The 57671-nt window shown below is 40.7% G+C and carries 54 protein-coding genes and 1 tRNA gene (2 of these 55 cut by a window edge); 21 read left to right on the top strand and 34 right to left on the bottom strand.

Going from position 1 to position 57671, the window contains the following annotated elements; translation table 11 throughout:
* Positions 1-899, bottom strand: the 5' portion of a protein-coding gene (locus ACFSKL_RS09945) for an AEC family transporter (protein WP_376885846.1). Its footprint begins 7 nt before the window's first position; the window shows 899 of its 906 coding nt (coding positions 1-899); its start codon is at positions 897-899; its stop codon lies beyond the left edge, outside the window.
* A 94-nt stretch (positions 900-993) separates the two neighbouring features.
* Here ACFSKL_RS09945 and ACFSKL_RS09950 point away from each other — a divergent pair, with 94 nt between their 5' ends.
* Complete coding sequence (locus ACFSKL_RS09950) at positions 994-1224, top strand: hypothetical protein (protein ID WP_376885847.1); 231 nt, start codon at positions 994-996, stop codon at positions 1222-1224.
* Here ACFSKL_RS09950 and ACFSKL_RS09955 read toward each other — a convergent pair.
* Positions 1221-1595, bottom strand: coding sequence for a UDP-glucuronosyltransferase (locus ACFSKL_RS09955; protein WP_376885849.1), 375 nt, complete (start codon positions 1593-1595; stop codon positions 1221-1223). The genes ACFSKL_RS09950 and ACFSKL_RS09955 overlap by 4 nt on opposite strands.
* Before the next feature lie 249 nt (positions 1596-1844).
* On the opposite strand from ACFSKL_RS09955, the gene ACFSKL_RS09960 reads away from it, so the two are divergent.
* Complete coding sequence (locus tag ACFSKL_RS09960) at positions 1845-2207, top strand: hypothetical protein (RefSeq protein WP_376885851.1); 363 nt, start codon at positions 1845-1847, stop codon at positions 2205-2207.
* 82 nt (positions 2208-2289) lie between these two features.
* Complete coding sequence (locus tag ACFSKL_RS09965) at positions 2290-4557, top strand: TonB-dependent receptor (protein ID WP_376885852.1); 2268 nt, start codon at positions 2290-2292, stop codon at positions 4555-4557.
* A gap of 442 nt (positions 4558-4999) precedes the next feature.
* Here ACFSKL_RS09965 and ACFSKL_RS09970 read toward each other — a convergent pair whose 3' ends face one another.
* The 3 genes from ACFSKL_RS09970 to ACFSKL_RS09980 form a co-directional block, all read right to left on the bottom strand.
* Positions 5000-5206, bottom strand: a complete 207-nt coding sequence (locus tag ACFSKL_RS09970) for a hypothetical protein (protein ID WP_376886026.1) — start codon at positions 5204-5206, stop codon at positions 5000-5002.
* Between the two features lie 122 nt (positions 5207-5328).
* On the bottom strand, positions 5329-5802 hold the full coding sequence (locus tag ACFSKL_RS09975; protein WP_376885854.1) for a DUF4221 family protein: 474 nt from the start codon (positions 5800-5802) through the stop codon (positions 5329-5331).
* A complete protein-coding gene (locus ACFSKL_RS09980) occupies positions 5799-6443 on the bottom strand; it encodes a DUF4221 family protein (protein ID WP_376885856.1) in 645 nt (214 codons plus the stop codon). The genes ACFSKL_RS09975 and ACFSKL_RS09980 overlap by 4 nt, the downstream gene beginning before the upstream one ends.
* A gap of 330 nt (positions 6444-6773) precedes the next feature.
* On the opposite strand from ACFSKL_RS09980, the gene ACFSKL_RS09985 reads away from it, so the two are divergent.
* From ACFSKL_RS09985 to ACFSKL_RS10000, 4 genes are all read left to right on the top strand, one after another.
* Entirely contained in the window at positions 6774-8042 is a 1269-nt protein-coding gene (locus ACFSKL_RS09985; protein ID WP_376885858.1) for a serine hydroxymethyltransferase, read from the top strand.
* Positions 8043-8057: 15 nt separating this feature from the next.
* Entirely contained in the window at positions 8058-8906 is an 849-nt protein-coding gene (gene tatC / locus ACFSKL_RS09990) for a twin-arginine translocase subunit TatC (RefSeq protein ID WP_376885860.1), read from the top strand.
* 4 nt (positions 8907-8910) lie between these two features.
* Entirely contained in the window at positions 8911-9348 is a 438-nt protein-coding gene (gene rpiB / locus ACFSKL_RS09995) for a ribose 5-phosphate isomerase B (RefSeq protein WP_376885862.1), read from the top strand.
* A 490-nt stretch (positions 9349-9838) separates the two neighbouring features.
* Positions 9839-10630: a M15 family peptidase gene (locus tag ACFSKL_RS10000; protein ID WP_376885863.1), complete on the top strand. Its 792-nt coding sequence runs from the start codon at positions 9839-9841 to the stop codon at positions 10628-10630.
* Positions 10631-10679: 49 nt separating this feature from the next.
* On the opposite strand, the gene uvrB is transcribed toward ACFSKL_RS10000, so the two are convergent.
* Together uvrB and ACFSKL_RS10010 are read right to left on the bottom strand one after the other, a co-directional pair.
* Complete coding sequence (gene uvrB / locus ACFSKL_RS10005; protein ID WP_376885865.1) at positions 10680-12734, bottom strand: excinuclease ABC subunit UvrB; 2055 nt, start codon at positions 12732-12734, stop codon at positions 10680-10682.
* A 58-nt stretch (positions 12735-12792) separates the two neighbouring features.
* On the bottom strand, positions 12793-13992 hold the full coding sequence (locus tag ACFSKL_RS10010) for an Lnb N-terminal periplasmic domain-containing protein (RefSeq protein WP_376885867.1): 1200 nt from the start codon (positions 13990-13992) through the stop codon (positions 12793-12795).
* Between the two features lie 37 nt (positions 13993-14029).
* Between ACFSKL_RS10010 and ACFSKL_RS10015 the strand changes: the two genes are divergently transcribed.
* Positions 14030-16363, top strand: a complete 2334-nt coding sequence (locus ACFSKL_RS10015; RefSeq protein ID WP_376885869.1) for a T9SS type A sorting domain-containing protein — start codon at positions 14030-14032, stop codon at positions 16361-16363.
* A gap of 123 nt (positions 16364-16486) precedes the next feature.
* Here the strand turns inward: ACFSKL_RS10015 and ACFSKL_RS10020 are convergent, their stop codons facing one another.
* Positions 16487-17479, bottom strand: coding sequence for a D-alanine--D-alanine ligase (locus ACFSKL_RS10020; RefSeq protein WP_376885871.1), 993 nt, complete (start codon positions 17477-17479; stop codon positions 16487-16489).
* 320 nt (positions 17480-17799) lie between these two features.
* Here ACFSKL_RS10020 and ACFSKL_RS10025 point away from each other — a divergent pair, with 320 nt between their 5' ends.
* From ACFSKL_RS10025 to ACFSKL_RS10060, 8 genes are all read left to right on the top strand, one after another.
* Positions 17800-18384: an RNA polymerase sigma factor gene (locus ACFSKL_RS10025; protein WP_376885873.1), complete on the top strand. Its 585-nt coding sequence runs from the start codon at positions 17800-17802 to the stop codon at positions 18382-18384.
* Between the two features lie 103 nt (positions 18385-18487).
* Positions 18488-19582 carry a FecR family protein gene (locus ACFSKL_RS10030; protein ID WP_376885875.1) on the top strand — a complete coding sequence of 365 codons (1095 nt, stop codon included), beginning with the start codon at positions 18488-18490 and terminating at the stop codon, positions 19580-19582.
* Positions 19583-19675: 93 nt separating this feature from the next.
* Complete coding sequence (locus tag ACFSKL_RS10035) at positions 19676-23080, top strand: TonB-dependent receptor (RefSeq protein WP_376885878.1); 3405 nt, start codon at positions 19676-19678, stop codon at positions 23078-23080.
* A gap of 12 nt (positions 23081-23092) precedes the next feature.
* Positions 23093-24505, top strand: a complete 1413-nt coding sequence (locus tag ACFSKL_RS10040; RefSeq protein WP_376885880.1) for a RagB/SusD family nutrient uptake outer membrane protein — start codon at positions 23093-23095, stop codon at positions 24503-24505.
* Between the two features lie 18 nt (positions 24506-24523).
* Complete coding sequence (locus tag ACFSKL_RS10045; RefSeq protein WP_376885882.1) at positions 24524-24997, top strand: hypothetical protein; 474 nt, start codon at positions 24524-24526, stop codon at positions 24995-24997.
* 148 nt (positions 24998-25145) lie between these two features.
* Positions 25146-27326 (top strand): S9 family peptidase, encoded by a 2181-nt coding sequence (locus tag ACFSKL_RS10050; protein ID WP_376886028.1) that lies wholly within the window; start codon positions 25146-25148, stop codon positions 27324-27326.
* A 660-nt stretch (positions 27327-27986) separates the two neighbouring features.
* Positions 27987-28364: a hypothetical protein gene (locus ACFSKL_RS10055; protein ID WP_376885884.1), complete on the top strand. Its 378-nt coding sequence runs from the start codon at positions 27987-27989 to the stop codon at positions 28362-28364.
* Between the two features lie 65 nt (positions 28365-28429).
* Positions 28430-28903: a Clp protease ClpB gene (locus ACFSKL_RS10060; RefSeq protein ID WP_376885886.1), complete on the top strand. Its 474-nt coding sequence runs from the start codon at positions 28430-28432 to the stop codon at positions 28901-28903.
* A 199-nt stretch (positions 28904-29102) separates the two neighbouring features.
* Here ACFSKL_RS10060 and ACFSKL_RS10065 read toward each other — a convergent pair whose 3' ends face one another.
* From ACFSKL_RS10065 to ACFSKL_RS10095, 7 genes are all read right to left on the bottom strand, one after another.
* Positions 29103-30263 carry a 6-bladed beta-propeller gene (locus ACFSKL_RS10065; protein ID WP_376885887.1) on the bottom strand — a complete coding sequence of 387 codons (1161 nt, stop codon included), beginning with the start codon at positions 30261-30263 and terminating at the stop codon, positions 29103-29105.
* A gap of 63 nt (positions 30264-30326) precedes the next feature.
* Positions 30327-30530: a hypothetical protein gene (locus ACFSKL_RS10070; RefSeq protein ID WP_376885888.1), complete on the bottom strand. Its 204-nt coding sequence runs from the start codon at positions 30528-30530 to the stop codon at positions 30327-30329.
* Positions 30531-30846: 316 nt separating this feature from the next.
* The gene (locus ACFSKL_RS10075) at positions 30847-31506 is read right to left on the bottom strand and encodes a phosphatidylserine decarboxylase family protein (RefSeq protein WP_376885890.1); all 660 of its coding nucleotides are present in this window, start codon (positions 31504-31506) and stop codon (positions 30847-30849) included.
* An 82-nt stretch (positions 31507-31588) separates the two neighbouring features.
* Entirely contained in the window at positions 31589-32866 is a 1278-nt protein-coding gene (locus ACFSKL_RS10080; protein WP_376885892.1) for a Glu/Leu/Phe/Val family dehydrogenase, read from the bottom strand.
* A 74-nt stretch (positions 32867-32940) separates the two neighbouring features.
* Complete coding sequence (locus ACFSKL_RS10085; RefSeq protein ID WP_376885894.1) at positions 32941-33798, bottom strand: phosphatidate cytidylyltransferase; 858 nt, start codon at positions 33796-33798, stop codon at positions 32941-32943.
* Positions 33782-33988: a putative signal transducing protein gene (locus tag ACFSKL_RS10090; RefSeq protein ID WP_376885896.1), complete on the bottom strand. Its 207-nt coding sequence runs from the start codon at positions 33986-33988 to the stop codon at positions 33782-33784. Before ACFSKL_RS10090 ends, ACFSKL_RS10085 begins: the two co-directional genes overlap by 17 nt.
* Entirely contained in the window at positions 33972-34871 is a 900-nt protein-coding gene (locus ACFSKL_RS10095; protein WP_376885898.1) for a CPBP family intramembrane glutamic endopeptidase, read from the bottom strand. Before ACFSKL_RS10095 ends, ACFSKL_RS10090 begins: the two co-directional genes overlap by 17 nt.
* Positions 34872-34960: 89 nt before the next feature.
* Here ACFSKL_RS10095 and dusB point away from each other — a divergent pair, with 89 nt between their 5' ends.
* The gene (gene dusB, locus ACFSKL_RS10100; RefSeq protein ID WP_376885900.1) at positions 34961-35950 is read left to right on the top strand and encodes a tRNA dihydrouridine synthase DusB; all 990 of its coding nucleotides are present in this window, start codon (positions 34961-34963) and stop codon (positions 35948-35950) included.
* Between the two features lie 11 nt (positions 35951-35961).
* Complete coding sequence (locus ACFSKL_RS10105; RefSeq protein ID WP_376885902.1) at positions 35962-36879, top strand: DMT family transporter; 918 nt, start codon at positions 35962-35964, stop codon at positions 36877-36879.
* Between the two features lie 237 nt (positions 36880-37116).
* On the opposite strand, the gene ACFSKL_RS10110 is transcribed toward ACFSKL_RS10105, so the two are convergent.
* From ACFSKL_RS10110 to ACFSKL_RS10155, 10 genes are all read right to left on the bottom strand, one after another.
* Positions 37117-38013: a hypothetical protein gene (locus ACFSKL_RS10110; protein WP_376885904.1), complete on the bottom strand. Its 897-nt coding sequence runs from the start codon at positions 38011-38013 to the stop codon at positions 37117-37119.
* Between the two features lie 96 nt (positions 38014-38109).
* A complete protein-coding gene (locus tag ACFSKL_RS10115) occupies positions 38110-39186 on the bottom strand; it encodes a DUF3810 domain-containing protein (RefSeq protein ID WP_376885906.1) in 1077 nt (358 codons plus the stop codon).
* Between the two features lie 4 nt (positions 39187-39190).
* Positions 39191-39772: a NifU family protein gene (locus tag ACFSKL_RS10120; RefSeq protein WP_376885908.1), complete on the bottom strand. Its 582-nt coding sequence runs from the start codon at positions 39770-39772 to the stop codon at positions 39191-39193.
* A 229-nt stretch (positions 39773-40001) separates the two neighbouring features.
* Positions 40002-40661, bottom strand: coding sequence for an outer membrane beta-barrel protein (locus tag ACFSKL_RS10125; RefSeq protein ID WP_417281968.1), 660 nt, complete (start codon positions 40659-40661; stop codon positions 40002-40004).
* A 10-nt stretch (positions 40662-40671) separates the two neighbouring features.
* Positions 40672-40875 (bottom strand): hypothetical protein, encoded by a 204-nt coding sequence (locus tag ACFSKL_RS10130; RefSeq protein WP_376885912.1) that lies wholly within the window; start codon positions 40873-40875, stop codon positions 40672-40674.
* Between the two features lie 56 nt (positions 40876-40931).
* Positions 40932-42470: a glutamate--tRNA ligase gene (gene gltX / locus ACFSKL_RS10135; RefSeq protein ID WP_376885915.1), complete on the bottom strand. Its 1539-nt coding sequence runs from the start codon at positions 42468-42470 to the stop codon at positions 40932-40934.
* Between the two features lie 1216 nt (positions 42471-43686).
* Positions 43687-44058, bottom strand: coding sequence for a 50S ribosomal protein L19 (gene rplS / locus ACFSKL_RS10140; protein ID WP_241273863.1), 372 nt, complete (start codon positions 44056-44058; stop codon positions 43687-43689).
* Between the two features lie 92 nt (positions 44059-44150).
* On the bottom strand, positions 44151-44837 hold the full coding sequence (gene trmD, locus ACFSKL_RS10145) for a tRNA (guanosine(37)-N1)-methyltransferase TrmD (RefSeq protein WP_376885918.1): 687 nt from the start codon (positions 44835-44837) through the stop codon (positions 44151-44153).
* A gap of 3 nt (positions 44838-44840) precedes the next feature.
* Positions 44841-45371: a ribosome maturation factor RimM gene (rimM, locus tag ACFSKL_RS10150; protein ID WP_376885920.1), complete on the bottom strand. Its 531-nt coding sequence runs from the start codon at positions 45369-45371 to the stop codon at positions 44841-44843.
* A gap of 15 nt (positions 45372-45386) precedes the next feature.
* Positions 45387-45953, bottom strand: coding sequence for a 30S ribosomal protein S16 (locus tag ACFSKL_RS10155; protein WP_376885922.1), 567 nt, complete (start codon positions 45951-45953; stop codon positions 45387-45389).
* Positions 45954-46287: 334 nt separating this feature from the next.
* Between ACFSKL_RS10155 and ACFSKL_RS10160 the strand changes: the two genes are divergently transcribed.
* Positions 46288-46359, top strand: a tRNA-Arg gene (locus tag ACFSKL_RS10160).
* Between the two features lie 388 nt (positions 46360-46747).
* Here the strand turns inward: ACFSKL_RS10160 and ACFSKL_RS10165 are convergent.
* The 7 genes from ACFSKL_RS10165 to ACFSKL_RS10195 form a co-directional block, all read right to left on the bottom strand.
* Positions 46748-46987 carry a hypothetical protein gene (locus tag ACFSKL_RS10165; protein ID WP_376885924.1) on the bottom strand — a complete coding sequence of 80 codons (240 nt, stop codon included), beginning with the start codon at positions 46985-46987 and terminating at the stop codon, positions 46748-46750.
* Between the two features lie 31 nt (positions 46988-47018).
* Positions 47019-47222, bottom strand: a complete 204-nt coding sequence (locus tag ACFSKL_RS10170) for a hypothetical protein (RefSeq protein ID WP_376885926.1) — start codon at positions 47220-47222, stop codon at positions 47019-47021.
* The gene (locus ACFSKL_RS10175) at positions 47203-47610 is read right to left on the bottom strand and encodes a DUF5675 family protein (protein ID WP_376885930.1); all 408 of its coding nucleotides are present in this window, start codon (positions 47608-47610) and stop codon (positions 47203-47205) included. The genes ACFSKL_RS10170 and ACFSKL_RS10175 overlap by 20 nt, the downstream gene beginning before the upstream one ends.
* A 116-nt stretch (positions 47611-47726) precedes the next feature.
* Entirely contained in the window at positions 47727-48473 is a 747-nt protein-coding gene (locus tag ACFSKL_RS10180) for a hypothetical protein (protein ID WP_376885932.1), read from the bottom strand.
* A 965-nt stretch (positions 48474-49438) separates the two neighbouring features.
* The gene (locus ACFSKL_RS10185) at positions 49439-49630 is read right to left on the bottom strand and encodes a hypothetical protein (RefSeq protein WP_376885934.1); all 192 of its coding nucleotides are present in this window, start codon (positions 49628-49630) and stop codon (positions 49439-49441) included.
* A 174-nt stretch (positions 49631-49804) separates the two neighbouring features.
* A complete protein-coding gene (locus ACFSKL_RS10190) occupies positions 49805-50740 on the bottom strand; it encodes a terpene synthase family protein (RefSeq protein ID WP_376885936.1) in 936 nt (311 codons plus the stop codon).
* A gap of 49 nt (positions 50741-50789) precedes the next feature.
* Entirely contained in the window at positions 50790-51368 is a 579-nt protein-coding gene (locus tag ACFSKL_RS10195; RefSeq protein ID WP_376885938.1) for a cyclic nucleotide-binding domain-containing protein, read from the bottom strand.
* A 709-nt stretch (positions 51369-52077) separates the two neighbouring features.
* Between ACFSKL_RS10195 and ACFSKL_RS10200 the strand changes: the two genes are divergently transcribed.
* Positions 52078-52524, top strand: coding sequence for a MauE/DoxX family redox-associated membrane protein (locus tag ACFSKL_RS10200; RefSeq protein ID WP_376885940.1), 447 nt, complete (start codon positions 52078-52080; stop codon positions 52522-52524).
* A 468-nt stretch (positions 52525-52992) separates the two neighbouring features.
* Positions 52993-53265 (top strand): DUF6520 family protein, encoded by a 273-nt coding sequence (locus tag ACFSKL_RS10205; protein WP_376885941.1) that lies wholly within the window; start codon positions 52993-52995, stop codon positions 53263-53265.
* Positions 53266-53311: 46 nt separating this feature from the next.
* Here ACFSKL_RS10205 and ACFSKL_RS10210 read toward each other — a convergent pair whose 3' ends face one another.
* Both ACFSKL_RS10210 and ACFSKL_RS10215 read right to left on the bottom strand, forming a co-directional pair.
* A complete protein-coding gene (locus ACFSKL_RS10210; RefSeq protein WP_376885942.1) occupies positions 53312-54658 on the bottom strand; it encodes a RagB/SusD family nutrient uptake outer membrane protein in 1347 nt (448 codons plus the stop codon).
* A 416-nt stretch (positions 54659-55074) separates the two neighbouring features.
* Positions 55075-57671, bottom strand: partial view of a SusC/RagA family TonB-linked outer membrane protein gene (locus ACFSKL_RS10215; protein WP_376885943.1) — the 3' portion only. Its footprint extends 598 nt past the window's final position; only the last 2597 of its 3195 coding nucleotides appear in the window; the start codon falls outside the window, past its right edge; its stop codon occupies positions 55075-55077.

The following is a 57671-nucleotide window of genomic DNA, read 5'->3' on the forward strand; positions in this document are numbered from 1 at the left end:
ACAACCCAATACCAAAAACCAATCGTGAAAAACGAGAGGGGAATCCCCAGACCCACCAAGAGGGAAGCCAACTTTGGCTCCAAATCATGGGAAATGGCAATGATAGATCCGGTGATCATGGGAGCCATGGCCGTTTCGATGACAGTGACTTTGAACACAAAATCCTCCAACCGAAACACAAATCCAAATAGGATGAAGATCACTGCGGGAATCAACATCAATTTATAACCAAGCCCAAACCAAAGGTATTTTGAACGAATAGCATCCATATTTACTTTGATCTGGAGACCAACTGCTATCAAGGCTATCGGAGTCAAGGTTTTGGCGATAAGATCAAAAAACAACGCAATACTTCCTGTTATCTGAACGTCCAAGAAATTCAATAGAAATGCAAGGATAAAGAAGATAAACGGAGGAAAAGTCAATATTTTTTTGGTGATGTCCCGTTTTCTTTTTTTCTCTTCAGAATAGATGGAAGCCACGATGATGGCAACACTGCTGACGATGATAAAAGATCCTGCCTGATCGATCAACAATGCTATTTTCAACGCTTCCTCACCAAAAAGGGCTTTGACGATTGGAAATCCTACGAAAGATGTATTTGCAAGGCCGGCAGTAATGATCAAGCATCCAGTGAAGGATTTTTTCCAGTTGAATTTCCTTCCCAAAGTTCCAAATATCAACCAGGAAAGGCCAAAACTTATCCAAGCACTAGAAATCGGCAGCAGCAGTGATAACTCTAAATCTATCTCTGGAATATACTTTAGGGCAAGTACAGGTAGGACCACATAGATCAAATATTTATTCAGATACAGTGCTGTGTTAGCCGGTATTTGTCGGATAAACTGCAAAACGATCCCCACAAGGAGAAAAACGATGACAATGATGAGGTTGGTCATAGGCTGATTTCGCCGAAAGTTAACACAATCGTAATTTGGTTTTAATCAATTAATGGATTTTTTTGGGTTGATTTGTTCTCAAAATTAGCTGGTTATGAATAAATTGATACCCATAGAAATCGAAGGTCAGAAAATCGTGCAATTATCACAGCTGACGATTGATCAGGCAAATGATCTTAGGAGTTGGTTGCCATCGGATGGATTGAAGAAAGTCAATCTCCATGGGGTAGAGCTGCAGGATTGCCTATCGTTTGAAACCTATGAATATTGGTTCAAGACCAACCATGTGTTGTCAAAGGCTTACGAGACCATTTTGGATTTTTAGATCATCCCAAAATTCTTTCTTTTTTCTGCAAAATATGCTTCCAGGTGATTGTATAGGAGGCTTTCCGCCATTGGGATTCCGGAAAGCGTCAATTCTATATTTCCCTGGGCGGTTTTAGGATCCACATCCATTGTTTCCACCATAAAGATCAACTCTTGCAAAGTGAGTGGCTGCTTGGATTTTTCGGGATTTAGCTTGATTTCATTGCCATAGAAATCCACCGCTTCATAATAGTATTCGCTGTCCAGGACATTGGCATAAATGCTGATTTCCTCACCCCATTGGCTCTCGGGATAGCTGAGCTTGCAGACCAAAGTGTTTGGCCCTGTACCATTAAAATAGCTTTCGGGTCTGTAGTTGAAATTTATCACAAGGTAAAATTAGGGATAAATATTGTCTTGGAAGAAACTTATAATCTTTAACGGCCGAAAATTTAAATTAACAAACAGGTTGCTTTTTGTTTTTGAAGCGTATAATCACATAGACCAAATACAGATTTTAAAATTACCATCCAACCCCTGAAACCCAATCTAAAAGTAAATCTTTGGTGCATGTTTCAACAATCTTTTCTAAATTCGCAACTTAACTGCAAATATCCAGTTAGAAGATTATTGTAAATCGTGAATCAGTTTAGAAAAATATTACCTCATTTCAGCCATTTTTGTTTGGCATTGTTGCTAAGTGTCTTAGCCAATGGGGTATTCTTTTTTCACTCACATGAGCTTGATAATGGCCGGATCATTACCCATGCGCATCCGCTTTTGACAGAAGAGCAGCAGGAATTGCCTGATCATGGACATACTGAAGAGGAACTCATCTATTTGGATCTCATCGCCCATGCGGAGTACTTTATATTTGATTTCCATATTGATTTTCAAGTAGCATCATGTGATAATACTACTGCTGACACATTTGTGGTTTCCAAAAACTCCTACATTGATAGAGAGTTTGGTTTTGAGCATCGGGGACCTCCCATCGTTTGATTTTTTCTTATTTGACCAATGCTTGTTCATGGATAATGGACAGCGAAATACCCCTATTTTATAAATTATCTAAACAAACGAAATGCGATTAATCATACTAATTGCCATGTGCTTCATTTCAGTGGGCGCATTGGCATCACAAAATAGATCCATAACAGGAAAAGTAATAGACAGAAGCTCCCGACAGCCAATACCTGGTGTTTCTGTTTTTGTTCCCGAACTGAACAGAGGGGTCGTAACTGAAATGGATGGTACTTTTTTCCTTGGGGCATTGCCTGAGAGAAATGTAAAGGTACAGTTTTCATTTATCGGTTATGCTACACAGATAGAAGTCGTAAAATTGAATACAGCCAGTACACCTTTGGTAATCGAGCTGGAAGAAACGGTCTCTAGCATAGATGAGGTCGTAGTATCTGGTGCATATATCATGAGTAAGGAAAGCTCACCGATTTCCATAGAAAAAGTAAGCAGGGATGCAATCCTCAAAATGCCATCCCCAAGCTTGATGACATCCTTGACAAAGACACCCGGTGTCAACGAGATTTCCTTAGGTCCTGGTATCAGTAAGCCCGTGATCAGAGGCTTATCATTCAGCCGAGTGCTCTCGGTATATCAAGGCGGAAGATTTGAAAACCAACAGTGGGGTGCAGATCATGGATTGGGCTTGTCGGAGACAGGCATAGGAAACATTGAATTGATCAAAGGTCCTGCATCTATTATCTATGGTTCAGGAGCGATGGCAGGAGTTGTGAATTTGATAGAAGAAAGAGATGCCGTTCCAGGAAAAGTAGAAGGGGATGTGAATTTGAGAGGATATAGCAATTCTCTCGGACTTAGGACAGAAGCAGGTGTCAAAGGTGCGAGTGAAAATGGGTTTTTGTGGTCTTTGAGGGCAGCAGCAGAATCCCATGCAGATTATTTGGATGGTGACGGAGATGCAGTGGGAAATACCAGATTCAATACCCAGAATATTAAGGCAGGGATTGGACTTCAGAAAAAATGGGGTGATACGAGAATACGCTACACTTACTTGAGCCAAAACCTGGGAATTATAGACGAAGAAGATGTAAGTGAGTTGGTCACAGATAGGGGAGATAGGAAAGTACAGCTTCCATTCCAGGATGTGAAGGATCATTTCATCAATTCCGAGACAAATTTGTTTATTGGGGAAGATAGGTTGAAAGCTACTTTCGGATATCATATCAACTTCAGGGAAGAAGTGGAAGAAGCAGCGGATGAAGTGGATTTGGGTTTGCGTCAGTCCAATTTTATGTATGATGTGAAGTACTATAAAGAACTGTCAGAGGGGCTTGAAGCGATAGTGGGAGTTCAAGGGTTTTATCTACAAAACATCAACTATGAAGATGCCCACGAGTTTTTGATTCCTGATGCCAAGAAAGATGATAGATCTGTCTATTTCTTGCTGAACTACAATAAAGATAAGTGGGTAGCTCAGGGTGGTATTCGCTATGATTATAGAAAAGTGACAGCGGATGCCAGTGCCGCACATATCGTTGATTACGGGTTTTTGCTTCCCGGAGAGCCGGAAGATAGAACTTTGACAAGGACTTTTGATGGCGTGACGGCAAGTGCCGGGACGACATTCAGGCCAAATTCCTCTTGGAGATTCAGGTTGAATGTAGCCCAAGGGTTCAGAGCTCCTGATTTGGGAGAGTTGTTTTCCAATGGACCACATCCTGGAACGAATAGATTCGAAAGGGGAAGTGCTGATTTTGTGCGGGAACAGAATGTGCAGACTGATTTTGGGATTCGCTATAGTACGCCAAACTTCTCGCTTTCCGGTGAGGTATTCTACAACCACATAGACAATTATATCTTCTTTGCCCCAACAGATGAATTGATGGGTGATCTGACTGTTTGGGAATTTGAGCAAACTGATGCAAGGCTTTATGGTGGTGAATTTGAATTGGATATCCACCCCACCTCTGCCAAGTGGATCTCTGGATCGACTTCCTACAGCATGGTGATCGGACAGAGAAGGTCAGACATGACTTACTTGCCTTACATCCCGGCATTCAGATGGAATCAATCTGTTGACTTTCGATTGAATAATGTAGGGGTATTCACCAATCCATACATCAGCGTGCTTGGCTCTTATATTTTTGACCAAAACAGGGAAGCGCCTTTGGAAGAAGCTACTCCTGGCTACTATTTGTTGGGTTTGAATGTGGGAAGCCAAGTCATGATGGGCGGAAAACCACTTGATATCTATGTCAGTGGATCAAACATCCTGAACAAAACCTACTTGGACCACATGTCACTATTCAGGCCTTTTGGAGTAAACCAAATGGGCAGAAACATTGCCTTGAATGTGAGGATCCCTTTTTGAGAAGCGAGAGACAAGAAGCAAGCGACAAGAAACGAGAACATGCCCTGAATTGCCTCCCGTACCGAAAGCTTTCGGTACGGGACAGGCAATTGAATGGCTATCGGAAATATAGAGAAATCAATAGAAAAAGTGTCAACTATTTTCAGGACGTGACAAATTGAAATCATTGTTGTTGAAGACGAATAACCTTCCAAATACTTTCTTTGGAGGGTTATTTACTTTTTAAGCTCTTGATAAATCCCCATGGCCACGATGTTTTTTCCAGAGGATATAATTCTTGTATTCGGGAAATGATTACCCCCTGTCCGGCAATTGTATCTCCCATACTCGTTCGGAATCTTTTGCTGACTTTACCATGAAAAATGAAAGTATAAATTTCGAATTTCATGGTAAATGAAATTGATTCCTTAAGGCTATATAAATTATTTGTTCGCCTTGAAAATTACTGACCCAAAATCCTATAAAGCTCCAGATTCATGTAATAATGCCCGCCACTGATTTCTCTGCGCTCGACGATTCCCATTTCTGCCAAGAGATTGAGGTACTGACGGGCGGTATTCTCAGCATAGATTTTTTTGTCAGTAAGGTGCTTGACCTTGGTGTAAGGTTGGGTGAAAATAGCTTCTACCAGTGATTCCGGCCTGCTGATGCAAGTTCTTACATTAAAATATTAAATTTTTGAGGTAGGCTTAAGTGTGAACCCTAACATTAAGGTTGAATTTTGGGCCTCACATTAAATTATTGGAAATTTAATGTGAGTTTTTGTGTTTTTCAATCAACTTTTATCCTAACAAAACCCATTTCATCGTCCATATTTTCAAAAATCCAAAACTTTCCATCTTTTGCAAAATAGAATCCTGGGGTTGATTTACGTGAGGGTAGCGGTATTTCTGCTTGGAGTTTAAAGTTTTTGTCAAGAATATTGAGATAGGTATCAACTTTTGTTGGACTTGGATATCCTGTTGTTGAGGTTTCGAAATGATTGACATGAGATAGACGGAAATAGTGTCCATTTGTCGCATCCCAAACCGGTTCACCAAAGGAGATCTCACTTTCGGTCTTTTTATATAAGGAAAAGGACTCCTCTGGATCGCTTACCTCTTTTGGGAGTTTATAGGTTCTTTCTAGGTTGGTTAACTGATGGTCTATGGTGATGTATTCAAGTTTGTTTTGGCTTAAGTCCAAGACATACAGACTACTGCTAATATTGGAACCAAGCACTATTTTGTCATTGATGTATCTCAAAAATATTCTGGATTCATAAACATCATAATATCTGTATTATTACAAATCAATGAAAAATCTCCAAGCATTTTCCACTCTGGCAGTTTAAGCCTGCTTGTATCATTGGTATGAAGATTTAATATAGCCAATTCATGCTCTAACCCTGGAAACTTGAGCAGTATTCCATAAACCATATTAAAATTGTTCGGATCTACTTGTTCATAAAGTAGATCCTTGCCCAAATCTGAGAACTTCTTTTTGGCTATAGTTAGCTCCTTGAGAACGTCTGTTTTTTTGCCTTCTGTGGTCATCACAATCGGAGCAGGATAACCCTTGAAAAGGATCAGGTTTTCATCCAAACTTACTATTCCACCCCTACCATTGTTGCCGATACCATCAGGCCCTTCCTTTTCCAATTTGACTTTTTCGACAAAGCTAAGTTGATCTAAGTCAATTTTTTCGAGTGAGGGTTCACTGACATTTAGATTATATAGGTAGCGATTGTCGGTAGATATACCTGCATTTGATAAGTTCCAACTCAAAAAAAGTGATTGATCTTTGCTATTGATCAACACCGTATCGATTTGCAGGTTGAAGTTTTCTGGTTCATCGATAGTCTTATCAGCTTTTGTTCCACAAGAGAAAAGGATAGAAACTGCCAACGATAAATATAGACAAACATGAAATGGGGATTTTTATTGATTTTGACTTTGTGATAACAATCGAACTCAGGTTAAAAGGGGGTAATTAATGAAATAGTTTTTGAAAAGTCCACTAATAATTGCGTTTTATATTAAAGCTACACATTTGCAAAAAGAATTTTTTTCAGCAAAAGCATGCAGTCCAAAGGAATTCCAAATATTATTTGGCGGAATGAATATGTGATTACCAAGAGCAAGATTTGTTAGGGCAAGTTTTCTTTTAAGGATTTATTGAATTGGATAATCCACTGATTAAAACTAATTTTGGGCAACCTAATTAAAATTATCACCATGAAAAGAGATCAGGCTATCTTTGACCTAATTGCAAAAGAAGAAAACCGTCAGAAGACCGGTATCGAATTGATCGCATCTGAAAATTTTACCAGTAAGCAGGTAATGGAAGCGGCAGGAAGTGTATTGACCAACAAATATGCCGAGGGGCTTCCAAACAAGCGCTATTATGGAGGCTGTGAAGTAGTCGATCAGATTGAGCAATTGGCGATAGATCGGGCAAAGGAGCTTTTCGGGGCAACTTGGGCAAATGTTCAGCCACATTCTGGTGCGCAAGCGAATGCCGCAGTGTTTTTGGCTGTACTGAATGCTGGAGACAGTATTTTGGGTTTTGACTTGTCACATGGTGGTCACTTGACCCATGGATCTCCTGTCAATTTTTCGGGAAAATTGTACAAGCCACATTTTTATGGAGTGGAAGAGGAGACTGGTTTGATCGATTATGACAAAGTAGAAGCTACTGCACTTGAGGTGAAGCCAAAATTGTTGATCTGTGGTGCATCTGCTTACAGTAGAGATTGGGATTATGAGCGTCTGAGGGATATTGCAGACCAAGTAGGAGCAATTTTACTCGCAGATATTTCCCACCCAGCTGGACTTATAGCCAAGGGCTTATTGAATGATCCATTGGAGTTTTGCCATATTGTGACGACTACTACACATAAGACATTGAGAGGACCAAGAGGCGGTTTGATTTTGATGAGAGAAGATTTTGACAACCCATTTGGAATCAAGACTCCAAAAGGAGAGTTGAGAAAAATGTCGGCATTATTGGATTCTGGGGTTTTCCCAGGCACTCAAGGTGGACCATTGGAGCATATCATTGCTGCCAAAGCGATTGCTTTTGAAGAAGCGCTGTCTGATGAATATATGGAATATATCCTTCAGGTGAAGAAAAATGCAACTGTGATGGCTGATGCATTTGTAGCATTGGGTTATAAGATCATTTCCGGAGGTACTGACAACCACTTGATGTTGATTGACCTTGGCAATAAAGATTTGACGGGAAAAATTGCAGAAGAGACTTTGGGAAAAGTGGATATCACCATCAACAAAAATATGGTTCCATTCGATAAAAGATCTCCTTTTGTCACTTCCGGTATGCGTGTAGGTACTGCTGCTGTGACTACAAGGGGATTGAAGGAATCAGATATGAAGCGTATCGTGACATTGATAGACAATGCCCTTACCAATCATGAAAATGAAGAAGTACTTGCAAAAATCAAATCGGAAGTAAACGATTGGATGGTTCAGTTCCCATTGTATTAATTTTCCAAATTTCAGGTGGCATTAGATCAGTATAGAGAAGAAGACGAGGAAGAAGAAGGAATGTCCTTTTTGGATCATTTGGAGCAATTGCGTTGGCATTTGCTCAGATCCGTTGCTGCGGTTTTGGTATTTACAATTGCCGCATTCCTTGCAAAAAGCATTGTATTCGGGAAAGTGATATTGGGTCCTTCAAAGATTGACTTTGTTACTTACCGACTGCTTTGTAAGGTTTCGGATTATTTGGGTATCCCGGCGCTTTGCATAGATACCCTGCCATTTACGATTCAAAGCCGTCAGATGACGGGGCAGTTTTCCATGCACATTACTTCCAGTTTGGTGGTGGGTTTGGTAGTTGCCTTTCCTTATTTATTTTGGGAAATTTGGAGATTTATCAGTCCAGGCTTGTATAGCAAGGAGAGAAATGCGGCGAGAGGGGCTGTCTTCTTTGTGAGTTTATTGTTCTTCATGGGGGCGGCATTTGGGTACTTTATCCTTTCGCCCCTATCGATCAATTTTCTCGCAAACTACCAGTTGGATCCGAGTATCTTAAATGAATTTGACATCACTTCCTATGTGACTACAGTGGTTATGCTGGTGTTGGCTTCGGCATTGATGTTCCAACTTCCGGTAGTGATTTATTTTCTCTCCATGTCTGGTTTGGTGTCAGCGGCGACTTTGAGGTCTTATAGAAGGCATTCTGTTGTTGTGATTTTGGTTGTTTCGGCAATCATTACCCCACCAGATGTGATTAGTCAGATTATCATTGCGATGCCGATCATGGTTCTCTACGAAACCGGGATTATGATAGCCAAGAGGCTGGAAAAGAAAAGAGCGGAACAAGAACTTAAAGAAAACCAACAATAAATTCATGTCAAAGAAAATAGCCATAGGCGGAGACCATGCCGGCTTTGCCTACAAACAAGAAATGATTGCCAAGCTTGAAGCAGCGGGTTATATCATCAAGGATTTTGGTCCTTATTCAGATGCTTCTGCGGATTACCCGGATTTTGTCCATCCTTTGTCGGAAGCTGTGGAAAAAGGTGAATACGAAAAGGGGATATTGATTTGTGGAAGTGGAAATGGTGTAGCCATTACTGCCAACAAGCACCAAGGAATCCGTGCAGCTTTATGTTGGAATCAGGATTTGGCGGCATTGTCTAGGCAGCATAATGATGCAAATGTATTGGCACTTCCGGCAAGGTTTATCTCTTTTGAGCTGGCAGTGGAGTTGGCCGAGATATTTCTTACTACTGAGTTTGAAGGTGGTAGGCATGCTACCCGGGTCAATAAGATTGCGTGTGGATAAAAAGATCGGGACTGTCTCCTCCAAAGAGACAGTCCCGATCTTTTTTTAACCTATTTGGAGGTTTATCAGCTTTTTAATGGAATAATCTAGTATTATCTTTGAATACAGAGTTTTCCTCTCCCCCCCTAATTTCTTTCTTTAAACACCAGATTTGAAAGTTTTCATCTATTCAATATTTTAAAAAAAGAAAGTTCTTATTTAAATATTTGATCAAAATCTTAAATTACCTACTTGTTAACCTGAGTTCGACTATTCTCACTTTGTCAACCTGCCTGCCGGCAGGCAGGAACGGTTTTAAATGGTGATAACAATCGAACTCAGGTTGTTAATTTAAGATTTGCTCACTTTAATTTTTCCTCAGTCGGTTTTTTATCAAAACATCTGTAAATCAGTGTTCTAAATTGTTTTTCTGAAAAGTTATCAGTAAATTTTACTCATATTAAGTCAGTTTATATTTTTCAATTTTATTTCCACCATAAACGATAAGGGTATGAACACCAGAGAAGTAACGATTTTTGTGCAAACTTGGCTCAAAGACAAAGGTTTGTACACAGGAAGAATTGATGGCGATTGTGGGCCGAAGACATTGGCAGCTATAGATGCAACAGATCAAATCCCGAAAAACTGGTCTAACAAAAGAAAGCTCGTTGGCATGCTACAATACATCACCATGCAGTTTGGTCAAAACCCTGGAAAGTTGGATGGGTATTATGGACCAAATACACAGTATGCATATCAAAACAGTCTTCATATTTCAGAAACAGGAAAAATTCCTGAAGTTTGGAGACCAGAAGAGATTTCTGCCAAACCAAGTAATTGGCCAAAACAGTATTCCAGCGAATTCTATGATTTTTATGGTCAAAAAGGAAGCAATTTGGTTTATGCACAAACTCCTTACCCCTTGAAGATTGCATGGAACCCGAATCAAAAAATCAGCCGATTCCTGTGTCATGCGAAGGTCAAGGAAAGTGCAGAGAGGATATTTCAAAATGTATTGAACCACTATGGGCTCCAAGGGATCCAAGAGTTGAGATTGGATTATTTTGGTGGCTGTTATAATGATAGGCCTATCCGGGGTGGAACCTTGCCAAGCATGCATAGTTGGGCTATAGCGATTGATTTTGATCCCATAAACAACCAATTGAACTGGGGCAGGGATAGGGCGGCATTTGCAAAGCCCGAGTACGATGCCTGGTGGAGAATCTGGGAAGCAGAAGGCTGGGTAAGCCTGGGGCGTCAAAGGAACTTTGACTGGATGCATGTCCAGGCTGCGGTTTTGTGAAGCCTATTTGAAAATTATCCTCTACACTCTCAAACCTACCCTTTTACTTTCAGCCTTTATCCTTTCCGTTTACACCACGGCTCATATCGGCTAACCTGTTTTTCATTCCTTGCCATTCGTCCCTCAAGCGGGCAGCTTCCATGAAGTTGAGTTCTTTGGCAGCTTTTTCCATTTGTTTTTGGGTAGATACGATCAGTTTTTCCAATTTGTCCTTGCTGAGATACTGCACCAATGGATCGGCTGCAACCATTGCTTCCAGCTCCAGGTTTTCTTGGTAGAGTTTTGCGTTTTTCTTGCTGTCGGCCACCTTGGTTTGTCCCATGATTTTTTCCCTGGATTTGAGAATAGTCTTGGGGGTAATCCCGTGTTTTTCGTTGTATTCCATCTGTACCCCACGACGGCGCAAGGTCTCATCAATTGCCTTTTTCATGGAATCAGTCACCCGATCAGCATACATGATCACCTTGCCATTTTCATTTCTTGCAGCACGTCCTATTGTTTGGACCAAACTCCTTTCATTGCGCAGGAAACCTTCCTTGTCTGCATCCAGTATCGCAACCAAAGATACCTCCGGAAGATCCAACCCTTCCCTCAGTAAATTGACACCTACCAATACATCAAATACGCCCAGCCTCAATTCCCTCAATATCTCTACCCTGTCGAGTGGTTTTACTTCAGAATGTATGTAGCGACTCTTTACTCCTGTTCTCTCCAAATACTTTTGAAGTTCCTCAGCCATCCTTTTTGTAAGTGTAGTGACTAATACACGGGCGTCAGTTTTGATCGTTTGGTCAATTTCTTCCAAAAGATCATCAATCTGATTCGCACTGGGCCTTACTTCTATCAATGGATCGAGCAAGCCTGTTGGACGGATGATTTGTTCTACTACCACACCCTCTGTCTGTGCCAGCTCATAATCCGCAGGAGTTGCGCTGACGTAAATCACCTGGTTTGTCAGGTTTTCAAACTCATCAAATTTCAATGGCCTATTGTCCAGTGCCGAAGGTAAGCGGAATCCATAATCTACCAAGTTGACCTTTCTGGATCGATCACCACCCCACATGGCCCGAACTTGTGACACGGTCACGTGGCTTTCATCGATTACCAGCAAGTAGTCGTCCGGGAAATAGTCCATAAGACAGAATGGGCGTGTGCCGGGCATTCTTCGGTCAAAATATCTGGAATAATTCTCAACTCCCGAACAATAGCCCAGCTCCCGGATCATCTCCAGGTCAAACTCTGTACGTTCTTTGAGTCGTTTGGCTTCGATGAGCTTCATGTCTTTTTCGAAAAAGGATACTTGGGCCATCATATCATCTTGGATTTCATGGATGGCTGTATCAATTACATCCCTACCCGTCACAAAGAGATTGGCGGGAAAAATAGAGATGATTTTTTCATCTGAAATCTTCTTACCTGTGGCTGGATCTACCCTCTGGATAGCTTCGATTTCATCTCCCCAAAAGAAAATCCTATATGCAAAATCCGCATAGGCTACAAAAATATCGACTGTATCTCCCTTCACCCTAAATGTTCCATGGCTGAGATCTGCATTGGTACGACTGTAAAGAATGTCGACAAGCTTAAAAAGAAGCTGGTTTCTTGGGATGCGATCTCCTTCTTGTAGCCGGATGACATTTTTCGCAAACTCTTCCGGATTTCCAATACCATAAATACAAGAAACCGAAGCTACTACTATTACATCCCTTCTCCCTGACAAAAGCGCAGAAGTGGCGCTCAGCCGTAATTTCTCTATCTCTTCATTGATGGATAGGTCTTTTTCTATATAGGTACCGCTGGTTGGGATAAATGCTTCCGGCTGGTAATAATCATAGTAAGAAATAAAATATTCTACGGAATTTTCAGGAAAAAACTGCTTGAACTCCCCATACAATTGGGCTGCCAGGGTTTTGTTATGGCTCAACACCAAAGTTGGTTTTTGAACCTGCTGGATAACATTGGCTATTGTGAATGTTTTGCCGGAACCCGTCACTCCCAGCAACACCTGTGCAGGATCACCTTCTTTGAGACCGTGTACCAATTGCTCAATGGCTACTGGTTGGTCGCCTGTCGGTTTGTAATCTGATTGTAAGTTAAATTCCATATTGTCTTTGGGCTATCAAGGGGTAACAAAGAAAGCGCCCCAAATAGTTTGATAAATTCTACTTTTCCAAATTTGGCCTCCCGGATTTGAATTTTTCCAGATTGTAGTACAGGAAATTTGTCCTCAAAATAATCACAAGCATAATGGGAATCAGGCTTGGGTGGAATGATTGCCAGCCCAAGATCCAGAATACAACTGCAGCATCTGCCATAATCAAAGCGAACATTAAGTATTTCCTGACCCAGACAGAGATTTTATGTTTCAGCAAGCCATAGACCAAAATCAAATGCCCCGGAAATGCCCATAAAATATTCCAGTTCCATTTGGTTTGGGAGTGGAATGTCAAGAACCAGAGGATAGCAACCAAAAGGCCTATTAGACCCAATATCCCAAACAAGGCAACATCAAATCCAATGAACAACCTTTTTTTTGTGTAACCCAAGTAGGTGATTACCATGAAAATGATCGCAATCAACCACATTGCCAAGTAGGGGTTGAACAGACTGCCTGCAATATTCCTTTCGGGAAATTCCAGAATAGTCCTTTGGGATTTGACCAATGGCCGGGTAGGACCATCCCCCTCTATGCTTGCCCGCCCAAAAGCCATTTCCATATAATCCGGCAAAAACTGCTTGTCCCGCTCGCTGGCTGTAGCATCTATCACGGATCCCAATGCCAAATCTATTCCCAAATCATACCATGGCAAGGGATACACATATTCATCAATCAGCTCCCTGAAGGATTTTTCCTCAGGCTCATTTATCTCATTCCATTTTAGGTTTTTGCCCAAAACAACCTCAAACATATCCCTGATCCTTGTGGCACAATTGTCATAGAAAAAGTCATAACGATATGATTTGTTCTCCGGTAGGCTGTTGATTTTCAGAAATTTGATGATCTCATCTTTTTGCTGATCATTTAAGTCAAGCTCTTGTTCCCTGACATTTCTTTGGAAATATTGGTACTCATAGATAAATCGGTCAAACGTCGTCACACTCAGCATGTAATCAAGTGTACGTTGGGTGAATTTCACGACAAAATATGGAGCGTTGAAGTCAAAAGTCCCATAGTTGTAGACCAAATCCTCTCCGGTTTCCTGGTTGATAACCCTGATGGCACTGTGTCCAAAAATTGAATAGATTTCGTCTCCCGGATCACAAGTCAATAGGCTAACTTGATATGATTCTGCTTGCACAAAAAAGCTAAACGTATAAATAAACGTATATGTGAGGAAGAGTTTTTTGAAAACACTTTTCATAGAACTAATTTTATTACTTAGTTAAATTTTTTATTCAATGATTTTTTCCAAGCGACAAAACGGCTTTTATCATAATTTGGATTCGACACGAATTTACAGGATTATCTTGTTTATTCCTTTTTATCTTTTTATTACCCAGATCACTTTCTCCCAAATCCCTTTGAATTTGGGAGATTATCGGACTGCTGCTTCCGGAGATTTTGATGATCCTACTATTTGGGAAGAGTGGAATGGAATGGCATGGGCTGCCGCTCCAGTAAAGCCAACTTTGGTAAACAATGTTTTCATTCGGCAAAGTCATGAAGTAAGACTTAGGGATATGGAATCTGTGAACCATTTGTACCTATTCAGTGCCGAAACACCTGGAAGAAAATTGAACCTACAGAATTTTGAATTGAGGGTAAATGGGAGTTTGAGGGCATTCCAGACGATTGGGGGAGTTTTTTTTATCAACAACGTATCCAATGCAAGTATAGACTGGATTTATCCAGAGACAGGAAGCATCGTGTTTGTGGGGGATTCGAGGACAGTGGTAGATCGTGCTTCATGGTCTGCTAATACCCTAAACAGTCGATATCAGGTCAGATTCAGGGCAAATCCCGGTCAAACATTGGCTGTGAACTCGGGATTTAAAGCGAATTCATTCATAATTGAGTCAGGAACAGTACTGCAGACACTCAATACAACTGGGATTCCTGCCTGCTCCACATTCTCTTTCAATACCCAAAACATCCCTGCGTTCAATGGAACGAACCCTTATGGTAATTTGGTCATTGAGCCGGGTGCTACTTTGATAAGTGAATGCCCTGGCCCTCCTACTGAACAACTTGTGAGAAGATCAGCCACAATTCCAGCCGCACTTTTTCATCTTATGCCTGGTTCCAACTTGATACTTCGGGGAAACAATCCAGAAATGGAGGTGGCAGAATTCCGTATGGAAGGAAATGTTTTTTATAGCTCCGGCATGGGAACCCAGCAGATGATCCAAAGTACTTTTGCAACATCGGCAATTCCCGACACATACCACAATCTTTACTTTGAAAATGCAGCTGACAAAATATTGAGGAGTTTGATTTCCCTTACTGGGGATGTAGAGAGGGTTTCTGGCCCGGCTCCAAGTGATGGCCCGACATTTTTAAGTTTTATTGGTACCGGAAGCCAGCATGTTACAAACTGGGAAATGGACTTGTCGCAAATTGCAGTTGATAAACCATCAAACAGTTTGATTCTAAACAATGATGTCCGTGTGAGGAATGATTTTTTTATGGAAAATGGAAAGGTGAATTTCAATGGCTTTGATCTTCATCTAAACACCAGTGGGGCTGGAACTTACTTTTACGGAGGTGGAGAGTGGCTTAATCTTCACAACCTTTTCTACAATGACATTCCAACAACCCTTACGACATCAAACGCAACTTTCCCATTTGAAGATGCCTATCAAGGTGGCGTGAGAAGGATGCGCTTGACAGGAAATACTCCGGGAGGTAATCTCAACATCCGATTTATAGAAATTCCCGGTGCGAATTGGGATCCAATGTTTGACGATAATGATGGGACACCAATTATGTATCAGCTCAATTCATACTTTGAGCTTTCTGGACTGTCGTCCAGTTCAGACCCAATTGTCATGGAGCTGGCAGCAGAGAACCTGATTGTCGACGATGTAGATGACTTGAGGGTTGTGAGCATTGGAATAGCGGCGCCAGGCCTGCACCTACCTGGTGTGGATGCAGATACACTATGGGCCAGGAGAGACTTGGTGTTTTCCGATCTAAATAATACGAATTTCACCATTGGGAGCTATAGGGTTTTTTCTATTTTACCAGTTGATTGGTTAGAAACCAAGGCGGTTTGGAACAATAATCTAGTCACTATCTCATGGTCTTTGGCAAGGGAACATGGCAATCAAAAATTCCAAATAGAAGCATCTAGAGATGGGGTAGACAATTTTTCTGTCATCTATGAAGTGTCTGGTATGGGAGATACAGAAAGTCCAAGAACTTACAGTTATGAGTACTTGGAGGATAGACCATGGAACATTGTCCATTATAGAATCAAACAATTTGATTATGATGGAAAAAGCTCATACAGTAAAGTTTTTAGATTGGAAGGTTCTTGGCAAGAGCTGGAAATACCAAAGCTGTATCCAAATCCCCTGGGTTTAGAACCACTTCATTTGATTTTGCCTTCACACTATAACCAAGATGAGACATTCATTCAGATCGTAGGCATGAATGGAGCCATAAGGTTTTCTGACTCTCTTCAGTTGTTCAAAGATGCTTTTGACAGCTCAACTTTGAGCCCTGGAATTTATTTTATTAAAATTCATGAAGGAGTTAGACAGTACACGATTAAGCTTGTAAAAAAATGAAAATGAGTTACTCCATAAAAATAGACCTGCCAGCACTTGAAAGGCTGGCAGGTCATTTAGCAATCTTCAATCCACCACGCCTGCAAGTTTGGGCTGTAGAGGACAAGTTTTATAATTTCATAATCATTTTCTTACAAACATCTCTTCGATCAGATCGGTGTAAAATTGCTTTACCGTCATGCCAATGGCTTTGACTTGTTGGGAAATCAGGCTGGTCTCTGTTTGGCCTGGGACGGTATTGATTTCGATGAAGTAGAATTTGCCTGTTTCATGTTCCAAGAAATAATCTACCCTGACTGCACCTTTGCAGTTCAGTTTGAGATAAATTTTTTCGCAGATTCTGTTTACCCTCTCGATTTCTTCTTCGCTCATTCTTCCCGGGGTAATCTCTTCTGTTACACCGGGAGAGTATTTTGCCTCAAAATCGAAAAACTCTTTGCTGCTTACAATTTCTGTCGCAGGAAGTACGGTTGTTTCCCCCTTTGCGTTGTAGATGCCGATGGAGAATTCCCTTCCAGATACAAACTCTTCAACCAACACCTGTGAGTCTTCAGCGAAAGCCTTGTCCAAAGCTTCTTTCAGTTCATTTGGTTCTTTTACTTTGGACATTCCTATACTGCTTCCACCGCTGTTGGGCTTGATAAACAATGGAAGCCTTAATTCATGGAGGATCTGTTCCCGTCTTTCCTCTGTATTCTTGAAAAGGTGAAAAGATCTAGCGACATAAAGATCGGGGATACTCTGAACAATAGCTTTGGTGTAACCTTTGTTCATCGTAATCGCTGAGGTAATGGGGTCACAAGTCGTGTAAGGTATCCCAAGCATATCAAAATATCCCGCCAGTTTTCCGTCTTCACCAGGAGAACCATGAAGGATATTGAATACTCCATCAAAAGTGATTTTGCTTCCATCCAAATCTATTGAAAAATCATTTAAGTCCACAGGGATTTTCTCTCCCGAAGAAGTCTCGTGGTACCAATTGCCTGGGTAAACCAAAATCTTAAAAATATCATATAAGTCATGGTCTAGATTTTTTTCTACGACCGCTGCACTTTTGAGAGAAATGACAGACTCACCTGTAAATCCACCAGTGACCAAGGCTATTTTTTTCTTCATTGGGGGCATGTATTTTTGATTTAAGATCAGTTTCTATCAGAAAGCTCAAACTTAGAATAAAAAATGCAAAAATAATATTGTTCAGTTTCAACTTTCCATTTCAAATAAAAGAGTTCGATTTTGGGCATAAATTAAATAAGTAGGGTGAGAAATGTGATAAACTAATGTTTCTAATGGTGTATTTTTAAATTTTGGGTTGGTTTTGAGGGTGATTTTGGCAAAAAATCAATTATTATGCTTTAAATTGTCAAAAATTACTTTACCCTAAAAGTCAAGATTGATAATTTAGCATAAGATTAATTCAAGGATATTCTGGCATCATGAAAAGCGTGGATTTTGACGATATTGTTCATTGGAAGAAAATCATTGAAGGTGATATCGATTCATATAAGTTTTTTTATGAAAAATATGTCGACGATTTATTTTCTTATGGAAAAAAATTTCTCAGTGATGAGGAAGAAGTGAAAGACGCAATCCATGATCTATTCATCGATCTATATAGCTATAAGTCAAAGTTGAGTAAAGATATCACTGTAAAATATTATTTGCTGTTCTCTCTAAAGAACAAGATTATAGCGAACACCAAGAAAAAAGCTTTTTCACTTCGATTCCAACATGATATTCCAGGTAATGTAGATTTGAACCAGGAGGAAAAATGTATTAATAAGGAGTCCGATGCTGCGTTGTTAAAAAGAATGCATCTGGAACTGGACAAACTTCCAGATAGGCAAAAAGAAGCTGTATATCTAAAATATTCCCAAAACCTTACATATGAAGAAATTGCCCGATTGATGGGGGTCAATACTGCTACTTGCAGAACGCTGATTTACAGATCAATCAAGCAGCTTCGTAAGAGTCTAAATGAAATTCCCCTAAGTACAAATTTTGAGTTTGCTTTCAAATAAAAAATAAAAATCCAAATAGGAGTCTATAAAACCCATTTTTTTTTCTCTTTAAGTCAAAAGGCAGATACTAAGTCTTTTCTTCTAACAATTAACCTTCAGATCAATGCATTCTAATCATACTAATGATGGAGATGAACCCTCCCATGGGGATGATATCAAATCATTATTGGCAAGTTCAAATTCCAAAGGGGTTTCTAGCTGGGACAAGAAATTACTTTGGGAAAGGATTGAAGCCGATATTCAAAGAAAAAAGAAAAGATTCTTTTATAGAAAAATTGGCATTGCCGCAACCTTGATTAGTCTACTGATCTCTGGAGTAGCAATTGTCACAACTTTAACAACAACAGAGTCGGGGATGGCAGAAATTGCACAAAATATAAGTTTGGAGAGCTTTGAATCTAACGATGTGCAGTTGTTTCTTTCTGATACCAGGAATGTAGAAATTTCCAGTGAGGAAAGTAATATAACCTATCAGGCAGGTGGAAAAATCAGCATTGATTCCTCGGAAGAATTTGAGGAAAAGAATTTTGCATCTGGGTTTAATACGCTTATTGTCCCATATGGTAGAAAAACGAAGTTGACACTTGAAGATGGTACAAAAGTTTGGGTAAATTCTGGATCCAAATTGGTATACCCTGTTTCATTCAATAATAAAGAAAGAAAAATATTTGTTGAGGGGGAGGCATTTTTTGAAGTAACAAAGGATAATGAGAGGCCATTTATAGTCGAAACCAATGATACCAATCTAAGGGTTTTAGGGACTTCATTCAATGTGTCGTCTTATAGTGACGATCAAACTATCTCAGCAGTGTTGGTTACTGGTAGTCTTATGGTACTTGTAGATAAATCCTCGAAAATACGGAAGAAGGAAACTTTACTCAAGCCAAATGATCGCCTGTCTTTTCATAAAGCATCAAAAAAGACCGTCGTAAAAAAAGTAAATGTTAGCCCTTACATTTCTTGGAAGGATGGCTATCTGATCTATAACAGCACCTCTTTGAAAAAGGTATTTACACAGTTAGAGCGCTATTATAATATTGAAATAGTATTGTCTGATCCACTTATTTCCCAAGAAAAGTTATCAGGTAAACTGGATCTTAAGCAAAATGCAGAGGAAATTTTGGAGATAATCTGCTCCACATCCAAACTTAAACTAGATAAAAATGAAAGGAGGTACATAATAAATAAATCTATTTAAAGAAAAAAAAAGGAGGACTACTGCAATAGTCCCCCCAATACTAAAAACAACATTAGTTAATCAAATTAATTAACCATTTAAAATTAAAGAATTATGACGAACATTTATCATTCGGGAGAACTAAAAAACAAAAGTTCATTCCTAAATGCTAAGTTAATTGTGGTGTTGACGGTTTTGCTCCTTTTTGGGCATTCATCAGCCAAAGCTTTTGACTTGATGTCAAACCAAATTACAGTTTCAATAGAATCAGGAACTTTGCTTGAATTGTTCACTGAAATAGAGGCAAAAAGTGAATATTTGGTTGTGTATAATGAAAATCTTATTTCTGAAGTAAATAAGAAACAGGTGAACCTGAAAGTTAAAAACCAGGACGTGTTGGAAGTATTGAAAAAAGCTTCAATAGCATATGGCTTCGACTACGAAATATCAGGGAGGCAAATAGTTATCAAAGAAGCGTTGGAAAATAAGGAGAAAGCTAGAAATATCACCTTCACCCAAAGAGAAGACAGGACTGTCAATGGAGTGATAAAAGATGAAGCTGGTGAGCCTTTGCCGGGTGTAAGTATCCTAGTAAAAGGCACCACAAGGGGGACAACAACAGATATTGATGGAGGTTTTTCAATTAGGGTAGAAGATACAGATATACTCGTAGTGACTTATATCGGTTTCCGATCAATGGAAGTTGCTATTGGGAATAGAACCAATTTTGATTTGATGCTTCAGGAAGATTTGTCAGACTTAAACGAGTTTGTTGTTACCGGTTATGGAGTTCAAGAAAAAAGGGCTATTACAGGTGCAATGTCATCGTTAAAAGGTGAAGTGATAGAGAATTTTCCAGTCCAATCATTTGATAGAGCTCTTCAGGGGCAGGTTTCAGGTGTCAATGTAATGGCAAACAACGGAGTTCCTGGTGGCCCGGTTTCAATCCAAATCAGGGGAGTAGGTTCCATCACTGCTGGCTCAGAGCCTTTGATAATTGTAGATGGGGTTCAATTGAATACCTCTACTACAGCTGGAAATACCGCAAGTAATCCGCTTTCATTCCTCAACAACAACGATATAGAGTCTATAGAAGTATTGAAAGATGGTGCAGCAGCTTCTATTTATGGTGCACAGGCAGCAAATGGGGTTGTGTTGGTAACAACGAAAAAAGGTAAATCAGGGAAAACCCAATTTAATATCAACTACTTCACTGGAATAACCGAACCTATGCCTGAAGTGGCAATGATGAACAGCCAACAGTTTATGGATGCAAGATTGACGGCAAGGTCCAACAGGTATCCAAATAGGACAGATGAGAGGAATAGGAATGATGTTCTATCTTCCCTTGGCTTTCCAACTAGCCTAACAGATGCTGACATAGCAAATCTCCCAACCTATAATTGGCAGAGGGAAGCGTTCCAGACAGGAAAAACCAATAATATTGAACTAAATGCAAGTGGTGGAAATGATAAGACAACGTTCTTTTTGTCAGGTTCACACAATTATACAGAGGGCAATGTAGTTGGTATAGATTTTCAAAGATCTACAGCAAAATTAAAATTGAATCATCAGGAGAATAGTAGGTTGTCATTTGGGTTTGATGTGAATCTAGCGGCAATCACCCAGAATGGTTCCGCAGGTTCGACAGGTTCCACTGGAGCATTTGCGGCACCGCAATATTCTTCGCCAATGATGTTGCCATGGATTCCAATATACAATGAAGATGGGAGTTACAATGCTCCGGTAGATGGTTTTCCCGGAGCTATGAACAGAAATGCAATTTCTGAGACACTATTGGGAACTAGGCAAAGCCGAACAAAATCAATCGTATCCAACTTCAATGTGACGTATAAAGTTTTGGACAATTTGATATTCAAAAGTTTCTATGGGGTAGATTTCAGATTGATTGACAATGAGACTTATACAGATCCTAGAACACGAAGTGGTTTTGCTACTCAAGGTTCATTGACTACCCAAATGAGGCAAAATACAAACTTTATTACCAATCAGACTTTAAATTATAACACTAAGTTTGATGGAGGCCATAACTTGTCTGCTTTGCTTGGTGCTGAATACAGAAGTGATGTGAGGGAATATTCTTCCATAACTGGACAGGGATTTACTACATTTCAGTTTAGAACCATGCAGTCAGCTTCTATCATCACGGATGCAAGTGCCAGTTGGACTGGATTTAGAAGGGTTGGTGTTTTTGGCCAAGCCAATTATGACTACAACAAGAAGTATTTGTTGAGTGCAGTGTTGAGGTACGATGGTTCTTCTCGATTCGGAACCGATACCAAGTTTGGTTGGTTTCCGGCCATATCTGCAGGATGGAATCTGACTGAGGAAGGTTTCTTGACAGATAAAACTTGGTTGGATCAATTGAAGCTCCGAGCTGGGTATGGTGAGACAGGGAATGATGCAATAGATAATTTTGCCTCTAGAGGTCTTTACCGTAGTGCTTCCTCAACAAACTATAATCAAGAGCCAGGAATTCAACCTAATGGCATTGCAAATGATTTACTTGCTTGGGAAAGAAATGTTACTACCAATATTGGGGTTGACTATGCGTTTTTCAACGGAAGGATTAGCGGTGCTGTTGAGGTATTTAGAAGGTTAAGTAAAGACTTGCTCCTTGAATTGCCATTGCCATGGACCAGTGGATATGGTAATGTGACCAGCAATGTGGGCGAGCTGAAAAATGAAGGTGTTGAAATTGAGCTACGGACCGTCAACATTAGAAAGGGTGATTTTACTTGGTCAACCAACTTTAATATCACCTTTATAAACAATGAAGTACTCCGGCTTGGCGATGGAGATATGGTGTTGCCCGGAAATCAGTCTGTCAGGGTTGGATATCCATTGAGAACCAATTTTTTCCGTCAATATGCGGGTGTAAATTCAGCTACAGGAAGTCCAATGTTCTTTGATGCCAATGGTGAGATTACTTATAATCCTGTATCTCCCGAGGATTTGACCACATTTGGAAACGGCCTAAGTTCTTATTTCGGAGGTTTTACAAATACTTTCCAATACAAAGGGTTTTCCTTAAGTGTTTTCTTCCAATATGACTATGGAAGAGAGTTGATGAACAGTGGCCAGATGGGATTCTGGTATAGAAACGGCCAGGACAACAGGAATGCTCTTGAAAGGATTTACTTGGACAGATGGACTGAGCCTGGGCAAATTACGACTGTTCCCCGACCAATGGATGGGGGTACGGAAGTAAATGGGGTGAGCCATGTGATCCAAAGTAGTAGATTTTTGGAAGACGCGTCGTTTATCCGCTTGAAACAACTATCAATGTCCTATGACCTTCCTTCGAGTTTTGTCAATCGTATGAAATTACGATCCGCCAGAATATATGCACAAGGGGTTAACCTTTTGACATTTACAGAATGGAAGGGGTACGATCCTGAGTTGGTTATAGTCCAAGGTGATGATAATTTCGGGTCTTCCCAGGGTGCTATCCCACAGACCAGATCTTATACACTTGGAATTCAATTTGGTTTCTAAACAAGAATTATCATGAAGACAAACAAAATTACATACATATTTATAAGTCTTGTGCTTCTATTTTCTTCTTGCGAAGAATGGTTAGATGTACAACCTAGACAATCTATAGATTCTAAAACTGCCCTTTCAAGTGAAGAAGCAGTGACTGCGGCACTTATTGGAGTATATGCTAGGCTCAGAGAGGTGGAACTTTATGGGAGAGACTTTCTTGCCATACCAGATCTGTTGGCTGACAATGCCTATAATACAGGTAATGGCAATAGGCTTATGGGACAATACAACAACAATCCGGGGTCACATATGGACAATTGGCGATATGGATATTATGGAATCAATCAAATTAATTTGATATTTGAGGCTTTAGAGAGCTTGGAGGCGACTTCTGAATACAAAAATCAAATAAGGGGACAATTACATTTCATAAGGGCTCTCTTGTATCATGACTTACTTAGGGTGTATGCCTATGATCCTACTGCCATTATCACCAGTGAAGATAGGGGTGGCGTACCAATATTAGAAGAAGGAGTACTTGATGTTGCTGATATTGTCTTTCCTGCCAGAGCTAGCATTGCTGATGGATATCAATATGTCTACAATGATTTGACTCAGGCATACATATTACTTGATGGAGTGAACACCGATAGAACTCCCCATTTTGTTTCACAAGGTGCAGCAGCAGCATTGTTCAGTAGAGTGGCTCTATACAATGGAGATTGGGAAAGGGCTATCGCTCAAGCCCAAATAGCCTTCGAAAGTGGAGTAGCTACTTTCTCTACCACTGACCCTGTCGCTGGATGGAGAGTACAAGTTCATCCGGAGTCTTTCTTTGAAATAGTATTTGCTACACCAGACAATGTAGGTTCAAATGAATCCTTGAGAGCTTCTTATATGACAAGGGTGTTTTTGAATGATACCAACGCTGCGTCACATGGAAATGTGGTATTCTCTGATGACCTTCTGGAGCAATATGAAGAAGAAGATTTGAGACATGGACTGATACAGTCTGGATATGCCATTAACTCTAATGTTAAAGAAATCAATAAATTTGCCAGTAAGAATGGGGTTGCTAATTTGGACAATGTACCAGTCATAAGATATGCCGAAGTCATCTTGATCAAAGCGGAGGCACATTACCATCTTGGACAATTTGCTGCTTCTAGAACTGAACTTAATAAAATAAAAACAAGGGCAGGTCTAGCTGCAGAGACCACACTGGAAGGGCCGGATTTGTTGGAGGAGATTCTTCGTCAGAGAAGAATTGAACTTGCATTTGAAGGGCATCGATTTTTTGACCTTAAGAGGTTGGGAAGGAATTTGGTAAAAGAGTTCGGAACCATCAACTTCGATGACTTCCGTATTCTCAACAATATACCAAACAGAGAAATTGATGTCAATCCAAATCTAGTCCAAAACAGAGGTTATTAATCCATTAATTCTAGAAAAATGAAAAAGCTAATATTTATATTTTCTCTTGTCTTATTATCCGGGATATTTACCGGGTGCTTTGAAGACTATGATGAGAGGTTTTTGTTTACGGATTTTAGGGTAGAATTCCAAGACGCAGTTGTCAATAATCCAGGTGCTGGTCTGGATTATGCAGTTGTAGCTACCTTAAATGACAATGCAGGACTTCGGGAGTATCAGGTGAATCTGATTGGAGGTCTGTCCGACACCGAGCAGATCATTCCGGTTGTATTCCTGACAGATGAATCTACAGCGGTAGAAAACACCCACTTCTCGTTTCCCAATGGAGCGCAGGTGGTGATTCCAGCAGGTGAAGCTTTCGGGAAATTCTCTATCAATATCCCAGTGCTGGAAAACACTTCAGCTGTAAGGGCTGTTTTCGAACTTCAATCTAATGATATGGTGAAGGCAAGTGCCAACCATAAAAAGATAGGTTTTGATATCGTGAAATAAACATTCAAATGATCGTTTCCAAAGTCTCTTTTTGGAGATTTTGATGATAATCATATAAATTTATTTCCATTTATTTGTGAAAAGCGGTTAGGGCAACTTAACCGCTTTTTTCTATTTTAGCACCCAGAATATAAACTCCTATATAATGATGTATCTATTGAAAAACATTGGCACTTTGGTATTTGCTGTTTTCTTTGCAACCATTGCCATTGCACAAGAAAAAAAGAAGGTCACGCTTGAAGATGTCTTCAAATCCAATACCTTCTCTTCTGAATCCGTATATGGCATCAATTGGATGAATGATGGCCAGTTTTACAGCTCACTCAAAAGGTCTGCCGCTGGACCATCTGTTGTCAAAATCAATGTGGCGACCGGGCAGCAAGAAGCTGTTTTGATCGATGGCCAAAAAATCGGGGTGAATTTCTCCTCATACAGCTTCAATGCAGATGAATCAAAAGCCCTGGTTGTGTCTGATATCGAAAGAATCTATAGAAGATCCAGCAAAGGGGTAAACCATGTGGTTGACTTGGAGACTGGTGAAGCGCAATTGTTGGTTAAGGGGGAGAAAATTATGTATGCTACCCTTTCTCCAGACAATGATAAAGTAGCCTATGTCAAAGACAACAACCTTTTTGTAATAGAACTGGCTACTGATAAAATCACCCAAATCACCCATGATGGTAAATGGAATGAAGTTATCAATGGCGCTGCTGACTGGGTTTACGAAGAGGAATTCTCCATGTCAAAAGCCTTTGATTGGTCTCCTGATGGTAAAAAATTGGCATTTATCAGGTTTGATGAAACCGATGTGCCTGAATTCAATATGCAAACCTGGGGTGAACTGTATCCTAAAGACTATAAATTCAAATATCCAAAAGCCGGTGAAAAAAATGCCGATGTGAGCATTCATGTGTATGATTTTGCTTCGCAAAAAACTGTTAAAATGGATGCTGGAACTGAAACAGACATCTATTTGCCAAGAATCTACTGGACAGGAAGCTCCAATACTTTGGCTTTCCTGAGAATGAATAGACTTCAAAATCAGCTGGATTTGTTTTATGCGAATACCGCAACTGGGGAGAGCAACTTGGTATTGCAGGAGAAATCCGATACTTATGTAGACTTAGATTACAATGACAATCTATTTTTCCTAAAAGATAATAAAGGCTTTATCAGAACTTCTGAGCAAGATGGCTTCAAGCATATATACCATCATGATAATTCGGGCAAACTGATTCGACAGGTTACTTCTGGAGATTGGGAAGTGACCAATATGGTCGGGGTGGATGAAAAAGGGAAGAAGATTTACTTTATTTCAACAGAAGCATCCCCACTGGAAAGGAATCTGTATGTGATCAACATGGATGGAAAAGGCAAAAAACTCCTTACTCCTGCCAAGGGTACACATGCTGTGAATATGAGCAAGGATTTCAAGTACTATATCGGATACCATAGTGATGCCAATACACCTTCGAAAGTTACGCTGAACCAAGCTTCCGGAAAGGAAATCCAAGTGTTGGAAGACAACCAAGAGCTGAGGGATAGGCTAAGAAGCTTTGCACTTTCGAAGAAAGAGTTTTTTCAGTTTGAAGCTGTGGAAGGAACTTCTTTGAATGCCTACATGATCAAACCGGCGGATTTTGATGAATCAAAAAAATATCCTGTCCTGATGTATGTCTATGGTGGACCTGGATCACAGAATGTAACCAACTCATGGGGTGGAACTAGGGATTTCTGGCATCACCATCTTGCAGCAGAAGGCTATATTGTGGTTTGTGTAGACAACAGAGGCACTGGGGCAAGAGGGCGTGACTTCAAGCATAGCACTTATGCCAATCTGGGGAAAATTGAAGTGGAGGACCAAATTGCCGGAGCAAAGTATTTGGGAACATTGCCATTTGTAGACAAAGGAAGAATTGGGATTTGGGGCTGGTCATACGGTGGCTACATGTCATCCCTATCGCTCATGATCGGAAATGATGTGTTCAAATCAGCCATTGCCGTAGCCCCGGTGACAACTTGGAGATACTATGACACAATCTACACAGAAAGATACCTCCAGACACCGCAATTGAATGCTGCAGGTTATGATGACAACAGCCCAATTACACATGTGAACAAATTAAAAGGCAATCTGCTTTTGATCCATGGCACTGGGGATGACAATGTGCATTTCCAAAATGCAGTCGATTTGGTGGATGCTTTGGTAAAGGCAGACAAGCAGTTTGATTCCTTCTATTATCCAAATAGAAACCATGGAATATCAGGGGGAAATACCAGCTGGCATCTTTACAATATGATGACTGATTTCATCAAAAATAAATTGTAAGCCAATATTTTTGAAAAAGCTTACTCCTAAAGGAATAGTATTTGGGAATATTTGATATTCACTAGATGCTATTCCTTTTTTATGCATATACCCTTCTTTGCTAGTTAAATAGGGGTTGCTGAAAAAAATTAGAGATAGCCATATATAATAATTTTACAGGTCGCTCCTATGGAGCTTTTTTACACTATTCTATTTAATTTCTACAAACAGGTAGTCCCGATGGGACTTTTCAATTTGTGGGGTCTTCATTTTTGCTAAAAACATTTGAGTCAATAGCTCCGTCGGAGCTTACTGTTTATAGCAAAATAAAGTTCAAGAATCAATGAAGTTCCTTAGGAGCGACCTATTTTCTCAATAAGTTCAAAGTTGAAAAATAGATTCATAATATGATTATCCGCTACTTTGCCAGTAATGAAGTAAGCAAACCATCATGTTGCCCAAATCAGGAAAATCGCTTTTACTCAAAAACCTTTCGAGGGCTGTCCAATTTGATGGGTTGGTCTGTGGGGACACATACCAAGGTGATTAAGTTCAAACCCTCGAAGGGTTTCTCACTTTGAAATTATTTAAAGAAATTTCCCTGTTGTCCAAATACCCAAATTGCTTTTTAGGGATATAATCTCTATCTTATTTCACATTAAAAACCCAAAATAGAATCATATGAAAGAAAAGCTGAATACCTCCATACAATCTTTGAGCTTGATATTAGTGGCAGCCGGTCTTGCTTGGGTAGTCTGGTCTGGTGATACTACGATGAAGCAGATGTTGGTTTACCTGATCATCTTGGTCGCCGTTATCGAAATATTAAGCTTGTATCTGGTCAAAAGGATATATCCTGAAAGCCATACCTCATTCAAAATGGGAATGATAGCATCACTATTGATTCTGATCGGAATCAAGACTATGGCTCCAGGTTTTTTTATTCCATTGACTATTACAGTGTTTTCCGTGAATTTCCTCTACAATTTTTATACAAACAACAAAAGAAGGTCAGGGACATTCAGGAGGAGAAATGGGAAGAAAATGAAAATGAGATAGAAAAGGTGAATTCTACCAGATGGCACATTATTTGATTTCAGCTGAATGAATCACCAGACATTCAAATGAAAAAGTACCTCCTAATAATTTTATTGATCATACCAATCAACTTATTTGCCCAAGCGAAATTGGATAAAATGCTTGATGAAAGGCAGTCCCTACATCAGCAGTGGCAAAAATCTGAAAGTAAGAAGTCTGGGATTTTTGGAAATAGGACAAAAAAAGACATGGTTGAGACAAACAATTGGATGGCAAGAATCATCCAAAAGGACAACCAGATCATGGATGAATTGAAAATGCTTGGTGAAATAGAGAAAACAGAGATTACTTACGAAAAAAACGATTATAAATTCATCTCCCAAAAGCAGGAAAGGGAAATCGCAACGCTAAAGAGGGCGCTGCAAGAAAAAGACACCCAAGTCGCTAAGAAAAAATCTGATAAAAGAACCTATGAATGGACGACTTTTATTTTCTTTTTATCCACTTTGACTTTGGGATATTTGTATTGGAAAAAAGTCAAAGGGAATTTTATTAGCTAGTCATAAAACTGAATATATCAGAAGTTGTTATTTAACCACAACGTACACAAAGGTTTCACAAAGGACACCATCACCTTGGTCGGTGTCCACACCGACCAATCCGCCTAAATAGGACAACCCTCGAAGGGTTCCTCACTTTGAAGTTGTTAAAAGCAATTTCCCTGCTCTCCCAGAACAATCATTTTCATAAGATTTTTCCCTACTTCAATTCAATCTCTACCAATACATGATAATCGCTTTTTAGTTTTTCTTTGTTTTCTTGAAAAAAGCCATGAATATTATTGGGGTCAGCTGATACATTTTTCCCTTGAAACGTTTCTATATAACTGTTATAGATCCGGTTGGATGGGAATAAACAAACAAAACCAACTTCGGAACAAGTCCATGGATAATAGTTTAGCGATAAGTCATCTATATCATTGATGAAATTTTTAGCTTGATAAATCACTGATAGAGAGTCATTTAGTAGTAATAAATGGTCGTCTTTGTTCCCTTGCCGGAAAGTCGCTAGAAAAGAGTTTTTAATAGGTGTAAATAACCCTATATTTTCCGTTATTGAGTTATCTTCTACATAGGAGAGTCTTTTCTGATGATTCTTGAAAAATTCAACCCTTTGTGCATCGTCTAATCTGTTTTTCCCCACGTCAAATTCAATTAGCTTATTGTAAATACCCAAACTATCAAAAATAGCTATATTATATGAAAATGGAATATTAAATAAGATTTGATTATTAATTTTATTCTTAATAAAACCAATTCTGTCTCCATGTCTCAGATCTTCAAAACCTTTCCTAATATCAACAAAACCTTGTATATCTGAGTTTTCTGTGCGTATAAAGTTGTAATTTTCCCAACTAGTTTTATTGTTCATGTACTCTAATATGAAGATTTCTCCTCTGAAAAACTTAGGGCCATCAACATATTGCCTTATTTCCTCAATGAAATTCCCGTCCAAATCATATGTTAAAATTTTCCCAAGTATTCTATCCTTAATAAATAGTTTGTTGTTATTGATGCAAAAATCTTCAAGTAACTCAAACTCAGAAGAACCTTTTCCGGTAGAAATTATCGAATTGACCAATTGCCCAGATCTATCAAAGATCAATAGATTGCTAAGTGCACGATCTTCAACGTAAATCCTATCATCATGGAAAACGATTTTATATGGTCGAACTAAAGGTGTTTCCTCAGGAGGGTCCAAAAGGATGTAGTTGATGTTGTGTGCAATGTCGGAGATGGGCCTAACCTCTGATTCCGAAAGGTCTATTTGTATTTTTTGAGTTTCAAAATCCGGTAACTTTTCACTACAGCCATGAAAAGCTAAAACTGAAACGAAGAGCAAAAAAAGAAGCCTATTCATATTTGGGGATTATTATTAATTTAAAAAGGAAGGGGTGAACCTTCCTTTTTAAGAATACAGCTTTTAGCAAACAGTTTGATCTGACACAGAACATGATTCATTGGGGTCAGGTCTACAAACCTTCCACTCACTCCCATCAGAACAAGTTTCGGATTCCATTTTGAAGCCCTCTACAGAATCACCTTCATCTCCCTGTCCTGAGGAAGTTGCAATAGAAATGGAAAAGCAAAAGGCAGTCAATAATAGAAATGTTTTAAAATGTTTCATAACAATATGTTTTAAATAGAAACTAAGAATAAATTCATTTTAAATTAAGGAGTTTTAGGGTCAAATACAAATAAATATTCTGAAATAAATACAAAAAACTAAATTTGAACTCTCTGTATTGTTTGTAAGTATCTGATAATAAACATATTGTTTTTTTAGCAAGTCTAATTAAATCTATGTTTTATACAAGGAAAAACTGCATACAAGGTTTTGACCTGACAGGTTTATCTTCTTAATTGTACAACATGGATACATAATTCAAAAAAACACAATCAGGTAAGGGGGAAACTCTAAACCATCTTCCAACAGCCAATCTTTATCTCAACCTTGCAATAGGCGTCCTACCTCCTTTGGTTTTTTGGTCGATATTTACCAAGATCTCTGCATCTAGTGGCAAAAACACATCTACCCTTGATCCGAACTTGATAAAACCAAATTCACCACATTGCTGCAATGGAGTACCTTCAGAGACATACCATTTGATTCTCCTTGCCAATGCCCCTGCGATTTGCCTGACAAGCAACTTTGTGCCATTGGGCGACTTGATGACCATGGTGGTCCTTTCATTCTCAAAGCTGGATTTGGGGTGCCAAGCGACCAAATATTTTCCCGGATGGTATTTGAAATATTCTACTATCCCTGCGATCGGGGATCTATTGACATGCACATTGATGGGCGACATAAAGATGGACACCTGCTTTCTTTTCTCTTGTAGGTATTCGTCTTCAAAAGTTTCCTCGATCACCACAACTTTTCCATCTGCAGGAGCAAAGACCATTCCCTCTTCCTGTCTGATAGGGACAAATGGGCTTCTAAAAAACTGCAATATGATCAGGTAAAACACCACACTTCCCAGCAAAACCAAATTCAGCAAAACCTCTTGATCAGGCAAATAATAATATAATGCATAATTCAGGGCTGATAATATCAGCAGCAACCAAAAGAGTAGGGATCTCCCTTCACGATGTATAGACATAAATCAATATTTTCTAAATGTAAAAAGGTGTGAAAGACCAATCTTCCACACCTCAAATATAGTAAACTTTCTTTAGGTGCGATTAGAAGCCACCCCTATAAGTGTAAGTCTTGGCAACTTTATCAATGGCAACAATATATGCGGCTATCCTCATGGGAACATCATACTTGATAGATGCTTCATAGACATGGTCAAAGGCATCTTTCATAATCCTGTCGGATCTTCTGTTTACCCTTTCGGCAGTCCACTTATAGCCCAATCTATTCTGTACCCATTCGAAATAGGAGACTGTTACCCCACCTGCATTTGCAAGGATATCAGGGACAGCCATGATGCCTTTTTCATTGATGATGGCATCGGCTTTCGCAGAAGTAGGGCCATTGGCTCCTTCCACGATCAGTTTGGCTTTGATACGATCCACATTGTGGATGGTGATGACATCTTCCACGGCTGCCGGTACCAATACATCCACATCCAATTCCAAAATCTCCATCGCATCTGTCAATTTCTCAGCGCCTTTGAAACCTTCCAGAGTGCCATTGTTGCCATCCCTGTATGTGATGGCATCTTGGATATTGATTCCCTCGGTATTGTAATACGCCCCGGAAATATCAGATATGGCAACGATTTTCAATCCTCTCTCTTCCAATAAAAGGGATGCCCAGGAACCTACGTTCCCAAATCCCTGTACAGCACAGGTGGCTTGAAAAGGGTTGATTTTCAGCTTTTGCATAGCTGCCAGTGCAGAGACCATCACACCCCTACCTGTAGCTTCGGTTCTTCCCAATGATCCACCTAATACCAGTGGCTTTCCTGTTACCACCGCATTTACAGTCATGCCATGTGCTTTGGAGTATTCATCCATCAACCAGGCCATTTCCCTGGGGCCGGTACCCATATCAGGAGCTGGGATATCTTTGTCTGGTCCAAATACATCGATCATTGCAAGCGTGTATGCACGCATCAATCTTTCGATTTCTCCTTTGGACATTTCCCTCGGATTGCACTTTACACCGCCTTTGCCACCACCGTATGGGATGTCTACCACGGCACATTTCCAAGTCATCCAGGCAGCGAGTGCTTTTACCTCATCCAAGTGCACATCCGGGGCAAATCGGATTCCTCCTTTTGCCGGGCCAAGGATATTGGAATGTATTACACGAATACCTTCAAATACCTGGATTTTTCCATTATCCATTGTGATTGGCAAGGATACAATAACTTGTTTTGCGGGGTTTTTTAAGACGTTGTAAACTTCATCTGAAAGTCCTAGTTTTTCAGCTGCAAGGTTAAACCTTTCCATCATTGACTCCAAAGGATTTTCTGAATCCTTTATCGGTGCCGGTTCAATGTAAGCCATATTTGGGTATCTTTATTTGAGCTTTGAATTATGATACAATATTAAGGAGTATTTTTAATAAGAGATAGGCATTTTTAAAAGATTTTCAAAAACGCAGCTATAAATGGGGCTGATAATAACAATCCGTCAAAACGATCCATAAAGCCACCATGTCCCGGAAGGATTTTTCCGGAGTCTTTGATCTCAATACTGCGCTTGAAAAGGGATTCTATCAGATCCCCATAAGTACCCGCAATAATGATGATTCCAGTAATGCAAAACCACTGCCATTCTGGTATGGCATTAAAATATTTGCTCAGAAAATAAGTAGTGGTAAAGGCTAGGAATGCACCGCCGAGAAATCCTTCCCACGACTTTTTGGGAGATACCCGCTCGAATAGTTTTGTCTTCCCAAATTTTGTCCCAGCAAAATAGGCACCTGTATCAGATGCCCATAATATAAACAAAGAACCAATGATGATCTCATAATGAAATGTCCCATCAATCGAGAAAGCTGCCAAATTCAACATGGAAAAAGGAACAGCTACATAGAATATTCCCAAGAAGGTGAATGCTACTCCGGTAAAGGGTTTTTTATCTGATTTCCTGTAAAGCTTGATGAAAAACACCAATGATGCCAATGGGAAAATCAGAAAGTAATATTTGTCTTGAAGATGCTGTAACTCTATCAAAAATGTCAAAGCAAATATGGCAAAACCAAGAAAAGTGCCGAAGCTCTTTAATGGCAACATTCCATCCAGCCCCGAAAGCTTGTAAAACTCCATTTGGGAGAAAATCAAAATGATGCCAAATATTAGAAAATACAACCATTCACTGTAGATAGAACCTGCTACGATCACAGATGCTCCAATCAAGGCAGTTATTACCCTTTGTCCCAAATTACTGTAATTGTTGATGTTGAATCTTGATCTTAACTTAAAAGGCGATCTCATTCTCGATGATTTTTGTTGCGTTGGAAGAATCCTCATTGGGAACCATGACTTCGTAATATCCGTGGATTTTGTAGGCAGATTCCTTTTTGTTTAGGATCACTGCGCCTATTCCATGGGATTCCAGGACTCCCTTCACTATTTCGACCCTTACGGGAGATTCATCTTCGAATATCTTAATCCAATTTTCCATCTATCATTTTAGGTTTATTCATTTCTTTGAAAACATTCAATCCAATCAATAATATCAACAATCCAACTATTGCTATAGGAATGGAAACGGAATCCGTTTCCTCAATATCAAAATCCAGTTTGCCTAATTTACCCATGTAAACAAGAACCAATGTAGTGGTATTGTTTAATATATGAGCCAATATCGGATAAATTAAACTTCCTGAATATAAATATAAATACCCAAATATTGCCCCCAGGAGCATTCTTGGGAAGAATCCGTAAAACTGAAAATGGATGGCAGAGAATACGAATGCCGCCAACCAAATCCCAACGTGTGCATTGCCCGTGTATTGCTGAAATTTGGGCTGTAGTACTCCCCTGAACAAAAATTCCTCTCCCAGTCCTGCCAATACCCCCACAACCAATATTCCCACCAAGAATTGCGAATGATTATCAAAGTCCGTGATGTATTTGGTAATAGCCATGGCTTGGTCTTCCTTTTCTTTTGCCCAATTTTCAAAAGAGCTTAAAAATTCCGGTAAGACTATATTGCTGTTCCAGTCTATCAATAGCGCATTGAACATCATCCCCCCTGCCAAGAGGATTATCATCAATAAAAATCCATTGAACTTAAATTTGGCTAATTGTTGTTTCCAACCTAAGTCAGCTTTGTCTATCAATTTGGCAACCAAAAGTGCTGCGATGAAAAAGGATAGTCCTGCACCGATTCCCTGAACAAATAGTATTGCAATCCTTGCGTTTGGGTTGGTGCTGCTTCCGGATAGAATGGCAATCAACTCATCCATAGGTATTCCGAAAATCGGATTTACCAAAAAGAGTGAAATGCCTTGCAAGATCGCCATCACCCCGAAAGTAACCAAGACGATAACAACTAATGACAAAAACCAGTTACTTTTGCGAGCAATTGGGGCTTGGGTTTTATAAATCTCCATAATTACGGTAAATTTACAAGATTAAATAGATTTGAGAAGTGGTAAAGATAGGAAACTTAGAATTAGGTGATTTTCCCCTGCTCTTGGCTCCCATGGAGGATGTGAGTGATCCCCCATTCAGGGCAGTGTGCAAGGAAAATGGGGCGGATTTGATGTATACGGAATTCATCAGTTCAGAAGGCCTTATTAGGGATGCTGTCAAGAGTGTCCAAAAGCTGGATATTTATGATTATGAAAGACCGATAGGGATCCAGATTTTCGGAAATGAAATTGAATCCATGCGGGAAGCTGCGGCTATAGCGGCGGAAGCAGGGCCAGATATCCTGGATATCAATTATGGTTGCCCTGTCAATAAGGTTGCCTGTAAAGGTGCCGGTGCCGGGATTCTTTTGGATATAGATAAAATGGTCTCCATGACTGCCGAGATCGTGAAGGCGGTGAATATCCCTGTTACTGTCAAGACGAGACTTGGTTGGTCTCAGGACACCATCAGAATCGTGGAAGTAGCCGAGCGGCTTCAGGATGTAGGAATCCAGGCGATCAGCATCCATGCCCGTACGAGACAGCAAATGTACAAAGGGGAGGCAGACTGGTCCTATCTGAATTTGGTAAAAGAAAATCCACGATTGCATATCCCGGTATTCGGCAATGGAGATATAGATTCTCCCCAAAAAGCAAAAGAGTATAAGGATAAATACAATGTAGATGGAATGATGATCGGTAGGGCAGCTATTGGTTACCCGTGGATTTTCAATGAGATCAAGCATTTCTTGGCTACTGGAGAGGAGCTCAAGGCTCCAGGCCTGGAAGATAGAATCAATGTGACGAAAAAACACCTTGATTTTTCTGTACAATGGAAAGGCGAAAAACAGGGGATATTGGAAATGAGACGCCATTACACAAACTACTTTAGGGGAATGCCTAATTTCAAGCCATTTAGAACTGAAATGGTCACTGCGGATACCTATGAGCAAGTTTCTACGATCCTTGATCAAGTAGCTGAGGTTTATGCTGATTATCAATTTTAATATGATCCATTTTGTCAGGGAACCAAAACTCGCCTAGGGATATCCAGGCAGAAGGGGCATTGAAAGCATGGGGATTTTTGATAATCCTTGCGCTGATATGGGGAAGCTCTTTTATTTTGATAAAGAGAGGCCTCGAAGTCTTTTCTCCAGGGGAAGTTGGGGCTTTTAGGATCGTGGCTGCTGGTTTGGTTTTACTCCCCTTATCTATCCCCAGGCTAAAAAACCTCAACAAAAGGCAGGTCAAAAACCTGATTATAGTTGGACTTGTGGGGAGTTTTATCCCTGCATTTCTATTTGCAAAAGCACAGACGCAGCTCAGCAGTTCCCTGACCGGGGTATTCAATGCCATGACACCCTTGTTTGTTGTGATCATTGGTGCGCTCTTTTTCAGGTCCAGAATTACCAAAAGGAATGCAATAGGGTTGTTGATCGCATTGGTTGGGGTAATCTTGCTATTGATTGTCAAGGAGGGGTCTGTATTTGGGACATTTACTGATATAAATTCCTATGCATTTTTTGTGTTGCTGGCATGTGCCTGCTATGGTGTAAACCTCAACATTATCAAATATAGGTTTGTAGAGCTCAAGCCGGTAGCAATAACGGCCATTTCTTTATTGATGGTCTTGCCTGCGGCATTGATCTACTTATTTGCCTTTACTGACTTTTCTTTCAAATTGACACAAGTGGAAGGGGCTGTGGAGGCTGCCGGATATTTGACGCTCCTTGGGGTGTTGGGGACTGCTTTGGCATTGATCCTGTTCAATATCATGGTAAAAGTAGCAACCCCTGTCTTTGCGAGTTCCGTGACATACCTGATCCCCATCGTAGCGATTATGTGGGGACTTTTTGATGGGGAAGTCTTATTGTTGGGGCATTATTTTGGGATAATGGCCGTAATCTTTGGTGTTTGGATCGGAAACAAAAAATAATTTGAGTATCCGCTATGTTGCTCGTTCGGTTAGAGGAGGCTTTATCGGATTCGGATACTCGTCAACAGTCCACAGAACCTCATGTCATTCATCCAACAATATTATTGTTTGCCTACGTGCAAGAAAGTGGAGAGCCATATTCTATATTTCAACCCATACCTTACCAATTGGTTATGTGTTTATAAGCAGACCCCACCTACCCGTTTGGTAGGAGGCAAGTTCAGGGCATGACAGGCATTATAAATAGGGCATGTATTTCTTGATTTCTTTGTTAGACATTTCTGATGTTATCCATTTTTTTGGATGTACAGAAATCATTTTGAAACCATTTTCGGGTTTCAGGCTCGATTTAGAACTGCTGACAAAGGCAACTTCCATATGCTTTTGTTTCAGGTTGTAGCCATCCTTCACTGTAATCAATCTTACAAATCTCACATAGGGGTCTACTTGTTGGTCTAAAACCGCCGATTCTGCCAATTCCATTCCGGGGTATACTACATCGCCTACTTTGACCCTGGATGTTTTTGATCTGAAAACATACAATCTTGAGAATGTGCCATCCTCATGATAGAATTCTATAAAATTATTTTCCTCCTCAAAGCTGTCTTGATCCCAATTTGCATTTTTGTTATCATTGATCTGGGTCACAATGCCCTTTCTGGGTGCACAGATGAAGGTCGGCTCTTTGAAGTGAATCATCACTCCGGCACTCTTTTTATCCAAGTCACCCAAGTCGATTTCTTCTTCTTTGATTGGCTTCGATACCGTTACCTCGATACCTTCTGGAACAGGGAGTAAAAATGGCATGTTGTCATTGAAATTCGGATTGTATTTTCCACGGACAACTTGACTGGTGTATTCCAATTTCAAAGGTTTGGCCGGGTCTTTTATTTTCATTTTTGCCAAAACGTTTTTACCCGGCTGGGCAATAAAATACCTCCCACTTACTTCCCTTATTTCTAGGTTTTCAAACTCTTGTAGGTTAATGATTATGGAATATGGAAAAATATCGGAGTTTTCTGAAACCAGGATTTTTTCACCATTTTTATCCTTTTTAATGTACAAATTGACCTGGGCATTTACTAATGATGGGAAAAGTAATGCGGCAATCAAAATGCAAAATATTCGATTCATAATACTAAATTTCGGTAAAATTAACATTTTAATTTCACAATTAACAATTTTTGCTAAGTGGATGGTATCAGTAATACGCTAAAAATTGATGAAAGGTTAATTCATCGTTTTGATTCGTTCACGCCAAGCATATGCTAGCATAGGTAATTGTTGATAGCTCATAACACCTGCTTTTACCCCTTGTGTTTTGAGAAACAGGTCGTTGGATTTTCGGCTGAGCTCCAAGTTCAATGGTTTGTTGGTTTCGGAATTCTTGCTGATGGAAATCAAGTCATTTTTTATACCAACAGGAATCGTTTTGTAAAAATGAGTATACAATTGCTTGGACATTCTGTAAAGATCATTCATCTGGTAACGAAGCAGTTTCAATTGGGCTGAGTATTGAAGCAATACATCGTCACTGTTTGAGCCTATGACCCATGCGATAAAATTGGCTTCGCCTTCATCAGTCACACCATAGCTGTGGGCCATTTCGTGTGCTATGGTAAATGGTTTTTCCAAAGGGTGCAGGGTTGGGTCTATGTAACTTTCTCCGGTGTATGGAAAGTAAATCCCCAAGATCCCCATTTTCCTCATGAATCCGGCAGGGTAAAATTGCTTCGTCCTAGGTTCTCCTGTGAAGTTCATTCCCAGCAGATACAAGTGCTCACGCATATTTGCCCGCACCAACTTCTCCAGCTCGTCATACTCCATGATGGACTCTATCGCCAAGGTATCGCTTTGTATGTCAGGCCTCAGTTGGTTAAGGATATTTCTGGTCAATTCTATTTCTTTGATCAGCTGCTCTTCATCCAATGGCTTAGGGTTCATTCCTATTTGTTCAAAAACCGGGATTCTCTGGTAATTGAAGCCCCACAATACCAGGAAAAAGAACACCAAGGCGCCCAGGTAGTTGGAAATGGATCTGATGGTGTAGCCAACCCTGTTCTTCCAGCCATTTTTTTTGATGAAATGATATACAAACAGACCAATAAATATGAAAACAGAGACAATAAAAATATACACTGTCGCAAATGGAAGTTTGGAGAGTGTCATGTCAATCAGGTTTCTCACTCCCGGGAAAAACTTTCTGGAATAGAGCTCTTCGGTTTTTTCGGGGGATTTAAGCGCAAAATGCCTGACCAATATACTGATCAGGCCAAGTAGAGACCAAGTCCAATTTCCCCGAAACATCTAATTAAACCCCTTCGGCTACAACTTCCTTGACTTCCGGAAGCATACGAGTCAATAGATTTTCGATTCCTGCTTTCAATGTTACCGTGCTTGAAGGACAGCCTGAACAGCTACCTTGGAGTAAAACCTTGACAACACCCTCATGAAAGCTATGGAAAACAATCGCACCACCATCCTGCTCGACTGCTGGTCGGATATATTCATCCAATATCCCCTTGATTTTCTTCACTGTCTCCGAGTCATTTTCATCGAAAAGAGGATCTTTATCAAATACGGCATTTACAGCTGGCTTGCCAGACTCCAGATAAGTTTTGATATGGTTACGGACAATGTCCTGCAGCTCTATCCATTCAACGTCCTCTTTTTTGGTAACGGTCACAAAATTGGACGCAATGAATACCCTGTCAACGTTGGCAAAATTAAACAATTCATGCGCAAGCGGGGAATTCTCTGTGCTTTCCTGATTTGGGTAATCAAAACTGACCCCATCATCAGCCAACATAAAATTCACCACAAACTTGAGTGAATTCGGGTTGGGATTGGCTTCCATATAAATTGTAGTAGGTCTTTTCTGTGCTTGTAACATAAGGCATTGATTGATTTTGTGTATATGAGCTTGTTTAGACTTTATCCTTTGGCCTGCAACTGCGCCTCTTTCGCCCATGCTTCGGCTATTTTAGGGAATGTAGCGGCGGCTACAACCCCGAAAATGAGCCCCGATTGAACGAAAGATTCATCAATATCGGCTTCAAAAACAAAACTTAAAGAAGCTCTGATAACTTAACAGTTGTCAAGCTATTTAGTTCCTTTTGTGGCTAATTTTGCCACTTCGGTTTGATAATTTGAAAAAGGTAAGCCAAGGTAAATTCCAAGTTGGTAGAAGTCATGTCAAAAACACGGCCTCTTGTCTCTGGTCGGTTGAAATCATAGGAAAACCTCACTTCACCTACCAAGGTACTTTTTCCAAAAAGCTTGGATAATCCAGCACCTGCTGATAGGCCATAAAGGAGTTTCCTGGGGTTGTCGCCTACATCTCCATAGGTTGGGAGTACTCCCGGGGTCTCGTATTCCCTAACAGGATCTGCTGCGCTCAGCATGTACCCTATATGTGTCCCCACTTTGATATGAAACCGTCCCTTGTTCCCAAAATAGAAATTCGACATAAATGGCACTTTTACATAGTCGAAAGTGGTCTGGTTGGTTCGGTTCAGCGTGTCTCTTTGCGTATAGCCCAGTTGTAAGTATTGAATCTCGATTTGCGCACCGGCATTTTTTGCCAGGAATTGTTCAATGACTAAGCTGTAGGTAGGTGCCGTAATACCACCTGTACGGGTGACTGTGGCACCAGGCCGGTGTCTATAGCTGTAGCTGGAGGAGGAATACCCCCCACGAAAACCAACGCTGGTTTGCGCACTTAGATTTTCACTGACCAAGCCCAAAAGCAAGAGCAAAAGTAAGGTGAACGTATTTTGCATTTTCACCTCTTTATTTCTTTTTCCCTTTTTTGATTTCATCAAGATCTTCTCTGTCCTTCAATTTCTTGTCTTCCACATTGTTGTTCAAAAACTCATTGAGCTTATCAATCGGAAAACTGCTCGAAATCTCACCAAAGGAATCGATGTTCATTTGGAAGCCTTCGAGGTCTTTGTGGACTTTTGGATTCTCTTCTTTTTTGGGTTTTTTCGCCATTTTCTTATTGGTTATAACTGGAAGCAGCCTTTTATTGGCTGCTTCCAGACCTGTGTTTATTCCTGAATCTTTAACGTCTCCAATGCGAAGGATATTCTATTCATAAGTTCTTCCTTGCCAATGATGGTGAATACAGCCATCAAATCCGGTCCAGCTCCCACACCTGTGATCGCCAATCGAACCGCCTGCATGACCTTGCCAAATTTGATTTCGTTCTCTTCAGCTGAAGCTTCCAGAAGTGCTTTTGCAGATTCTGGTGTCAAACTTTCTCCATAACCCGCCAACTTTTCCCTGTAAGCTGTCAAGACTGTAACTGCATCGGTATTCCATTTTTTGGAAGCCACATTTTCGTCGAATGATGTCGGGGCTATCAGCATAAATTTCCCTTCTTTCCAAAGATCGGAAGGGAACGTCGCCCTTTCCTTCATGATGGCAGCTATTTGGGCCGCTTTGTTTGGGTCTACAGATAGTCCTTCTTTCTCAACATCCGAAATCAGATAACTGGCCAGCTCTTCATCAGATTTGTTTCTCAGATATTGCTCATTGTACCATTTAGCTTTGTTGATATCGAATTTGGTGCCTGATTTTCCGATTCTGTCTATGGTAAATGCCTCTACCAACTCATCCAAAGAGAATATCTCTCTATGGTCTCCCGGATTCCATCCCAAGAATGCCAAGAAGTTCAAGAAGGCATCAGGAAGGTAACCCGCTTCTTTGAAGCCGTCAGCTTTGTCGCCTGTGTTCGGGTCTGTCCAATCCATCGGGAAAATCGGGAAGCCATGTTTGTCCGCATCTCTTTTGGACAGCTTTCCATTTCCGTCTGGCTTCAGCAAAAGTGGCAAATGTGCAAACTGTGGCATGGTATCTTCCCAGCCAAAATACTTGTACAACAAAACATGGAGTGGGGCAGAAGGCAACCATTCTTCACCACGGATCACATGGGTGATTCCCATCAGATGGTCATCCACAATGTTCGCCAAATGGTAAGTAGGCATTCCATCAGATTTCATCAGAACTTTGTCATCCAAGGTGTTGGAATGGACCATTACCCAGCCACGGATCATATCGTTTAGCCTAACTTCTTCCTTTCTTGGGATTTTGATTCGGATTACATAGGGTTCTCCAGATGCCAACCTTGCCTTTACTTCATCTTCCGGCAAAGTCAGGGAGTTTTTCATCTGGGTCCTGGTGATGGAATTGTACTGTGGGGATACTACCCTGGCTGCAGTCAACCTTTCGCGCATGGCATCCAATTCTTCAGAAGTGTCAAATGCATAATATGCGTGGCCTTTTTCCACCAAGTCAAGGGCGTATTGCATATACATCGGCTTGCGTTCAGACTGTCTGTACGGGCCACAATCGCCAGGATTCCACGGACTTTCTTCGGGAGAAATGCCCAACCACTCCAAAGATTTTTGGATGTAATCTTCAGCGCCTGGAACAAATCTAGTCTGGTCGGTGTCTTCAATTCTCAAAAGAAACTTACCGCCCATTTTTTTGGCAAAAAGATAATTGTAAAGAGCAGTTCTCACTCCTCCGATATGTAAAGCTCCTGTTGGGGATGGTGCAAATCTTACGCGTACTTCTCTATTCATTTGATGTGATTTTCTTTTTATGAAAATTTGGTGATTACTCTCGAAATGAGTTCTTCAAATACCAATTAGCAAAGATAAACAAATCATGGAGCGAAACCTTATTTTTATGTAGTTAAGAGAGGGAAATCGCTTTTATCCAAAAAACCTTTCGAGGGTTTGAATTTGATTACCTTGGTCGGTGTCCCCACCGACCAATCCAGCTAAAGTGGGACAACCCTCGAAGATTCTCACGCTCATTCACTTCTTGTCATGATTTTATTTGACACTTTTTCTTTATAAATTGAAGAAGTTCAACCCACTTCGGGGTTGTTGTTTCTTGTGTCATCATTATTCCCCCGGTTTCACCGGGGGTTATTCAAAGTTCAACCCTCTCGGGGTTGATTTTATGGCACTCGCTTCTTTTTGTCTCAGATTTCTTGTGTTATCATTGCTCCCCAGGTTGCGACCCGGGGTTATTCAAAGTTCAACCCTCTCGGGGTTGATTTTATGGCACTCGCTTCTTTTTTGTCTCAGATTTCTTGTGTTATCATTGTTCCCCGGGTTGCGACCCGGGGCTCCGCCACGGCGGACAAGTTATTGAAAGTTTAACCCCATTCAGGGTTGATTGTACCTCTCGCTGTCACGTCCTGATATTACTTGATATTTTCTTCCTTTCCTCCAGCCCCCATCAATATTCGACCCCTTCAGGGTCGTTAGGGGGTGATTTCGTCATTCCCAATCCCCCTGTTTCACTGGGGGTTATTCAAAGTTCAACCCTCTCGGGGTTGATTTTATGGCACTCGCTTCTTTTTGTCTCAGATTTCTTGTGTTATCATTGTTCCCTGGGTTGCGACCCGGGGCTTCGCCACGGCGGACATGTTATTGAAAGTTTAACCCCATTCAGGGTTGATTGTACCTCTCGCTGTCACGTCCTGATATTACTTGATATTTTCTTCCTTTCCTTCAGGCCCCATCAATATTCGACCCCTTCAGGGTCGTTAGGGGGTGATTTCGTCATTTCCGATCCCCCGGTTTCACCGGGGGTTATTCAAAGTTCAACCCTCTCGGGGTTGATTTTATGGCACTCGCTTCTTTTTTGTCTCAGATTTCTTGTGTTATCATTGTTCCCCGGGTTGCGACCCGGGGTTACTCAAAGTTTAACTCCATTCGGGGTTGGGTAAACGAAAAAAGGAAACCGTTTCGGGTTTCCTTTTTTTTGTTTGGTAATGAAGACACCTTAGGCGTCTTTTCTCACTCTGATCTTTTCTCTGATCTTAGCAGCTTTACCTTGACGTCCTCTCAAGTAGAACAATCTAGCTCTTCTCACTCTACCTTCTCTTAGCAATTCGATCTTGTCGATTGATGGAGAAAGGATAGGGAAAATTCTTTCCACACCGATTCCGTTGGAGATCTTTCTTACAGTGAAAGTTTCACCGTTGGTATTTACATTTTTTCTTTGTATTACAGTACCTTGGAACTGCTGAACACGCTCTTTGTTACCTTCTTTGATCTTTACGTGAACATTGATGGTATCACCTGCCTTGAAAGAAGGGAAAGAAGCTCTTAGCTCTTTGTATTCCGCTTCTACAAATTTAATTAGTTCGCTCATAGCTTTGTATTTTATGTGCTTGTAGCAACTACACCGCAGTGCAGTCTTCTGTTGAATTCATTTATTTTAACGCTTGATGCTGTTATCGCCTTTCAGAGATCTTTTCCGTCCATCAGGTCGGGCCTTCTCTCTTTGGTTCGGCGAACCGATTGCTCAAACCTCCAATCATCGATTTTTGCTTGATGGCCTGACAATAATATCTCAGGCACTTCCATGCCATCGTATTCTGCTGGCCTGGTATATACCGGTGGGGCTAATAATCCATCCTGAAATGAGTCTGTCAATGCTGATGTTTCATCATTGAGCACTCCGGGGATCAGTCGGATGATGGCGTCAGTCAAGACTGCAGCTGCCAATTCCCCTCCTGAAAGGACAAAATCACCAATACTGATTTCTCTGGTAATGAATCTTTGCCTTACCCTTTCATCCACACCTTTGTAGTGTCCACAGAGCATGATCAGATTTCCTTTGAGGGAAAGTTCATTGGCCATCGACTGGTCGAATGTCTCTCCATCGGGAGTCAGGTAAATGACCTCATCATATGCTCTTTCACTTTTCAGGGCTTCGATACAGCGCGCAATAGGCTCAATCATCATGACCATTCCAGCACCACCTCCAAAAGCATAGTCATCGACCTGTTTTTGCTTGCCTGTGCTGTACTCTCTCAAGTTGTGGACCCTGACTTTAGCCAAGCCTTTGTCTTCGGCCCTTTTGAGGATCGAATGTGCAAAAGGCCCTTCCAGCAAGCCGGGAACCACTGTGATGATGTCTATACGCATCTTTTAGTCCTCTAAGTATATTTCAAGTAATCCTTCGGGGAGCAAACAGAAAACTTTCTTTTCCGCTTTGTCGACTTTTTGGACTATCCCGTCCTGAATGGGTATCAAGACTTCTTTTCCTTTGTAGTCAACCCCTATCAAATCTTGGGTTTGAAGATCGTAGATGACTTTTATTTCCCCGATCAAACCGAGTTTTTCATCTACCACTTCGAATCCTATCAGTTCATGGAAATAATACTGATCCTCTTCCAATTCTGCCAAAGCCGTGAGTGGGAGGTACAATTCAGAACCCACCAGTTTCTCTGCTTCGTCCATGGTATCGTGATCTTCGAATTTTGCGAGCATTTTGTTGTTAGGCTGCAAATCGAAGTATTCAAGAAAATAGGGAACCAGTCTGGATTTTTGGTCAATAAAGACATGCTTGAGGTCTTCATATTCTTCTGGAAAATCCACATCCAGCACTACTGTCACTTCTCCATGAAGTCCATGAACTTTAGAAATATAGCCCAATTGAAAGCAATTGTCTTTGTTCATGGTAGGATTGGGATATTAAGCTTGAGTTTCTTCACCTTCAGCAGAAGCCTCAGGAGATTCTGGTGCCTCTTCGGCAGCAGGTGCTTCAGCAGCAGCAGCCTCAGCGGCAGCAGCAGCTTTCGCTTCATCTTCCCTAGCTTTGATTGCGTCAAGTCTAGCTTGGTTTTTCGCAACTTCAGCATCAAGAGCCTTCTGACGGGCATCAGCTTTCGCTTGCGTCAATTTGTCCACTTTTCCAGTGATAGACTCTTCTTTGGAAGATTTCCAAGCTTCGAATTTGCTGTCAGCATCTTCTTGTGAAATAGCACCTTTCAATACACCGATTTGAAGGTGTTTCTGCAACAATACACCTCTGTATGAAAGCATCGCCTTAACAGTATCTGTTGGCTGGGCTCCATTCAACAACCACTTTAGAGCACGCTCATTGTTGATGTTGATAGATGCAGGGTCAGTGTTTGGGTTGTAGGTTCCCAATTTCTCGATAAAGCGTCCATCACGTGGAGCTCTAGCATCAGCTACTACTACGTCATAGATGGCCATTCTTTTTCTACCTCTACGCGCTAATCTGATTTTTACTGCCATATTATATTGATATTTAGTGAATTGATGGATCTCGTCCATCGTAATTTTTGGACTGCAAAGATAGGATTTTTTAATTGAAAGTCACAAGAGCGTAATAAATATTTGTAGAAATGAAGAATATTGGTTTAAATTGCGGTGTCGAAAGAGGAGTGATGCGGGGAAAAGTCCCCGAAGTGAAGGACAAGTCACATCACATCAAAATAATATGGCTGCGTACCTGCCTGCCGGTAGGCAGGGTTCAGCGGGTAGATCTAGCGTTTCCTACCTTTCGGCAGGCAAGGCTTCTTAGCAAGTCTACAAAAAGTTTTGAAGATGTATATAGTTTAAATAATATGGCTGCGTAGTTCAATGGATAGAACAAGCGTTTCCTAAACGCTAGATCTAGGTTCGATTCCTAGCGCGGCTACTTTTCAGTGGCCTAATAAACAGGTCAGGAACAAGCGTATCCTAAGGGCTAGATTTAGGTTCCCTGCCGGCAGGCAGGGATTCCTAGCGCTGCTACTTATTGAACCCCGAACAATTTTTACATTGTTCGGGGTTTTTTCATTTACGCGAACTCCGAATGTCAAACATCGAATGATGAAGTAAAGAAGATATACCTCACAATAACGAAACAGGGTGTAAGGTCTGTGTGGACACAGGTGTAATATATGGTCTATGGGGACACAAACCATGGGGTGGCAATTCTGAGTTAAACAAGAAAAAGGCTACCCGTGAATTCAGGTAGCCTTTCAAATTATTCAAAAAGAGACTTCAGAGACAGCCTCTTGGATTTAGTGAATCATAAATCCAAATCAATCTGCTGCCGAGATAGTATCGACTGTCACTTCTGACACGGAAGTAATTGCCACACCAGCAGTCAACAAATAACCAGCTATGGTAGTGACAACAGCTGGAAGGGCTACGGGGGCTGATAAAATCGCTGCCCCAATCCCTGCCAATGCCAGTCCTAGATTGCCCAGTTTTCGAAAGAAAGGAGGTGTAGGTTTCCCGAACCTGTTTTTGACCTCCAATATTGATGCATATAAAGACATATAATTAGAATTTAAGTTAATAGGCAAGCAATCAGAACTTGCCCGCAATAAATCTTCGGATATCTCCCTGCTCGACTTTGAGCCAAACACAGAGCTCTCTCAGGTCAACATAATCTTTGCGGAGATCACGGATGTCCTGAACCAAAAGCTTGAGAAAATAGGCTATTATGGAGAGAAGGATCGATAGGACTCCTCCTATTACCAATATGAACACACTATGCTGAAACTCCATCATTTATCATCAAAAATGTTGGATCATCAACAATCTCAAGCCAAACCCTATCCCCCTGCACAAGTACTTCCTGTAGGTTTTCGACTAATTTCAGAAATGCCAATCTGGAAAACTTAGCCCTACTGGTAATATTTATAACAGGAGAAATCGCATTCTGAGGAATTGTTTTTCCATTTGTGAGGGGTTGGAATCTTGCTATTGGGACTTCATTGTCTACCAATCGCAAATACCAGCCCCTCAATTCAGAATAATGGAAAATCACCTCGTAACAACCTTCCGGAATACAGCGGTTCTTAGGCAGCTCTAAAGTCTTAGCAAGCATCTTGCCCTGATAAGCGATGAGCCCCAAAGTCCTTCGTTTGCTGTATTTCCGGTGAAGTGACAACTTCATATGTTTATAATTTGGCTTATAATGACCACCCCAATTAGTCGGGGCAGGTTATGGAATCTTTGCGTGCTGAAAATCATTCCAGTGTGAAATGTTTTCATCAAGCTTGATTTCATGGTTTAGTCTTTTTGGACCATCATGATTGCTGCTGCATTGTGGGCACCGTTTGAAAGTGCATAATACAGTCCATTGACCTCTTGCAAGAACTCTATACCCAAAAGGAATACTTTGTTGGGATCAACCAGCGTGGCCTTATCAATCGCCAACTGCAAAACTGTGGTTTGTGAATTTATCGACATCTCCCCTGAAGAAACAGTGAGGAAATTCTTGGTGCCAGTTGAAAAATCAACTGAGGCTCCAGCCACAAATATCCTGAAATGGGACGCCCCTTCAGGAATAAGAATAAAATCCCTTGGAAGAAAAGGTGGTATGGATACGTCCCAATCACCGACAGCATTATTGATTGCAATATCTGGGCGTAATACAGAAGTCAGCCCAGCTTTGGCGTTCATTTCCAAACCTTGCAAAAGATCCCAGTCTCCTTCTGCCACCGATCTTTCTCCCCGATTGTTGACAGGATCCGTCCTGAGGATTTCGAGCATTCTTTTGACAAGCCTCTGGTGGATCCTAGAATCGGATATTTTCAAGATGGCAGGCCTGATGCTATCCTTCAGCAACCTGACTGCTTCTGCCGCCGTCTTGAACTCAGCAATATTTTCCCTGGTCCTCGCGTACCTAGGGTCGGTCATTATCCTGGACTTCGATACGCCACCTTTTTCCCTGGCTTGATAGCCATCGCGGTTTTTGAAGAAATTCAATTTCCCAACATTGCCGCTAAGTGTAATTATTCCTGTTTGTTTTGCCATAATTTAATTGGTTTTTGTGTGAAACATGATCAAATATGAGTGATAACCAACTTGTAATGAAACCAATATGCGGTTCTAGCGGATGTAGTATATTATTGCGTAAAATCACCCTGATTGCTTGGTTTTGCGTTATCTGCGGTTTTGGGACAGGTTGGGGAGGGATTTGAGAGGGAAAGGTGAAGAGAGAAGAAACAAGAGTCAAATAGACTAGAAGCGAGAAGCGAGAGACAAGATGCAAGACAGTGACATGTCTTTCTACGACTACGTCACCTCGATGGAAGGAGAGGTCTCGTCCCTTCTTTGAAGAAGGCAAGTGAAAATTGAAGTTGGGGTGTGAAATTCAGTTCGAGATTTCTCCCTTTGCCTCCCTAAAGTGAGACAGGTTCGAAATGACTTGCCTATAAAACGAGGAGTTAAGTATAAAAAAAGTGTCAACTATTTCCGGGACGTGACACCTATGCATATCGGGGACAAAAAACATCGAATGGTGAAGTCTCAATGAGATGCCTAAGTAGATAAGGTCTGTGGGGACACATACCATGGGGTGGATGATGATTGATTCGAGGAATCTTGGAAAAGTACAATATAAGAATATTTATATGGTTTCTTTATTTTTCGCCAAAAGTCGGCGAATGGTCGGGAGAGACACGGGACACGGTCGGGAGATAGTCGGAAGAAAGAGGTCTAAAACAGGGTTGTTTTCAGAAATAAATTGTATTTAAACAGAGTAATATTGTATTTTACAATCATCCTAATCAAGACAGAGATGCGTCTAGCATGGCCTGAAAAGCCTGTCCCGTATCGAATGCTTTCGGTACGGGAGGCAATTGAATGTTTTCGGTGATACAGAAAAGAAATTAAAAAGTGTCTTGGAATTTCAGGATGAGAATGTATGGTCTGTGGAGGCACAAACCATAGGGTAGAGTTATGGTCTGTGGAGACACAAACCATGGAGTAGTGCTAGATTATATATAGGGTTCTATTTCTTCGATGGGGATGCCAGAGAACTTGGAGAATTCTTTGATGGTAACAAACTGGTGGGATTCTTTATTGAAGTATATGCGTACCTTATTGAGCAGATCCTGCGAGTATCTCTCGGATTTATCTGTCATCCTTTGGATGTCTTTCGGATAAATGACGCATCTTTTCTTAAACATGGGTTTTATCTCTAAGTGGGAAATAAATTCCTTGTTGGTGAAGTATGAATAAGTACTTTCTTTTTATTGCCTTTAATCACACGAACAAAACAGTTTTGCAGATCATGTTTAGAGGAATCCAGAATTTCTGTATTCCCCCAATAGTTTGAATATGTGAGCGAATTCATTCGCACCTCAAATAATTTTACCATTGGCCATATGGTAGTATCTATTGGTCTCCATATATGACCAATAATTGCTTCCTGCTATCATCGATTTCAAAGAGTCTAGGTAATAAGGCAGTCTAGTTTCTGGAGATTTTACTATATAAGAGCAGTGTTGGTTAAACTGAAACAATATGCTATGATGCTTTTTTTCGGCCATTGAGATTGCTGTGCTTGTCAAAACACCATACTTTTTGATCAGTATAATCACATAATTGTAAAATGAGCCCTCTTTGAGTTCTTTGTAGAAAGAGGTAAGGTCGTTTGCCAAGCAGATCAAAAGGGTAGCTTTGGCTTCCAAATCTTTTAATTGAATAGCAATTGAAAGGTCATCTACAGAAATTAAATTATGCATATCCCTAAGGAAGTAGACCGCCAAATATGCCCCAGAAGCAATTGGCCTATTGCATGAGTATTGGTTGGTGGAAGGTATTTCATTTTTCCTGTTCAAATCAATCTCCCAGGTCTGGAAACTTATATATTCAATAAAGTAATGAGAGAAAACCTTAAATCCCTTGGCTTCTACTATAGCTTTCCATTCCGTACAAAAAGATGAAAAGGCGGTTGTATATGGGTTTTTTAGCTTTACTTCTCTCCCATATAGTATATCAACGAAATCTTTAAATAATTGAAAAACAAAGCCTCTATTTGGGGGGTCTGCCCTGTTGTCGATAAAGTCGTCCAATAAGAATAAAATCAGAAACAGTTTTGAAATAGGCAATAAGCGAATGCTGTCTGCTTTGGGATAAAGACAAGATGCAAACCAATTGATTTTCATTTGAATGACTATATTGGTCATTTCCCTTGTATGCAACAAGCCAATATCTTCTGCCCAATCAATGACTTTCTTATCAATCTCTTCTGAAAGCGGGTTCACACTAGTTGAAAAGGGATAAATAATTTCCATATCAGGATAAATTTGTGGTTCAAAAAACGCTAGATTTAAAGGAATACATCTATTCCTTTGTTAGTTCTTTTCTAAGTCTAAAAACAGTACGCTCAGGAATATTCAGTATCGTACTAATATCCTTAACCGAAATCAAGCTAAAAACAGAACTGAGTCTTTGAAGCGCTTTGTAAGCTTCTTTTTTGTCCATCCAATGAAGCCTCCTCCATTGATGATCAATCTTGGTATTTCGATGGTTGATTCTGAGTGCCAACTTTGCAAATTCAGGAATACTTTCGATTACCTCAAATTCTTTGAACTTTGCCAATTCACTGACTTTGACATCGGTAAAAGCTTTGAGTAAAATATTTGAGTTCGATTCTGACCAATAAGATTCAAAATCACAGGCTATCTCCTGGGGATTGAATATCCTCCTACAAAGTAGGTCCTTAGATTTGTATTCATAAAGTGCGATCTCTCCAGAGTGTACGTATCTACTTACTACTTCTACCTCGTCGTGGTTTTTTATAACCTCCCCTTTACTGAAGGTTCTAATTTCAAGATATTCAAAGAGTCTGACATACTCCTTGCGATCGATGACAAAAAGTTTATCATAATCTTTTTTCATCTGGTTGATTAACTCTTCCATCCATTCAGCTTAAAAGTCTTGACAAAACAATACTTGATATTTGCCCAAACCTGAGCATAAACCGAAACACGATACCTGTACAGCAAATTGGCAGTATTCCAGACCAGAACAATTTGAGAATCCACTCTCATCAAAATAACTACAAACAATTTTGATTTAAAATATCCAAAAATGCAAGTCAACTAGTAAATATTTAAGTATAAAATGTATTATTTATGCCATTTGGCAGTCGAAAATAACGTTAAAGGGAAAAGAGAGGGAAGAAAGGTGGGATTTGACACACAAAGCCTGCCCAAGCGGATATCGGGGACATAAGATATAAGACTCAAGATTTGAGGTTTTAAAATACCTCGAAGGTCTTCACAACAAAGTGCCATTGAATTTCAGGACGGGAACTTATGGCCTGTGGGGACAGAGATGTTTTTATGGTTTGTGAGGACACAAACCATGGACCGGGACATAAACCATGGGATAGAGAGGCTTATGGAGAGGCAAGTGTTCTTAGGTCTGTGGGGATCCAAGCCTTGTGGAGACACTGGTATTTTTATGGTAGGAGGGGAAAAAAAGTCGTTGGTTATTGAAAATATTACGATTTGGTATGCCATATGGCAGGAAGTTTTATGTTTTATGGATTTACTGCCATTTTTTTTTGACTGTTTTGAAAATTCCATATAGATTCAATCATTAAACTTCTGAAAACCTGACCAATGTGACACAGATAAGGATAAACCAAAAGCATACCATAGCTACAATCTGCACATGGCTACTGGCAATTGTCTTTATCTATACAGCCGTCAGTAAGGTGTATGATTGGGAGGGGACAAGGAGGTCATTGTACAACCAAGTCTTTCCAATCTGGTTTGCCGAAGCCTTGCTTTATGTGATACCTGCCTTGGAGTTGGTTATAGCTGCCATGCTCCTATCCAAGAATACAGCAAAATCGGGGTTGCTGCTTTCCGTCATCCTGATGGCATTGTTCACGGGATATGTGGGATTGATCATGACAGGGGTGTTTGGCAGGGTCCCTTGCTCTTGTGGAGGAGTCATTTCATCCCTGGGATGGGGGGAGCATTTGGTGTTCAATATAGTGCTGATGGGTATTGGGGTGGTAGGGTTGATAAGGATTAGAGACGTGAGATGTGAGACAAGAAACTAGAGACAAGAAGCGAGATGCGAGAGGCAAGAAACGAGAAACAAGAGGCGAGAGGCAAGAAACAAGACTTGAGACAAGCGTAAGTTTTGTCTGCGGTTACGTCACCTCGACGGCAGGAGAGGTCTCGTCCCTATTTGAAACTGGAAAGTTAAAATTGAAGTTGGAGTGTGAAATTCAGTACGAGATTTCTTCCCGCAATCCTGCGGGACAGGCTCCTCTAGTCGAAATGACTTGCCTCTATAACGAGGACGTAAGTATAAAAAAAGTGTCAAGTAAATTCAGGACATGAACATCAAATATCGAAAAACAAAAGAAATGTACAGCCTGTGAAGCTACGAGGTAGTTGCCAGGCAACAGCAGGGGGATCAAAAAAACACCGATCGTCCCTCTCCAAAGGAGAACATTCCTCCCCCGGCAGGGAGGAAATCCAAAACGACCGGTGGTCTATTAACAACTGTAAATATTAATGTTATGAAAAGTTACATTGAAAATTTGATTAAAGCAAGCCTTGTGATGCTTGCTGTAGTGGCGGCGTTTGCTTTTACGACGCCGAAGAATGATGAAGAGCCAAGGTTCAGATTGGTCGATGACGAATGGACATTGGTCGAAGGACAAATGGGAGTTCATTACACTTGCAGTGGGTCTTCCCCAATCTGTACCGTCCAACTTGTAGACAATGACCCGGAATTGGGTGAGGTAGTCGAAGACAGTGAGATATTTGGCATATATACACCGGCTCCATAAATCTCAAATTTTGATATCAGGTGGAGGGTACTGCCCTCCACTTGAATTATGGGTTTTGCTCTAACCCATAGGTCTGGATTTCAATGTCAATCAATGGTAGGATATAAAACAAATCATTGGGCAAAAGGGTATAGGTTTGGGAACCGACTTTTTTTGACAATATCCTCTGAAAGCTTGGTTCATGGTTTAACCTTCTTAAATCATACCAGCTCAAACTTCTCAACGCAAGCTCCCTGGTTCTCTCTTCAAATACCTCTCGAAGTGCTTCGGTAGGATCTGTAAATGAAACTTCATTGAAAGTAGAAATTTCATATCGATTTTTTCTCAATGCATTCAAAAGCCCCACCCCTTCTATCATACTTCCATTTCTGATTTTACATTCTGCCAAAATCAAATAAAGCTCTGCTGTAGTCATTCCACTAAACAATGTAAACAAGCCTGTATAGCTTCCTTTGAAAGTTATCCTTCCCGTACTTTGGTTAACATTAAAAAACCTTGGCTTTCTGAGGTCTTCATTATCATATTTGTCATAGAGGCTGGGAGATATTTCCCCAATGAAGTTAGACAGGTATGAAATTGTATTTGAGTGGTAAATCACTTCATCATTGAACCTGGGAAATGTAGAAGCAGCACTTGGGTTGATTCCATGATAATCAATTAAAATATTATATCTGTCCAAAACGTAATCCGCAGCATCTTCGGCTTTTGAAAATTCCCCTTGGAACAAATAAAACCTCGCCAATATTGACTTTACAGCCAGCTTGGAAGGTCTTGTTTTAATACTATTTGATTCCTGCAACAAACCATGGGCAAGTTGTAGCTGGGCTTCGACAAAAGCATAAGAATCAGATACGGACATTCTGAGGGGAGGGCTTTCTATTGCTGCAGATTCCTTGAATATCAGACCATACTTATCGAGCTCTGCTCCATCTTGGGGCATCGCAGCAAACAAGGTCAGTAAATTGAAATAGGCGTGAGCTCTGTAAAAAACCGCACTTCCTTTTATCTGATCGTATTGGGTGCTGTTTGATTGGGTCCTTTCTATCGTTTCCAAGGTTTCCAAAACAACGTTTGAATAGAATATTTGCTCATACATTCCTACCCAATCAACATTGGAGCCACTCTCATACAAATCGTCAGCCCATACATATCCATTTCTCTCGGATGGTTCAGAGATACTTTGCAGGACATCTTCCTTGAGTAAATACTCATCCGATAAAATTGTCGGTATTCCCGGGGAAAGATTCATCAATAACAGTTCATTGTCCATCAATGCCTGCAAATCAGAAAGTGATGATGGTACCACAAGTGATTTTTGAGGTTTTTCATCCAAAAACCCTTGACAGCCTAATGTAAATATGGCGACTATGATAATGTAAATTTGTTTTTTCATCTGTTTTGTAATTTTGATTCTAATGATCTGGTAATCTGTCTTGCATGTTGCCTGAAGCTATTGGGGCATCCCAATGTGTCACATATCCGTCATTCGCGATTCCACTTGTCTATTGTTTTTGTAAATCGCCCCATTGTTCAAAAGGGAAAAGCTTTGGCACTTTTCTCTATTTTTGGTTTACCCAATAATAAAGGGGGCCGGCAGGTTAGAGAGTGGAATCAATACCGGCCTGGGGAGCTATGGAGAGAACTCCCCCTCTCCACCGTCCAGTAGCATCGTCACCTTCTGTGTCTCCGTACTACTTGGGTTTATATTCATCGTTAACCTTTTTGAGGAAAATTGGACGGGGAGGCCTTAGGATTGGTGATTTCAGGGTTTAGATTGCTTTTATGGTTATAGTGACGGTAGATATGGAGCTAGAAGTTGATCTTCAGCCCTCCTGCCAAGCTTCTAAGGGGTCTCATAGACCTGAAATCAGGGTCAATAGGATCTTGGCTTGCCTTCCAAAGTATTCCCAGGTTATTTGCGTAGAAATAAACTTCAGCACTTCTGAAAGGCAATGCCTGCCATCTAATCTTCTCAAAACCGTATGCTATCCTAATGTCCTGTAACCTGATATGATCTCCACGCTCAACCAAAGCTTCTGAGAATCTGTAGACATTGTCCCTGTTTGTATTGGTTGCATTTGGAATCGATGGTACATTGGTGATCAATTCGTCGCCTGGGCTTTGCCACCTTTGGGCATAATCACCATGGCCTCCAAGCCCCCTATGGTTGCTGTAAATAATGGATTCCCTTCTGTAGTAATAGCCCAACCTATAGGAAAGATTGACCGATAGGCTGAATCCTTTCCAAGAGAAATCGTTCCTTAATGCCCCAAACACATTTGGTCTGGCTGTCCCATGGTAAACTAAATCTTCAAGGCCTGTTTCCCTGATAATAACCAAGTAATCTGTGCTAACCTCCCCATCCAATATCCCCTGGGGATTGCCATTGTCGGGATCTAACCCTGCCCATCTATATGAGAAAACCGGAAACATGCCATATCCCGTAACAGGGTACATGGAGGTGGCGCCAAAGTTCAAAATTGTATTGACGGGGTGATCCGTGCTATAGCCTGTCACTTCATCTTGGTAGTAGTTGAACAAAAAGGCTGTATTCCATTTCAATCCCCTATCAATGTTCAAGCTGTTCAATTCAAAATCAACACCCGCTCCTTTGATGGTGGCTGTATTGCCACGGAAATTTCTCACCCCCGCAGAGGGTGCTACAGCAGCGAATCCTATCATGTCTTGCCCATCCCTCCGGTAATATTCCATGGTACCACCGATCCGGTTGTTTTTGGTGGAAAAATCCAGTGCAAGATTGAGCATACTCAGCCTCTCCCAGCGTAAGTTTGGGTTGGGTGGATTTTCTATCGTGGAATAAGGCAAGCCCGTAAATGGACTGCTGGGAGAAAACCTCGCAGTAGTGAAGGCAGACAGAGAATTGTCAACATTGCCATTGTAACCATAAGTCGCCCTGACTTTCAGATAAGGCAATAGCTCCGAGCCAAAGAAATTTTCTTCTGAAATGATCCAACCCAAACCGGCAGACCAAAGCGGAACACCACGCATATTGGTCTCAACGCCAAATAAGTTAGACTGGTCTTTTCTTGCGGATAGAGAAAGCAGGTATCGTTTTTTGTATTCGTATCCCACATTGGCAAAATATGATATAAACCTGTCTATTACCCCAGATTGGCTATCCCCATAAGGGATTCTTTGAAAGGTATTTTGCGCAAAGTACATCGGGAAGTTGGATAGGTAATCCACAGGCCTGACACCAGCAATTTCTTCTTCGTAACCATATTGCCTGGAATTGTGGCCTTTGGATTGAAAGTCCTTGGCCTCATATCCCGCCAATGCCGTCAACTGATGATCTGTGCCCCAAGTGTTGTCATATGCCAGGTTGGCCCTAAAAGTATGGCTGTATCCTTCTGCCAAACTTTGGTTGTGTATCCCACCATCTGGGATATGGCTTAAAATATTCCCTGTATTGTCCGTATATGAAAAACTATTGATGAGGTTTCTTGCGAAATAGGAATTTTGGTGATGAATTCCAACCCGGTTATTTCGGTTTGTCCAATATTGATACCTTACGTCCACTGCCAGGTTTTTAAGGATTTTATAGTTGGTGTTTAGGTTCAGCCTGACTTCATTTTGCCTTTCCACGTTATTCATAAGGCTGGTTTCTTCAAGCGGTCTATAGGCCCAATCCTTCAAACCCAATCCATCCAGGCTATTGATATAGGATGTTCTATAATCTTTTGGAATCGCCAACGCTTCCCCATGATCACCCCTGAAAGACGCATATGGGTACAATCTGGGATCGGTGCTTGAAAGCATAAACCTTGTTGGGTCAATACTGTTATTCGTCTTGCGGGTTTGGACTATGCTGATCCCTGAATTGAGCTTAAGCCGATTGTTAAGCATCAACAAGGTTTGGTTGCTGTTGATAGTGAACCTGTTGTTTTGATCCCCAATGGATGAGGATTTGTTATCGTCAAATCCTATGGATGTATTGAAGTGGAAGAAATCAGACCCACCACTGAGATTCAATGCCGTTTGGCTGAACACATTGTTTTGGTAAAATTCATTGTATTGATCCCTGGCATCCATTTGTCTGAATGCATTGATCTGTTGGTTCATTTTATCTTCTGTAATCTCTCCGTTTCTGTGGCTAAGGAGCAGTTCGACGACGGGACTCAATGCCAACCTTCTTGGATTGTTGATCCTGGAATTGAAAAAATTGTTGTTGAAGAGGGTTATCTCTGTGTCTATGTAATCGTTGACAGACATCTGTGGCCTGTAAAAAAAGTCAGGCATTTCCGTGGTGGTAATATTGGTGTTTAGGCTTATCCTTATGGGAGATTTGACGCTGCCTTTTTTGGTCTTGATGACGATAACCCCATTTCCAGCCCTTGCCCCCCAAATAGATGCCGCAGCTGCATCTTTGAGGACAGTAATGCTCT

Source organism: Belliella marina, from assembly GCF_042682445.1.
GTDB lineage: Bacteria > Bacteroidota > Bacteroidia > Cytophagales > Cyclobacteriaceae > Belliella > Belliella marina.

Excerpts from the sequence above, each read along its gene's own strand:
- ACFSKL_RS09950 (WP_376885847.1), top strand. The coding sequence starts at position 994 with ATGAATAAATTGATACCCATAGAAATCGAAGGTCAGAAAATCGTGCAA.
- ACFSKL_RS09965 (WP_376885852.1), top strand. The coding sequence starts at position 2,290 with ATGCGATTAATCATACTAATTGCCATGTGCTTCATTTCAGTGGGCGCA.
- ACFSKL_RS09985 (WP_376885858.1), top strand. The coding sequence starts at position 6,774 with ATGAAAAGAGATCAGGCTATCTTTGACCTAATTGCAAAAGAAGAAAAC.
- rpiB (WP_376885862.1), top strand. The coding sequence starts at position 8,911 with ATGTCAAAGAAAATAGCCATAGGCGGAGACCATGCCGGCTTTGCCTAC.
- ACFSKL_RS10000 (WP_376885863.1), top strand. The coding sequence starts at position 9,839 with ATGAACACCAGAGAAGTAACGATTTTTGTGCAAACTTGGCTCAAAGAC.
- uvrB (WP_376885865.1), bottom strand. The coding sequence starts at position 12,734 with ATGGAATTTAACTTACAATCAGATTACAAACCGACAGGCGACCAACCA.
- ACFSKL_RS10010 (WP_376885867.1), bottom strand. The coding sequence starts at position 13,992 with ATGAAAAGTGTTTTCAAAAAACTCTTCCTCACATATACGTTTATTTAT.
- ACFSKL_RS10015 (WP_376885869.1), top strand. The coding sequence starts at position 14,030 with ATGATTTTTTCCAAGCGACAAAACGGCTTTTATCATAATTTGGATTCG.
- ACFSKL_RS10020 (WP_376885871.1), bottom strand. The coding sequence starts at position 17,479 with ATGAAGAAAAAAATAGCCTTGGTCACTGGTGGATTTACAGGTGAGTCT.
- ACFSKL_RS10025 (WP_376885873.1), top strand. The coding sequence starts at position 17,800 with ATGAAAAGCGTGGATTTTGACGATATTGTTCATTGGAAGAAAATCATT.
- ACFSKL_RS10030 (WP_376885875.1), top strand. The coding sequence starts at position 18,488 with ATGCATTCTAATCATACTAATGATGGAGATGAACCCTCCCATGGGGAT.
- ACFSKL_RS10035 (WP_376885878.1), top strand. The coding sequence starts at position 19,676 with ATGACGAACATTTATCATTCGGGAGAACTAAAAAACAAAAGTTCATTC.
- ACFSKL_RS10040 (WP_376885880.1), top strand. The coding sequence starts at position 23,093 with ATGAAGACAAACAAAATTACATACATATTTATAAGTCTTGTGCTTCTA.
- ACFSKL_RS10045 (WP_376885882.1), top strand. The coding sequence starts at position 24,524 with ATGAAAAAGCTAATATTTATATTTTCTCTTGTCTTATTATCCGGGATA.
- ACFSKL_RS10050 (WP_376886028.1), top strand. The coding sequence starts at position 25,146 with ATGTATCTATTGAAAAACATTGGCACTTTGGTATTTGCTGTTTTCTTT.
- ACFSKL_RS10055 (WP_376885884.1), top strand. The coding sequence starts at position 27,987 with ATGAAAGAAAAGCTGAATACCTCCATACAATCTTTGAGCTTGATATTA.
- ACFSKL_RS10060 (WP_376885886.1), top strand. The coding sequence starts at position 28,430 with ATGAAAAAGTACCTCCTAATAATTTTATTGATCATACCAATCAACTTA.
- ACFSKL_RS10065 (WP_376885887.1), bottom strand. The coding sequence starts at position 30,263 with ATGAATAGGCTTCTTTTTTTGCTCTTCGTTTCAGTTTTAGCTTTTCAT.
- ACFSKL_RS10070 (WP_376885888.1), bottom strand. The coding sequence starts at position 30,530 with ATGAAACATTTTAAAACATTTCTATTATTGACTGCCTTTTGCTTTTCC.
- ACFSKL_RS10075 (WP_376885890.1), bottom strand. The coding sequence starts at position 31,506 with ATGTCTATACATCGTGAAGGGAGATCCCTACTCTTTTGGTTGCTGCTG.
- ACFSKL_RS10080 (WP_376885892.1), bottom strand. The coding sequence starts at position 32,866 with ATGGCTTACATTGAACCGGCACCGATAAAGGATTCAGAAAATCCTTTG.
- ACFSKL_RS10085 (WP_376885894.1), bottom strand. The coding sequence starts at position 33,798 with ATGAGATCGCCTTTTAAGTTAAGATCAAGATTCAACATCAACAATTAC.
- ACFSKL_RS10090 (WP_376885896.1), bottom strand. The coding sequence starts at position 33,988 with ATGGAAAATTGGATTAAGATATTCGAAGATGAATCTCCCGTAAGGGTC.
- ACFSKL_RS10110 (WP_376885904.1), bottom strand. The coding sequence starts at position 38,013 with ATGAATCGAATATTTTGCATTTTGATTGCCGCATTACTTTTCCCATCA.
- ACFSKL_RS10115 (WP_376885906.1), bottom strand. The coding sequence starts at position 39,186 with ATGTTTCGGGGAAATTGGACTTGGTCTCTACTTGGCCTGATCAGTATA.
- ACFSKL_RS10120 (WP_376885908.1), bottom strand. The coding sequence starts at position 39,772 with ATGTTACAAGCACAGAAAAGACCTACTACAATTTATATGGAAGCCAAT.
- ACFSKL_RS10125 (WP_417281968.1), bottom strand. The coding sequence starts at position 40,661 with ATGCAAAATACGTTCACCTTACTTTTGCTCTTGCTTTTGGGCTTGGTC.
- ACFSKL_RS10130 (WP_376885912.1), bottom strand. The coding sequence starts at position 40,875 with ATGGCGAAAAAACCCAAAAAAGAAGAGAATCCAAAAGTCCACAAAGAC.
- gltX (WP_376885915.1), bottom strand. The coding sequence starts at position 42,470 with ATGAATAGAGAAGTACGCGTAAGATTTGCACCATCCCCAACAGGAGCT.
- rplS (WP_241273863.1), bottom strand. The coding sequence starts at position 44,058 with ATGAGCGAACTAATTAAATTTGTAGAAGCGGAATACAAAGAGCTAAGA.
- trmD (WP_376885918.1), bottom strand. The coding sequence starts at position 44,837 with ATGCGTATAGACATCATCACAGTGGTTCCCGGCTTGCTGGAAGGGCCT.
- rimM (WP_376885920.1), bottom strand. The coding sequence starts at position 45,371 with ATGAACAAAGACAATTGCTTTCAATTGGGCTATATTTCTAAAGTTCAT.
- ACFSKL_RS10155 (WP_376885922.1), bottom strand. The coding sequence starts at position 45,953 with ATGGCAGTAAAAATCAGATTAGCGCGTAGAGGTAGAAAAAGAATGGCC.
- ACFSKL_RS10165 (WP_376885924.1), bottom strand. The coding sequence starts at position 46,987 with ATGTCTTTATATGCATCAATATTGGAGGTCAAAAACAGGTTCGGGAAA.
- ACFSKL_RS10170 (WP_376885926.1), bottom strand. The coding sequence starts at position 47,222 with ATGATGGAGTTTCAGCATAGTGTGTTCATATTGGTAATAGGAGGAGTC.
- ACFSKL_RS10175 (WP_376885930.1), bottom strand. The coding sequence starts at position 47,610 with ATGAAGTTGTCACTTCACCGGAAATACAGCAAACGAAGGACTTTGGGG.
- ACFSKL_RS10180 (WP_376885932.1), bottom strand. The coding sequence starts at position 48,473 with ATGGCAAAACAAACAGGAATAATTACACTTAGCGGCAATGTTGGGAAA.
- ACFSKL_RS10185 (WP_376885934.1), bottom strand. The coding sequence starts at position 49,630 with ATGTTTAAGAAAAGATGCGTCATTTATCCGAAAGACATCCAAAGGATG.
- ACFSKL_RS10190 (WP_376885936.1), bottom strand. The coding sequence starts at position 50,740 with ATGGAAATTATTTATCCCTTTTCAACTAGTGTGAACCCGCTTTCAGAA.
- ACFSKL_RS10195 (WP_376885938.1), bottom strand. The coding sequence starts at position 51,368 with ATGGAAGAGTTAATCAACCAGATGAAAAAAGATTATGATAAACTTTTT.
- ACFSKL_RS10205 (WP_376885941.1), top strand. The coding sequence starts at position 52,993 with ATGAAAAGTTACATTGAAAATTTGATTAAAGCAAGCCTTGTGATGCTT.
- ACFSKL_RS10210 (WP_376885942.1), bottom strand. The coding sequence starts at position 54,658 with ATGAAAAAACAAATTTACATTATCATAGTCGCCATATTTACATTAGGC.